Genomic DNA, 57671 nt, shown 5'->3' with positions numbered 1-57671 from the left:
GTGGGTGGCACGCATGTGATGTACGTGCTGCATCACGCGGATCAGCCGGAGCTGTATCACGGGCTCGCGAAGGATCCGCACATCAGTCCGCTCGTGTCGATATGGAAGGGCGTGACGAAGCCGCTCGCGATGATCGGCATCGCGTTGGCGGCGTTTGCGGGCTTCTTCCATTACACGCGCGTCGGGCCGAACGAAGTCAGCGAGGAAGACGAACTCGAAGCGCATCGCGAAGCGGAAGAAGTGCAGCGTCGGCGTGAAGGCGGACAGGAGCGTACAGATGAAACACGATAGCGAACTGCGTGACGTGAAGGGCCATCGGCTGATCGTGCGCTACACGCCGAACGAGCGCACGAATCACTGGATCACCGCGATCACCTTCGTGCTGCTCGCGCTGTCCGGACTCGCGATGTTTCATCCGTCGATGGCATGGCTCTATGCCGTGTTCGGCGGCGGGCAATGGACGCGCATCCTGCATCCGTTCGTCGGCTGCGTGATGTTCATCTCCTTCATGATCCTTGCGCTGCGCTTCTGGCATCACAACTATCTGGACAAGAACGACGTCCAGTGGATGAAGCAGATGAACGACGTGCTCACCAATCGCGAGGATCGCCTGCCTGAGATCGGCAAGTACAACGCCGGGCAAAAGCTGTTGTTCTTCGTGATGGTGGCGAGTCTCGTGTTGCTGCTCGTGAGCGGCATCGTGATCTGGCGCAGATACTTCGCGTTCTATTTCCCGATTACCGTGATTCGTCTTGCATCCGTCGTGCACGCGGCGACGGCGTTCGTGCTGATCGTGTCGATCATCGTGCATATCTATGCGGCGCTTTGGGTGAAGGGTTCGATCGGCGCGATGACGCGCGGCACTGTCACGTATGGATGGGCGCGCAAGCATCATCCGCGGTGGTTCAGGGAGATGATCGGGAAGTAGAAATCCGGCGCGACGTTGGGCCAATACGTGCGGGGTGCGGTCCATTTCATATCCGTTTTGCTGATATGCTCGGTCGACCGTTCACCCCGCGAGGAAACCTTCCGTGGTCCAACGCATAGTCGAAGCCTCGCGAATCGAATCGCTCGATCCGTCGGCCATTCCGCGTTTGCGCATGCCGGAGCGCGCGACGATATTCGCCACGCGCGCCGCACGTCTTCGGCAACTCGCCGACGCAAGCAATCCCATCTCCGGTTATCTGCGCCTGATGGCCGCGCTCGCCGACGCCCAGCAGCGCGTGCTCGCGCATTTCAATGCGCCGATGCCCTCGCGCGAGTCCATCGAACTGAATCAGCGTCATTCGATGCCGATCGTTCCCGCGCTCACGGATGACCGCGATCCCGCCTGGCGCGACGTACTCTTCATGCTGCTCGACGGCATCGAAGCCGCCGGCGCGCTAACGCCCGCGCTCGCGCAACTCGTCGCCCGTCTGCGCGCGCTCGACGCCGCCGCGCTCGACGCCCAAGCCGACGCGATCCTCGCGCTGCGCTTCGCCGAAATCGATCCGGCCGCGGCGCCCCTCATCGCGGCCGCGCTGCAAGTCGTGTGGACCGATCTCGCGAGCCGCATCGACATGCGGGACGTGCCGTATCTCGACACGCCCGGCGTATGTCCCGTCTGCGGCTCGGTGCCGGTCGCGAGCATCGTGCGCGTGGGCGGCGCGCATGAAGGTTATCGCTACGTGCAATGCGGACTGTGCGCGACGGAGCTTCACGTAGTCCGCGCGAAATGCACGAACTGCGATTCGACCAAAGGCATCGCGTATCACGTGATGGGTACGGGCGACGAACCCGAGGAAGAAAAAACGGCGAAGGCGACAAGCGCGCCGCTCAAGGCGGAATCGTGCGACGAATGCGGCACGTATCGCAAGATCGGCTATCAGGAGAAGGCTTACGACTTCGAACCTTACGCCGACGATCTCGCGAGCCTCACGCTCGATCTCCTGATGGGCGATGCGGGTTTTCGGCGCGCGGCGCCGCATCCGTGGCTCTGGCCCGAACAACAGGAAGGCGATCGATGAGCGATGTCACAGGCGACGGCGGCGAGTTGCGCGCATTGATGGCTCGCGTGCCATCGGTCGAGCGCGTGCTGGCATCGGCGGAATTCGAGGCGGTGATCGCCACGTACGGCCGCACGCAGGCGCTCGCCGCATTGCGCGCGACGCTCGATGCATGGCGCGCCGATGCGCAAGCGGGCCGCGCGTCCGTCGATGCACTGAGCGATGCGCAACTCGCGCTCGCCGTCGACGCGCGGCTCGCGAAACGCGCGCGCAGCAACGTGCGCAGCGTCTTCAACCTGACGGGCACGGTGCTGCATACGAATCTCGGCCGCGCGCTGCTGCCCGACGAAGCGGTGCGCGCGGTCGCCGAAGTGCTCACGCGTCCGGCGAATCTCGAGTTCGATCTCGACACCGGCGCGCGCGGCGATCGCGACGATCTCATCAACGGCCTCATCTGCGAGCTGACGGGCGCCGAAGCCGCGACCGTCGTCAACAACAACGCGGCCGCTGTGCTGCTGACGCTTTCCGCGCTCGCTTCGCGCAAGGAAGTGATCGTGTCGCGCGGCGAACTCGTCGAGATCGGCGGCGCGTTCCGCATTCCCGACATCATGAATCGTGCGGGCGCGAAGCTGCGCGAAGTCGGCACGACGAATCGCACGCATCTGAAAGACTACGACGAAGCGATCAACGCGAAGACCGCGCTCCTGATGAAGGTGCATTGCAGCAACTACGCCGTGAGCGGCTTCACGAAGGAAGTCACGCTCGCCGAACTCGCGCCGCTCGCGAAAGCGCGGAACTTGCCGGTCGCGGTCGATCTCGGCAGCGGCACGCTCGTCGATCTCGCGCAATGGGGCTTGCCGCGCGAAGCGACCGTGCGCGAGACGGTCGCGGCAGGCGCGGATCTCGTCACGTTCAGCGGCGACAAGCTGTTGGGCGGGCCGCAAGCGGGCCTGATCGTCGGGTGCGCGGATCTCATCGCGAAGATCAAGAAGCATCCGCTCAAGCGCGCATTGCGCGTCGGCAAGCTCACGCTCGCGGCGCTCGAAGCCGTGCTGCGTCTCTATCGCGCGCCTGAAACGCTGGCCGAGCGTCTCACGACATTGCGTCTGCTCACGCGTCCCGCCGACGCAATGCGCCTCGCCGCCGAACGCATCGAACCTGCGTTGCAGCGCATGATCGGCGATGCCTTCACTGTCAGCGCCGAACCGATGTTCAGCCAGATCGGCAGCGGCGCATTGCCCGTCGACGTGCTGCCGAGCTACGGCCTCGCGGTGCGCCTCGCGAGCGGCAAACGCGCGGGCGGGCAACTCAATCGCATCGAGAAGCGGCTGCGCGAGTTGCCGCGTCCGGTCATCGGGCGCATCGCGGATGGCGCGCTGCGTCTCGATCTGCGCTGTCTCGAAGAAGCCGATGAAGCCGCGTTCATCGCGCAGTTGGATGCAGGCGAGGACGCACGCGAATGATCGTCGGCACGGCGGGGCATATCGATCATGGCAAGACGACGCTCGTGCGCGCGCTCTCGGGCGTGGACACCGACCGGCTGAAGGAAGAGAAGACGCGCGGCATCTCGATCGAACTCGGCTACGCGTACGTGCCTTTGGACGACGGCGGCGTGCTCGGCTTCATCGACGTGCCCGGACACGAGAAACTCGTGCACACGATGGCGGCGGGCGCGTGCGGCATCGACTTCGCCTTGCTCGTGATCGCCGCCGACGACGGCGTGATGCCGCAAACGCGCGAACATCTCGCGATCCTCGAACTGCTCGGCGTGACGCGCGGCGCGGTCGCGGTGACGAAGTGCGATCGCGTGGAGGCATCGCGCGTGCGCGACGTGCATGCCGAAATCGCGGCGTTGCTCGCGCGCGGCCCGTTGCACGGTGCGCCCTTGTTCGACACCGATGCGACTCAAGACGATGACGCGGGCGTCGCTTCGTTGCGAGCGTATCTTCACGATGCCGCCGCGCACTGGCGCACGCGCCGCGACGATGGCTTCTTCCGGCTCGCGGTCGATCGCGTGTTCACGCTGACGGGGCAGGGCACGATCGCGACGGGCACGGTGTTCGCGGGCCGCGTGAACGTCGGCGACATGCTGGCGCTCGCGCCGCGCGAATCCGGCGGCGAGCCCGTGCGCGCGCGCAGCATTCACGCGCAGAATCGCGCCGCAGAGACGGGCCGTGCGGGCGAGCGCTGCGCGCTCAATCTCGCGGGCATCGACAAGGATGCGCTCGCACGCGGCGACTGGATCGTGGATGCGCGGCTCGCGCGGGCATCCGAACGGCTCGATGTCGAACTGAGCTTGCTCGGCGATGCGCAACTCACGCTCACGCATTGGGCGCCCCTGCATGTGCATCTCGGCACGACGCATCGCGTCGCGCATGTGGCGCTGCTCGAAGCGGATACGCTCGCTGGGGGAAACACGGCGCGCGTGCAGCTCGTCTTCGATCAACCCGTTTGCGCGCTGCCCGGCGATCGCTTCATCGTGCGCAACGCGCAGGCGAACCGGACGGTCGGCGGCGGGCGCGTGCTCGATCCGTTCGCGCCCGCGCGCAAGCGCCGCACGCCGGCGCGCCGCGCGTGGCTCGATGCGCTCGTCGCGATGCTGGATACCGGTCGCGCCGATGCGCTTTTCGACGAAGCGCCGTATGGCTTGCCGCGCTCGCTTGTCGAGCATTTGTACGGGCGCGGCCTGTCGCCCGAAGGCGTGCGCGCCGTGCCCACGCACGATGACATGCTCTACATCGCGGCGCGTCACTGGGATGCGCTCAAGGCGCGCCTGCTCGATGCGCTAGCCGCTTTCCACGAACGCTTTCCCGACGAGCAAGGCCCCGACGCCGCGCGTCTGCGCCGCATGGCCGCGCCGCTCGCGCCGGACGCGCTGTGGCGCGCGCTCGTCGACGATGCGGTGACGAGCTGCGCGATCGCGAAGAGCGGGCCGTGGCTGCATCTGCCGTCGCATGCGGTGACGCTCGACGACAACGAGGAAGCGCTCGCTCGCGCGGTGCTCGCATCGCTCGAAGAAGGGCGTTTCGATCCGCCCTGGGTGCGCGATCTGGCGAAGGCGCAGGGCGTCGGCGAGGACGAGATGCGCAGGCTGCTCAGGAAGCTCGCGCGCCGCGGCGACGTGTATCAGGTGGTGCGCGATCTGTTTTATTGCCGCGCGTCGATCGGCGCGCTGGCGCAACTCGTCGCGCAATCGGCGCAAACGCAGGGCGGCGCGGTCGGTGCGGCCGCTTTCCGCGATGCGAGCGCGCTCGGCCGCAAGCGCGCGATACAGATTTTGGAGTTCTTCGACCGGGTTGGGTACACTCGATTCCACCGCGACCTGCACCTCTTGCGCGCCGATAGCCGCTGGCACGAGTCCGTCTGACGATTGCGCGCTCGTCCTTCCATCACGATGGAGCATCTCTACTTCAGGCTGCTGCATGTCATGTCGAGCCACCCCGAGTGGGCGCTCGCGGTCGTGCTGCTCGCGTCGTTTCTCGAATCGGTCGCGTTCATCGGCACGTTCGTGCCGGGCAGCACGGCCATGTTCATCGCGGGCGCGCTCGTCGGCGCGGGCGCGCTGAATCTCGGCTGGGTATTCGTCTGCGCGATCGCGGGCGCCATTGCCGGAGACGCCGCGAGTTTCTGGTTCGGCCAGCACTACGCGGACCGCATCGCGCAGATGTGGCCGTTCCGCTCGCATCCGGGCGCGCTCGTCGCCGGCAAGAAGTATTTCGACAAGCACGGTGCGAAGAGCGTCGTGCTCGCGCGCTTCGTCGCGCCGATGCGCGCGGTCGTGCCGGTCGTCGCGGGCGTGACCGGCATGACGCCGGCGCGCTTTCTCGTCGTCAACATACTGAGCGCGCTCATCTGGGCGCCGACGCATATCCTGCCGGGCGTCGTGTTCGGCGCGTCGATCGAACTGGCGGGCGCGGTGTCGATCCGGCTCGTCGTGATTCTGATTCTCGTCGCGGCGCTCGCGTGGATCGTGTTCAATCTCGCGCGCGTGATCGTTTCGCACGCGATGCGCTGGACCATCGCGTCGCGCGACGCGCTGCTCTCCTGGGCGCGGAAGGGCAACGGCCTGCCCGCGCGGCTCGTCTCGCGCGCGCTCGATCCGGGCAATCCGGCGACGGGCCTCATCGTCATGATCTCGGTGCTGCTGCTCGCGTCCGCGATCCTCTTTTTCTCGGTGCTCGCGAACGTGGCGCGCGGCGCGTCGATCGTTCAGGTCGATGTGTCGATTTACCGGCTGCTGCAATCGTTCCAGTCGACCTGGACCGATTCGATCCTCGATGTCGCCGCGACCCTCGGCAGCACGCAGACGCTGCTCGCGCTCGGCGCGACGGTCATCGTGTGGATGAGCTTCGAACGGCGTTGGCGCACGGTCACGTACTGGGTCGTGGCCGTGGCGTTTTCGCAATTGCTCGTCGCGGCGATCCGCTTCACCGCGCACGAGCCGGCGCTCGTTTCGTTCGCGCCGTCGGAGCATCGCTTTCCGAACAGCGACGTCGCGGCGACGGTCGTGATCTACGGCTTTCTCGCGTTCCTGCTGCTGCGGCGCGTGGGCATCCTGACGGGCGTGTTCATCGCGACGGCGACCTCGGCCATCGTGACGGCGGTCGGTCTGGCGGGGCTGTACTTTGGCCGCTTCACCATCTCCGATGCGCTCGGCAGCGCGGCGCTCGCCGCCGTCTGGGTCTTCCTGATCGCGCTCACGGCGGTATGGCGCAATCCCGGCAAGCCGCCGCCGCGGCCGCTGATGCCGGTCGCCGTGCTTGCCGTGATCTGCGCGAGCGTCGCGCTGCAAACGAGCGATGAAACGGAGGCGCACAGCGTCGTGCCATCGACCGTCGTCATTACGCCGATTCAGTGGACCGATTCGGTATGGCGCACGTTTTCCTGTTATCGAGCGAGCATGGAGGGCGATCGTCGCGAGCCGATCACCGTGCAATGGGCGGCGACGCCCGAGCAGATTCGCGCGCAACTGGCATCGCGCGGCTGGACGGAGGTGTCGCACGTGAGCCTGAAGAGCGTGATGTCGGTGGTGTTGCCGAATGCGCCCGCCATCGCGTTGCCCGCGTTGCCGCGCCTGAACAACGGCGAGCCGTCGAAGCTCGTGTTCGCGCGTTCCGTGCGCGGCGCCGACGAGCGCGACGTGCTGCGCTTCTGGCCCACGCATTACGAAGTGCGCCAGGACGCAGGCGCGCCGCCCGCGCCGATCTGGCTCGGCTCGGTCGTGCACGAGCGCCTGCGCCGTCCGTCGTGGCCGTTCAACGTGCTGCGCCCGGACCGGCGCGTCGATCCGATGGCCTTCGATCATGGCGAGGGCACGCCCTGGCGCGGTATCGAAATTGCGAGCAGCGCGGGATGCGGCAACGTGCCGGTGATGCTCGTCGAGTCGAGGTCCGAATGATGTTGCGATCGAGAGGTGCCGGTTGATCCAGATTCCTCCGTCGGCGATCGTGCAATGGGGCGGCGCTGCCGTCTTCGCGAACGTTCTGCTGACGCGCCTCGGCGTGCCGCTGCCGTCCGCGCCTTTGCTCGTGTTCGCGGGCTCGGCCGTGGCGAGCGGACGCCTCTCGTTCGCGCATGTGCTGTTCGCGGCGCTGTGCGGCGCGTTGCTCGGCGACAGCGTGTGGTTCTCGGCGGGGCGCATCTACGGACGTCGGCTCGTCGCGGCGCTCTCGCGCAGATCGTATGCGGTCGACAGCGGGATGCGTACGACCGGCGAACTGTTCGAGCGTCATGGCGCGCCGATCGTCGCGGTATCGAAGTTCGTGCCGGGTCTCGGTCTCGTCACGCCGCCGCTGATGGGCACGACGCACATCGCCGCGCTCGCGTTCTTCTTCTGGGATACGGCTGGAATTGCCGCGTGGGCGTCGTTCTGGGTATTGGGCGGCGCGCTTTTCGAGCGGCAACTGCATGTCGCCGTGCTCGAACTGGAATCGCATGGCGCGACGGTGGTGGATGTGCTCGTCGCGGCGGCGCTCGTCTATTGCGTTTATCGGCTGATGCGGCGGCGACAGCCGCGCTCGCGCGATGGCAACGGCTGAGAACGCGCCGTTATAATCGGACGCCCGGTCGAAATTCGATCGGACGTGCAGCGCCGTGGTTTTCAAAGGAAGGCATCCGTATCCGGTGGTGCGGCCGGGCTTCAAACCCGGTTGGGGATGTCAGACATTCCCAGGTCGGTTCGACTCCGGCTGCCTTCCGCCAAGCAAGCCTGTCTCGCAAGGAACGCCAATTGCGGATGTCATTGCGCATCCACGATCCGCGTTACCTTCGAATGAACGACAGAGCCGACATCCACACGCAATCGCGCAAGCCGCTCGATCGCGAACTCGAAACCGCGCTGCGCAAAGTCTTCGGCTTTCCGCACTTGCGTCCCGGACAAGAAGACGTGATTCGCAGCGTGCTCGACGGCAACGACACGCTCGCCGTCATGCCCACCGGCGCGGGCAAGTCGCTGTGCTATCAATTGCCCGCGCTGCAATTCGATGGCATGACGGTCATCGTGTCGCCGCTGATTTCGCTGATGCGCGATCAGCTCACGAAGCTGGTCGAAGCGGGCATTGCGACCGCCATGCTCAACAGCACGCTCTCCGCGAGTGAACAGCGCGACGCGATGCAGGCCATCGCGCGACACGAAATCCGCATGCTCTTCGTCACGCCCGAGCGTCTCGTCGATGCCGAATTCACCGCCGAACTCACCGCGAAGGACATGCCGCCGATCGCGCTTGCCGTCATCGACGAGGCGCATTGCATCTCGCAATGGGGCCACGATTTCCGGCCGGCATATGTCGAACTGATCCACGCGATCAAGACGCTCGGCCGTCCGCCCGTGCTCGCGCTCACCGCGACGGCGACGCCCGCCGTCATCGTCGATATCGTGCGCGAACTGGAGATGAAGCGCGCGAACGTCATCCATACGGGCGTCTTTCGCGACAACCTGCATTTCAGCGTCGAACAACTCACGAACCCGGATGACCGGCGCCGGCGCGCGATCGAGATCGCGACGGGCGAAGCGGGGAGCGGCATCGTCTATTGCGCGACGGTCGCGGAATGCGAGGCGCTGCATGCCGCGCTCGTCGATGCGGGTGTCGAGGCCGAGCGCTATCACGGCAAGCTGTCGTCGGGCGCGCGCTCGTCATCGCAGGACGCGTTCATGGAGAACCGCGCGCGCGTGATGGTCGCGACCAATGCGTTCGGCATGGGCATCGACAAGCCCGACATCCGCTTCGTCATTCACGCGCAGATGCCCGGCAGTCTCGATGCGTACTATCAGGAAGCGGGGCGCGCCGGCCGCGACGGCGAGACCGCGCGTTGCACGCTGTTGTTCGAAATGAAGGACAAGCAGGTGCAGCAGTTCTTCATGAGCGGCCGATATCCGAGCGCGGAGATGATTGCGCGCGTCGCGGAGAAAGTGCGCGAACTCGCGAGCGACGATGCCGCCCGCACGCTCGACAAGCCGCTTGCGCGTCTGCGCGAAGCGTTGCCGAGCATCGGCGCGAACAAGCTGCGCGTGGCGGCGGCGCTGCTCAACGATCTCGGCGTGACGCGTCGCACGCGGCGCGGCGGCATGAAGCTCGTCGACGACGATGCGGCCATCGCGAAGCTCGAAGGGGCGTCGCAGGAATACGCGGCGCGCAGCGAACGCGATCGCGCGGTGCTCGAGCGCATGATCGCGTATGCGCAGAGCGCGCAGTGCCGCTGGCGCATGCTGCTCGACTACTTCGCCGACGACATGAACGACGCGCGCACGTCCGCGCCGCTGCGCGCGAGCGATGTGCATTACCGCGCGCCCGACGACGAACTCGACGGCGGCCACTGCGGCGTGTGCGATAACTGCGTGCATCCGCCGGAGGTGATCGAGAGCCCGCGCGAAGTGCGCGAACAGATGCGCGCGAAAGAAGAAGAGCAAGCCGATCGCAAGACGAAGGCGTTCGCGCCGGGCGAGCGCGTGAAAGTGCGTCGTTATGGCGAAGGCATTGTCGAAATGATCAGCGGCGAGCGCGTCGCCGTGCGCTTTCCCGATGACGAGACGCGCACCTTCATCGCGCGCTATGTGAAGCGTGCCGCTCGCTGATCTGCGCAATCGCGATGCGCGCGGCCTTGCGCACTTCCGGATCGCCGTCGTCGAGTGCGGCTTCGAGCACGGCGAGCGCATGCGTATCGCCGAGTTCGCCCAGTGAAAGCGCGGCCTCCTTGCGCACGTTGCTGATCGGAAACGTCAGCAGTTCCGACACGGCATGCGTGCTTGCGACATCGCGCAAACGTCCGAGCGCGCGTGTCGCCTGCAACGTGACTTGCCAATAGTCGTCGGAGAGGGCGTTTTCCAATGCATTGCGCGCGGCGACGAGACGCAGCTTGCCGAGCGTCGCGGCGGCTTCCTCACGCACGCGCCACGCTCGATCGGAGAGCGCGTGGATCAACGTTTCGATCACGCCGTCGTCGGTGGCGAAGCCCAATGCGCCGACGGCAGCGTGACGCACTTCCGTCGAAGCATCGGTGCGCGCGATGTGCTTCAACTGCGGCAGCGCATCCACATGACGCAGCCAGCCCAGCACGCCGATGGCCTCGCGCCTCACGAACGGCGACGCATTCGCTAGCGCCGCAAGCGCAGGTCCGGCCGCGCTCGGCAAGCGCAATTCGCGCAACGCGCGCAAAAGGGCCGCGCGCTTGAACGCATCGGCATCGGTATCGGCATCGGCGAGATGCGGCAGCAGGCGTTCGCCCGCGACGGGATCTTTCAACGCAGCGAGACTGTCGGCGGCGGCTTCGCGCGTATCGGTATCGGCGTCGTCGAGCGCGGCGCATAGCGCATCGACTGCTTCGTCCGTTTCCCACGCGCCGAGACGTTGCGCCGCGGTGCGACGCACGTCGGCATCCGTGTCGTGGCGCAGGGCATCGGCGAGCAGGGGCAGCCAGGCTTCGTCTTCGAGGTCGGCGGCTTCGAGCACGGCGAGACGGCGCACGGCGGCATCGGCATCGTTGAAGCGCGCGGCGAGGGCGGCGTCGGTGACGGTATCGAAAAGTGGATTGGTGTGCGTCATGAGAGAACGGAGTGTGATATGTCGATGCGCGCGGGCGCGTCGTTCGATGCGGCCATCGGACTCGCAAGCGGATAACGAAGCAACGCGAGACAACGACGCTTCAACGCGACGAATCCGGCTTCCGTGACGAGCTCGCGTTCACGCGGACGCGCAAACGGCACGCGCAGTTCTTCGAGCACCGTGCCCGGGCTATGGCTCATCACGAGAACGCGATCAGCGAGAAAGAGCGCTTCGTCGATGTCGTGCGTGACGAACACGACCGTCGGACGGCGCTCGCTCCATACATCGAGCAGAAGCGCCTGCATCGATGCGCGCGTCTGTGCATCAAGCGCGCCGAAGGGTTCGTCCATCAGCAGCACGCGCGGCTCGTTGAGGATCGCGCGCGCGATCTCCGCGCGTTGCTGCATGCCGCCCGAAAGCTGCGCGGGATAGCGCTCCGCGAACGCGCCCAGCCCGACGCGATCGAGCAACGCCCGCGCGCGCAGATGCCGCTCGCGTTTCTTCACGCCGCGCATCTTCAGTCCGAACGCGACGTTATCGAGCGTCTTGCGCCACGGCAGCAGCGTGTGTTGCTGAAACACCATGCCGCGCTCGGGATGCGGTCCTTCGATGAGCTTGCCATCGAGCGTCGCGCGGCCCGCGTTCGGCGCGACATGTCCCGCGAGCGCGGCAAGCAAGGTCGACTTGCCGCAGCCCGACGGCCCGAGTATGCAGACGAATTCGCCCGGCTCGATGACCGCGTTCACATCGCGCACGGCGGTGAATGCGCTCGCGCCGTCGCCCAACGCAATGCCGAGCGCTTCGAGTTGGATGCGGCCCGCGCTCATCGAATCCTCCCTGCGGCGAGCCACGGCGTGAGCCGCGTGCCCGCGATGCGCACGAGCGCGCTGCTGCCCATGCCGAGCAGGCCGATCAGCAACATGCCGACGACGACATCGGGATAACGCTGCACCGTGTACGACTGCCATGTGTAATAGCCGATGCCGTATTGCCCCGAGATCATCTCGGCGGTGACGAGGCAGAACCACGACGTGCCCATGCCGATGGCAAGGCCGGTGACGATCGCGGGCGCCGCGCCCGGCAGGATCACTTCGCGCAGGATCACGCGATTGCCCGCGCCGAGACTGCGCGCCGACGACACGAGCCGTGGCTCCACGCCTTCGACGCCGTGTATCGTGCCGAGCAGGATCGGAAAGAACGCGCCGGTGAAGGTGATGAAGATCATCGACATTTCGGAGGAAGGAAACATCAGGATCGCGAGCGGAATCCATGCGACGGCGGGAATCGGCCGCAATACTTCGAGCGGCGTGAGCAACGCGAGGCGCGACCATTGCGAGCGGCCGATGGCGATTCCGAGCACCACGCCGCTCGCCGCCGCCGCGACATAACCCGCCGCGATGCGTCTCACGCTGCTCGTGAGATGGGCCACGAGCTTGGGCGAATGCGCGAGATCGATGATGGCCGCGAGCGTATCGGCGGGCGTCGGCACATTCTCGAACGTGACGATGCCGAGGTTCCAGCGATGCGTCGTCGCCAGATGCCATAACGCGATGCACAGCGCGAGCGACGCCCACTGCACGCCGGAGCGCGCGCCGCGTGAACGCAGCAACGAAGGAGCGGAGTATGCGAGCGTCGCCATCATGGCCTCATCGGTTGGCGAGCGCGGTCGGCTGGCGCGCGGCGGCGAAGTCGAGCACTTGTCCGCCGTGCGCGTTCGCCCAGGCCTCGGCGCGATCCTTCAGCAGGAATGCGTTCAACTGGCCGTCGCCGGTCTTCGCGAACCATGCCTGATTGCCGAGCAGCTTGATGCCGCTTTCACGATCCTGCGCATAGAACGCGCGCACCTGTTTGCCATCGCGTTCGAGCGTGCCGAGCTCGCGCACCGCTTCTTCCGGCGACGCATAGCTGCGCACCTTCGGCTCGCCGCGCACCCAGATCTGCGCGACGCGATCCGTCTTTGCGATGGGCTTGCCCGTCAGCGCATCGTTCGCGACGAGCGGCGTCGGCGCATAGTTCTTCAGTGCCGCTTCGTAGTCGAGATGCTCGGCCTTGAATGCGGCGCGCAAGTAACTATCGTCGATGAAGCTATTGGCGTTCAGATCGCCGTCGGCACGCTTGAGCAGCTTGAGCGTATCGAACGATGTCTGCACGGCCTTGCGATACTCGGGCTTCCATGTGAGATCGCGCGTCTGCAAGCCGAGCGGACCGTGAAAGAGATAGTCGACTTCAGGCTCGATGCCCGTCACCTTCGCAATCAGCTCGCTGTACTTCTCGGGTTCCGCCGTGAGCAGACGATTCGCTTCGATCGCGGCACGCAAGTACGCGACGACAATCTCCGGATACTTCTGCGCATAGTCCTTTTCGACGAGCGTGCCGTGCAGCGTAGGCGATCCCGCCTGCGAGCCGTCGTAGATCTTGCGCGCGAAGCCGCGATACGGAAACAGCTCCGCGAAGGGCACGAAGTCCGCGTGCGCGTCGATCTTGCGCGTCTGCAATGCGGGTCCGGCGACTTCGGGCGCCTGCGTGACGATATTCACATCGCGCTCCGGGTCCCATCCTTGCGCCGCGACCGCGCGCAGCAACATGCCGTGCGCGGTCGATGCGAACGGAACGGTGATCGTCTTGCCCTTCAGATCGGCGATGGACTGCGCGGGCGAATCCGTCGGCACGACGATGCCGTTGCCGCTGCCGCGCACGCTGCCCGACAACACGCTGATGAAGATGCTGCTCTTGCCGGCCTTCTGATTCGCGACGCCGTTCAACACGCCGGGGAAATCCGCCATCGAGCCGAAATCGAGCTTGCCCGCGACCATCTCGTTCGTGATCGGCGCGCCGCTCGTGAAGTTCTTCCATTGAACGTCGTATTGCGCGTCCTTGTATTTGCCATCGTGCGGCAAGTACTTTTCGAGCAGATGCAGTTCGCGGATCAATGCGCCGCCGGCTGCGGTATTGATCGTCGTGTCCTGCGTGCCGATAGCGACGCGGATCGTTTCCGCATGCGCAGCGCCCGCGAACAAGGCGACTGCAAGCGCGATGGATAGCGTTCGTTTCATGAAGCGAGTCCTCGTCATCATCGAAGAAGATAGGGAATGTCGACATGCACGGCATTGGTCGGGCAATCGCGTTCGCAGGGCATGCAGTACCAGCATTCGTCGAACTTCATGAAGGCTTTGCCGGTGTCGGGATCGATTGCGAGCAGGTCCATCGGACAGACATCGATGCAGACCGTGCAACCCTTGTCGGCGATGCACTTGTCTTCGTCGATCATCACGGGAAGGCTCGAGCGCTGGCGCGCTTCGCGGGGCACGAGTGCCATGTTCTCTCTCCTATGCAGCGACGGGCTGCGACGTGCGAGCCACGCGCAGACGCGAATACGCGCCGCGCTCGGACTCGTCGACAGGAACCACGTACGGTTCCACGGGTTTCTTGAAGGACGTCATGCGTCCCGATGCGTCCTTCTTCAGATGCGCGTGGCAGAACCATTCCTCATCGTTGCGCTCAGGAAAATCGACGCGATGGTGATAAAGGCCCCAGCGGCTCTCCGTGCGATACAGCGACGCGCGCGCGGCCATTTCCGCGCAATCGAGGATCGCGGCGACTTCAGCGGCGCGCATCAGCTCGTGCGGATCGGCGGCGCCGAGACGCTCGATGTCCTCGCGAATCTCCGCGAAGCGTTGCAGGCCGATCTCCATGCGACGCGTGACTTTCGGCGGCTGTAGATAGTCGTTCACGAAGCGGCGCAGCTTGTATTCGACTTGCGCGGGCGGCAGGCCATGTTCGCGCGACAGCGGCGCAAAGATGCGGGCACGCTCATGTTCGATCTGCGATGCGTCGAGCGCGGGCAGCGCGCGGCCGGCGACATGCGCGGCGGCATCTTCACCGGCGAACCATCCGTAAGTGAACGCGCCGAGCATGTAGTTGTGCGGCACGGCGGCCATGTCGCCCGCCGCGTAAAGCCCTTGCACCGAAGTGCGCGCGTGCTCGTCGACCCATACGCCCGATGCGCTGTGTCCGCTGCACAGGCCGATCTCCGAGATGTGCATCTCGATCATGCGCGAGCGATAGTCGTTACCGCGCCGCGCATGAAAGCGCCCACGGCTCGGCCGCTCGTTGGTGTGCAGGATCGTTTCGATCGTTTGAATCGTTTCTTCCGCGAGATGATCGAGCTTGAGAAACACCGGCCCGTTGCCGCTCTGGAGTTCCTGATAGAACTCCCACATCATTTGCCCGCTCCAGTAATCGCATTCGATGAAGCGCTCGCCCTTGCCATTCGCCGTATAACCGCCGAGCGGTCCCGTCACATACGCGCATGCCGGGCCGTTGTAATCCTTGATGAGCGGATTGATCTGGAAGCATTCGAGATTGGCGAGTTCCGCGCCTGCGTGGTACGCCATCGCGTAACCGTCGCCGGCGTTCGTCGGATTCTCGTACGTGCCCATCAGATAGCCCGATGCGGGCAGGCCCAATCTGCCGGCCGCGCCGCAGCAGAGAATGACCGCTTTCGCGCGGATCACGTAGAAGTCGGCGGTGCGGCAATCGAAGCCCATGACGCCCGCGATCTCGCCATTCGGGCCATTCAAAAGACGCGTGGCGACGACGCGATTCGTGATCTCCACGCGCGCACGCTTCAATTGCCGGTACAGCACCTTCTTTACGTCGTGACCTTCGGGCATCGGCAAGACATACGCGCCCATGTGATGCACCTTGCGCACGGCATAGTCGCCGGTATGGTCCTTCTCGAACTTCACGCCCCAGCGATCGAGCTCCTCGATGGTCGTGAAGCTGTGGCGCGCATACGCATAAATCGTGGCCTGATTGACGATGCCGTCGTTGGCCACGGTGATTTCCTTCGTGTACTGCTCGGGCGTCGCGTGGCCGGGAATGATCGCGTTGTTCAGGCCGTCCATGCCCATCGAGATCGCGCCGCTGCGCTTCACGTGCGCCTTGTCGATGAGCAGCACGCGCAGATTCGGGTCGCGCTGTTTCGCCTTGACGGCGGCCATCGGCCCAGCCGTGCCGCCGCCAACGACGACGATGTCGTATTCGAGTTCGTGGGTCTGCATGATCTGGTTTCGCCGCTTGTTATGACAAGTCAGGACCAGATTCTAGAAGTGCGCGAACCGCGAGGGAATCAATTGTTTTTGCTTTGCTTGTGCCTGCTTCGAATAACGCGCGATGCGGCGGGCGAGGTCCGTTCGCGATCGATGCGCAGCCGATACTGGAACGTATCGCCTCGGAAATAGAGGTATTCGAAGTCGATGGGCTTGCCGCCGGCATCGTGCGTGAGGCGCTCGATGCGCAGAAGCGGTGCGCCTTTTTTCACGTCGAGCGCATCCGCGATGTCGGGCGCGGCGGCGATGGCGTCGATCGCCAGATCGGCGTGACCGAGCGGCACGGCGCAGTCGTTTTCGAGCATCAGGAAGATATCGCGCGTGGCGAGCTCCGTGCGCTTCAGGCGTTTGCCGATGGCTTCGGGCAGGAACGTCACTTCGTACGAAACGGGCGCGCGATTGAGCAGGCGCACGCGATGAATCTCGGCGACGCTGCTGCCTTCGGCAAGCGCGAGTTGCGCGGCGACTTCGGGCGGCGCGGCCACGACGCGCATCTGCACGACGCGATTGATGATCTCGTGTCCGCTCTCCGACATCGCCTCGGCGAAACCCTGCAGCGACGTCACGTTCTGAAACGCCTTCGGTTGCGATACGAACGAGCCCTTGCCGTGGACCTTGAAGATCAACCCTTCCTTTTGCAGGTCGCCGAGCGCCTGGCGGATCGTGATGCGGCTCACGTCGAACATCGTCATCAGCTCGCTTTCCGAGGGCATGCGGCTCATCGGCGGATAGCGGCCATCGAGAATGCCGGAGCGCAGCACGTCCTTGATCTGCGTGTAGAGCGGTACGTGCGAATCGAGCGAAACGGAAGGGCGACGGGTCGGCATGAGAGCGGGAAGGGGAAGGAAGGCGGGCGCTTCGAGCTGCGATTATAGCGGCGCGCCCCGGCGGCATCGCCATAAACAAATGACGAAATATTGGTTAGCGCCCGCTGCGCGCTGCACGAGAATGGAACCTGTCCAGTTCGAGTCCAGCGAGGATCGAAGATGAATCATCGTAACGCGCCCGATGCACGAAACGCAGGAAACGCGGTCACGCTCGTCACGGTGCCCGGCTTGCACGGCAGCGAGGACGCGCACTGGCAGAGTTGGCTCGAACGCGAGATGCCCGGCACGCGGCGCGTCGAGCAACGCGACTGGAGCACGCCGAATCTCGCGATCTGGAGCGATGCCGTCCTCGACGTCCTCGCGGGCATCGACGGTCCTGTCGTCATCGCGGCGCATAGCTTCGGCTGTCTTGCGGCAGGACATGCGCTCAGTCACGCATACTTGCCGAACGTGAAGGGCGTGCTGTTCGTCGCGCCCGCGAGCCCGGCGAAGTTCCGTTTCGCGGGCGCGTTCAACGCGCGCAGGCTCGATACGCTGTCGCTCGTCGTCGGCAGCGAGACCGATCCGTGGATGCCGCTCGACGACGCGCGCACGCTCGCGCAGCGCTGGAACAGCGCGTTCGTCAATCTCGGCGATGCGGGGCATATCAATACATCGGCGGGATTTGGGCCGTGGCCGCTCGCGAAGCATTTCGTCGAAACGCTCGCCCGCCGCGCGTCGCCCGAATACGAAGAGGAGGAACAGCGCGCGTATGGTTGACCCCGCTGTCTGAATTCGTTCAATGTATGCATGGCCGCCCTCGGGCGGCCTTTGTCTGTTGTGCGGTAGACAAACCCCTTGTCTCTGGAGAGAAAATGGCAGTTCACAAGAAGCTGATCGTTACGGTCGCACTCGGCATCGCGGCGAGCATCGCGCATGCGGACACGACGCTGCTCAACGTCTCGTATGACGTGACGCGCGAGCTGTACAAGGATATCGACGCGGCCTTCGTCGCGGACTACAAAAAGAAGTCGGGCGAGACGGTATCGGTGCGGCAGTCGCATGGCGCATCGAGCGCGCAGGCGTTGTCGGTGACGCAAGGTTTGCAGGCCGATGTCGTCACGATGAATCAACCCAACGACATCGACTTGCTCGCGGAGCGCGGTCAGCTCGTGCCCGCGAACTGGCGCAGCCGTCTGCCGGACGCGAGCGCGCCCTACACGACGACGATGGTTTTCCTCGTCCACAAGGGCAATCCGAAGAACATCAAGGACTGGAGCGATCTCGCGCGGCCCGGCGTGCAAGTGGTGATTGCGAATCCGAAGACATCGGGCAACGGACGCTATGCGTATCTCGCGGCATGGGGCTTCAAGAAGCAGCAAGGCGCAAGCGACGCGCAGGCGCAAGACTTCGAGAAAGCCGTCTTCAAGAACGTGCCCGTGCTCGATACGGGCGGGCGCGGCGCGACGACGACCTTCACGCAGCGCGGCATCGGCGATGTGCTCGTCACCTTCGAGAACGAAGTCGGCCTGATGAGCGCGGGACCGGGCGCGAAGGACTTCGAGGCGGTGTATCCGTCGGTGAGTCTGCTCGCGGAACCGCCTGTGTCGATCGTCGACAAGGTCGTGGACAAGCGCGGCACGCGCAAGGAAGCGCAGGCGTATCTCGACTTTCTGTTCACGCCTGCCGCGCAGGAAATCATCGCGCAGCATCATCTGCGTCCGCGCAACGCCGACGTGCTTGCAAAACACGCGAGCGAGTTCAAGCCGCTGAAAACCTTCACCGTCGAGCAGATGTTCGGAAGCTGGCAGAAGGCGCAGCAGACGCATTTCGCCGATGGCGGCACGTTCGATCAGGTCGTGGCGGACAAGAACTAGCATCGTTCGTATTCGAAACTGCGTGCGCAGCGCGAAGAGCAACGGGGGGACTTGGGATTAAGCTGTACGTTTTCCCCCAACGGTGACTGCGATGCCCTCGTCGAACGCAAGCGCGAAGCTCATCGTCGTTACCGTGCTCGTCGGTCTGGGCGCGGGTCTCGGCGGCATGTCGCTGGCGCTCTAGCTGCATCTGATCCAGCACGTCGCGTTCGGCTACAGCCTCGATGCGTTCACCAGCGGCGAAAGCTTTCTCGAAGGCATATCGGCTGCGTCGCCCGCGCGGCGCTTCATCGTGCTGACGCTTTGCGGTGTCGTCGCGGGCGTCGGCTGGTGGTGCGTGCATCGCTTCGGCAAACCGCTCGTCAGCATCGCGAAGGCCGTCAAGGCCGACGATCCGCGCATGCCGACCGGCAGCACGATCGCGCATGCGCTCCTGCAGATCGTCACGGTCGCGATGGGCTCGCCGCTCGGCCGCGAAGTCGCGCCGCGCGAAATCGGCGCGTTATGGTCCGGCTGGCTCGCGCACTACGCGGGACTCACGCCCGCGCAATCGCGCATCATGGTCGCGTGCGGCGCGGGCGCGGGGCTTGCCGCCGTCTATAACGTGCCGCTCGGCGGCGCCGTGTTCGTGCTGGAAGTGCTGCTCTGCACGTTCGATGGCGCGATCATCGCGGCGGCGTTCGTGACGTCGTCGATCGCGGCAATGGTCGCGTGGATCGGGCTCGGCGACGGGCATCAGTATCATCTGCCGGACTTCACGCTGAACGCGCAACTGCTCGCGTGGGCCGTTGTCATGGCGCCGGTTTTCGGGGCGGCCGCGCGTCTTTTCGCGAAGCTCACGAGCGCCGCACGCGAAACGCGCCACGCGGCAAGACGTTGCCTGTGCTGACGATCGCGAATTTCGCGTTAGTCGGCGCGCTGGTCATGTATTACCCGCAGCTCGCGGGAAACGGCAAAGGTCCGGCCGGTCTTTCCTTCGAAGATCACGTGAGCTTCGCGCTCGCGGGCGTGCTGCTCGTGCTGAAGGTAACGATCGAAGTGAGCTCGCTGCGCGCGGGCGCGCAAGGCGGCCTGCTCACGCCGGGCCTCACCAACGGCGCGCTGCTCGCCATCGTGCTCGGCAGTCTGTGGAACGGCATCTGGCCGGGCACGCCGCTCGGCGCGTTCGCGGTCATCGGCGCGGGTGCGTTTCTCGGCGCGGCGATGCAGATGCCGCTGACCGCGCTCGTGCTGATGCTCGAATTCACGCGTTTCGATCACGACTTCCTGATTCCGTCGGCGATTGCGATAGCGGGCGCGACGCTCACCTATCGCTGGCTCGCGCAACGTTCGTCCGCGCCTTCGGCCGCGCCGCAGCAAACGTTGCGAGGTCTCTCCGACTGATCGTCCGAACATCGCGTTTGCACGACCGATGCTTCCGGCGCAACCGGCGAACCCATCGCCTGAAAGAGCGCGGCGGTATCGCTCAGACGCGCGCTGCTCGCGCGGATCGTCGCAAGCCGCGCGTTGAGATACTGCTGCTCGCTGCCGCGCGCCGCGCGAGGCGGGATCGCGCCGAGACGCACGCGCGCAGCCGCATCCGCCGATGCATCGCGTGCCGCCTTGCTCGCGCGATCGGCGAAGGCGAGCGTTTCGCTGTCGGTTTCGAGCGACGCCAGCGTGTTCGCGACGTTCTGAAACGCCGCGAGCACGGTCTGCTTGTACTGCGCGACGGCGGCCTCATACGTGGCGATGGCCGCGCGCCGTTGCGCGAGCAGCGCGCCGCCATGAAAGATCGGCTGCGACAGGGATGCGCCCACGCTCCACAACGCGCCCGCGCCCGAGAGCGCGGTCGGCCAGTCGAAGCCGCCTTTGCCCATCGATGCCGATATCGACAAGCTCGGAAACAACTGCGCCGTCGCGACGCCGACTTGCGCCGCCGACGCCTTCAACGCCGAATCGGCGGCCTGGATGTCGGGGCGCGTCTGCAGCAATTCCGACGGCAGCACGACCGGCACATCGGACGGCACGGCGAGGCTCGCGAGATCGAGATCGTCGGGCGCCTGATCGGGCGTGCGTCCGAGCAGGACGGCGAGCGCGTGGCGGGTCGCAAGCCATTGCGCGCGCAAGCCCGGCAATTGCGATGCGAGCGACGCCGCGTTCTGCTGTGCGGCGAGCATGTCGGCGCGCGATGCGGAGCCGAGCGCGTAGCGGCGTTCGGCATCGTGCGCGTCGTCGTTGGCTAGCGCGACGAGACGCGTCGTCACGTCGATCTGCGCATGCAACGCGGCCGCGCCGATCGCACCCGTCACGATGTTCGCAGCAAGCGCACGGCGCGCGGCATCGAGTTGAAAGGCCTGTTGGTCGACCTGCGCGGCAAGCGATGCATTCGCATAGCGCGCCGCGCCGAAGAGATCGAACGTGTATTGCGCCTGAATCTGCCCGACGAAGAGGTTGTAGAGCACGGTCGGCGGGCCGCCCTGCGGAATGCCGAAGCCGCGTTGCCGCGTCGCTTGTCCGCCCGCATCGATCTGCGGCAACAGCGACGAACCCACTTGCGCGCGCAACTGTTCGCGCGCCGCGACGAGGCTCCTGTCGGCTGCCGCGAGATTCGGGCTCGCGCGCAAGCCTTCATCGACGAGTGCATTCAGCGTATCCGACCGATAGCGCTTCCACCATTCGGGCACGGGCTTCGCGCCCACATCGAAACGTTGCGACGCGCCTTCTGCGCTCACGCTCGCCTGCACTTGCGTTTCGGCGCCGTAATGCGCGGGCTGCGGCATCGCGGGCGGCTTGCCATCGGGGCCGAGCGCGCACGCATTCAACGCGACGCACGCGCAAGTCATCAATAGCCGGCGATTCATGACGATGCTCCTTCGCGTTCGTCGAGCTTCACGCGAAACCACGCGGCATAGAGCGCGGGCAGATAGAAAAGCGTGAGCACGGTCGCGCTCGTGATGCCGCCCATGAGCGCGGTGGCCATCGGGCCGAAGAAGTTGCTGCGCAGAAGCGGAATCAGCGCGAGCACGGCGGCGGCTGCGGTCAGCGTGATAGGGCGGAAGCGCCGCACCGTCGCGCCGATGATCGCATCGAATCGCTTGTGCCCTGACGCGATGTCCTGCTCGATCTGATCGACGAGAATCACCGAGTTGCGCATGATGATGCCGAACATCGCTATGACGCCGAGCATCGCGACGAAGCCGAACGGCTTGCCGAATGCGAGCAGCGTGACGACCACGCCGATGAGTCCGAGCGGCGCGGTGAGCACGACCATCATCACGCGCGAGAAGCTCTGCAATTGAATCATCAGCAGCGTGAGCACCACGATCACCATCACCGGCATCTGCGCGTTGATCGACGCCTGACCCTTGCCGCTTTCCTCCACCGATCCGCCCACTTCCACGCGATAACCCACGGGCAATGCGCGGCGAATCTCGTCGAGCTTCTCGTCGATGGCGTGCGTCACGTCGATGCCTTGCGCGTCGCCCTTCACATCCGATTGCACGGTGATGGTCGGCTGGCGGTCGCGTTCCCAGATCACGCCGTATTCGAGCGTATCGACGACGCGGCCGAGCGCCCCCAGCGGCACCGGTCCGTGCGGCGTCGGCATTGCGATCGTCGCGAGCCGCGAAGGATCCACACGCTCGGCGCGCGGCGCGCGCAAGTCGACGCTGATGAGCTTGTCGCGCTCGCGATACTGCGTGACGGTCGTGCCGGTCAGCGTCATCGCGAGAAAGCTCGATATGTCCTGCGACGTGACGCCCGCATCGCGCGCCTTCTGTTGATCGATCTCGAAGCGCACCGAGCGCTCCGATGGCTCGTCCCAGTCGAACTGCACATTCGTCGTGCGGGAGTCGGCGCGCATGTCGGCGGCTACTTGTTCCGCGATATGACGCACCGTGCCGATATCGTCGCCGCTCACGCGAAACTGCACCGGATAGCCGACAGGCGGACCATTCTCCAGACGCGACAGGCGCGTACGCACGGCGGGGAAGCGCTCGCGCAACATCGGATCGAGCCAGCGCGCGAGCTGCTCGCGCGCTTCGACCGACTTCGCGGTAACGACGAACTGCGCGAAGTTGGGCGTCGGCAATTGCTGATCGAGCGGCAGATAAAAACGCGGCGCGCCGGTGCCGACGAAGCTCACCACATGATCGATTTCATCGCGGCCCTTCAACGCTTCTTCGAGACGCTTCGCTTCGCGCAAGGTCGCTTCGAACGATGCGCCTTCCTGCAATCTCACGTCGATCAGAAGTTCGGGTCGATCCGAGCTGGGGAAGAACTGCTGCGGCACGAGCGTGAAGCCGGCCATCGCGATGACGAAGAGCACGACCGTGACTGCGAGCACGACGAAGCGCCGCTTCACGCACCAGCCGACCCATCGGCGCAGGCGTCCGTAGAACTTCGTGTCGTAGATATCGTGTTCGTGATCGTCGGGCAGATGCGCTTCTTTCTTGCGCTCGGGAAGCAGCTTGTAGCCGAGCAGCGGAATCAGCACGACCGCCGCGAGCCACGATGCGATCAACGCGATCGCCGATACTTCGAAGATCGAACGCGTGTACTCGCCGGTACTCGACTTCGCGAGCGCGATCGGCAGAAAGCCCGCGACGGTGACGAGCGTGCCGGTCAGCATGGGAAACGCCGTGCTCGTGTAGGCGAACGCGGCGGCGCGCGTGCGGTTCCAGCCTTGTTCGAGCTTCACGGCCATCATCTCGACGGCGATGATCGCGTCGTCGACGAGCAGACCCAATGCGAGAATCAGCGTGCCGAGCGAAACCTTGTGCAAGCCGATATCGAAGAAATACATGAAGAGCGCGGTGACGGCGAGCACGATGGGAATCGAGATCACGACGACCATGCCCGTTCGCACGCCGAGCGATACGAGGCTCACGATCAGCACGATGACGACCGCTTCGGCGACCGCTTCGAGAAAGTCGTCGACGGAATGCGAAACCGCTTGCGGCATGCTCGACACTTCCGTCAGCTTCAAACCCGCGGGTAGTTGCGCACGCAACTTGATCATCGTTTCATCGAGCGATTTGCCGAGACGCACGACGTCTTCGCCCGGCTGCATCGTGATGCCGATGCCGAGCACGGGCACGGCCGCCGAACGCATCTGCGTGACGGGCGGATCGATGTAGCCGCGCTTGATCGTCGCGATATCGCCGAGCCGGAACGAACGCCCGTTCACGTTGATGAGCGTATCGGCGAGCGCGTCCACGCTCTTGAACTGGCCGCTCGGACGCACGAATACGCGATCGTTCGGCGTGGTCAGCACGCCCGCGCTCGACACGGCGTTCTGTCCGTCGATGGCCTGCGCGATCTGCTGCGGCGAGATGTTCAGACGCGTGAGCGTCGTATTGGGGATCTCGACATAGATGCGCTCTTCCTGATCGCTGAAGTAATCGACCTTCGCGACGCCCGGCACGCGCAACAGAACCGTGCGCAGCGAATCGGCGTAATCGTGCAGTTGCGCGGGCGAGAAGCCGTCGCCTTCGAGCGCGTAGATGTTGGTGTAGACATCGCCGAACTCGTCGTTGAAGAAAGGGCCTTGCGTGCCGGGCGGCAAGGTCGCGGCGATATCGCCCACTTTCTTGCGGATCTGATACCACTCCTCGGGCACGTCTTTCGCGGGCGCGGAATCTTTCATCTGAAAGAAGATCAGCGATTCGCCGGGACGCGAATAGCTGCGCATGAAATCCGTGTAGGGCGTTTCCTGCAGCTTGCGCGCGATGCGGTCGGTCACTTCCTCCTGCACCTGTCGCGCGGTCGCGCCGGGCCAGAACGTGCGGATCACCATCACGCGGAACGTGAAAGGCGGGTCTTCCGACTGCGCGAGCCGCGTGTACGCGAGGATGCCGAAGATCGTCGCCATCGCGATGAGAAACACGACGAGCGCGCGATGCCGCAGCGCCCACGCGGAGAGATTGAAGCGGCCTTCTTCGTGGCGATAGGCGTCGTTGTCTTCGCGTGTATCGCTCATGACGCGAAGTCCTCGGGATGCAGCGGCGCGACGACGCGCACTTTCTCGCCCGCGGACACCGTATGCACGCCTTGCCACACGATGCGCTCGCCCGCCGCGATGCCGCCCGCGAGCGTCACCGTGCGCTCGCCATAGCGCGCGACTTCGACGCGCCGCAGTTCGAGCGCATCGCCCGGTTGCTTCACGATCCACACGGCGGGATGGCCGTTGTCGTGAAAGAGCGCCGTCGATGGAATCGTGAACGCGCCTTTCGCGTCGCTGGCTGCCGCGAACGCGATGTCCGCCGTCATGCCGAGCCGCACATCGGGCGTCGGCGCTTCGAGCGTGAGCTTCGCGCGCCAGGTGCGGCTTTGCGTGTCGGCGGCGGGCGACAGTTCGCGCACGCGCGCCTTGAAGGTCTTGCCGGGCAGTGCCGCGAGCTTCACGTTCGCTTCGCGTCCGACGGCGAACGCGGCGAGCGCGGCTTCGGGCACGTCGCAGATCACGTCGATATCGCCGCTCCATGCAAGCGTATAAACGGCCTGGCCTGCCGTGACGTTCTGGCCGGTGTCGGCTTGCTCTGCGGTGATGACGCCCGCGCGATCGGCGGCGAGCGTCGCGTAGCGCAGTTGATCGGCGGAGAGCCCCGCTTGCTGCTGCGCCTGATTGCGCTGCGCGAGCGCGGACGCATACGCGTTCTGCGTCTGTTCGAGCTGCGCGGGCGCGATGAGATTTTCGGCGGCCTGCGCGCGATCGCGATCGAGTTGCTGCTTTGCATAGACGAGCTGATGCTCGGCCGCATCGAGCTGCGCGCGGGCGCTGGCGCTGTTCTTCTCGGCATCGGCGGGATCGAGCCGGGCGACGACTTGCCCCGCCTTCACGCTATCGCCGAGGCGCACGCGCCGTTCGAGAATCTTGCCGTTGATGCGAAACGAGAGCGGCGTCGAATAACGCGATTGCACCTGACCGGGCAGGCTCGACGCGGTCGCGTGGCCGTCGGCTTGTGCCGCGACGGCGACGACCGGACGCGGTGCGGGCGCAGGCGCTTCATGCCGCTTGCAGGCGACGAGCGCAACACAGACGATCGGGACGAATGCCGCGCGCGCCACGACCGACGCGGGTGAGTGCAAGAGCTTCACAGGAACCTCGGCGCCCGCAAGGGCATGGTGCCGCGCGCCGCGAAGACGTGACGCGCCGCTCGTGGGCAAAGCAGGGGAAATGGGTTGTCCGGGGCTGTCCGGCAGCAATTTCGAGAAACGAGCCTGAATGGGGCGGATTGATGCATCGACCTGAAAGCCCCGTCCGGCAAGGGTTTCGACGACCCGGACGCAAATACGAAGTGAATTCTAATACACACTTGTATCTGAATGCAAAGACGGATTCGTGAGCCCTGCGGTGCTACACTGCGCGCATGAAACCAGTCCGTCTCACCCGCGAGCAGAGCCGTGACCAGACGCGTCAGCGTCTGCTCGACGCTGCGCAAGCGGTTTTCACGAAGAAAGGATTCGGCGCATCGAGCGTCGAAGATGTAGCCGCCGACGCGGGCTACACGCGCGGTGCGTTCTATTCGAACTTTTCTAGCAAGGCCGAGTTGCTGCTCGAAGTGCTCAAGCGCGATCACGACACGATCATGCAGCGCCTCTCCACGATTTTCGAAGATGGCGAGGCGTCGCGCGCCGACATGGAAGCGCGCGTGCTGCAGTACTACAGCGAGTGCTATCAGAACAACGCGTGCTTTCTTCTGTGGGTCGAAGCGAAGCTGCACGCGAGCCGCGACGCGAGGTTCCGCGCGAGCTTCAATGCGCTGATGCGCGAACTGCGTCAGACCACGACCGATTACATCCGCGCTTTTTCCGAACGCGTGGGCACGCCGCTCACCATGCCGCCCGAACAGATGGCGCTCGGCCTCATCGCGCTGTGCGACGGCGTGCAGTTCTTCTATTCGTCGGACCCGCAGTCGGTGCCGGCGCAATTCGCCGAGGACGTCCTCGCGCAATTCTTCCGGCGTGTCGTGCTGAGCGGCGCCGCCGAATAGGACAGCCTGATGGCACGCCTGAATTCGATACGCTAATCTTTGCGCGAGAGCCGTTCGCGATCTCGCGCAACGGCGATGATCCTGGAGGGCGACTCCATGAGCGCATTCACGCGGCGCATCGATGCGAGGCGTGTCCTGATGGCACTCGGTGTCTTGACCGGATGTGCGTGCGTGTTTCCGGCGATGGCCGCGCCGCTGACCGGTGCGATGCAGAAGTTCATCGCGCCGCAGACGCCCGCCGATGCGACCGCGGCGTCCGCGCCGTCGTCCGCGAGTCAGGCCGAAATGGTGCGTTCGCTGAACAACCTCATCGGCACGCTCGACAACGACGCGCAACGCAGCGCGCTCGTCACGCAATTGAAAGCGTTACGCGATGCGACGCAGAGCGCCGCGCCCGCCACGCCAGCGCCCGCCAATGCCGATCTTCTAGGCGCGATCGCATCGGGCATTGCATCCGTCGAAACGAATCTCAGCGAAGGGCTCACGCCGATGCGTTTTTGGACCGCGCGCGGCAGTGCGGCCGCGGGCGAATTGCAGGCCGTCGTCACGGGCGCGAAAGGCGAATCGTTCGGCAGGATCGTCAGCGGCATGGGCGCGACGCTCGCGGGATGGGGCCTGTGCGCGTTCTTGCTGATCCGCGTGCAGCGGCGCATCTTCGCGCGCTATGGCCGCGACGTCGCGCTCGCGCCGAATCCGACATCGACGCAATTGCTCGCGTTCGCGCTGCGTCAGACGGGGCCGTGGGTCGTCGCGTTCATCGCGGTGCTGCTCTTCGTGCGCGCGATGCCCGATGCGCTCGGCCGCACGCTCGGGCTCGTCATTGCTTATGCGATCGTCGCGGGCTCGATCTTCTCGGCCATCTGCATGATCGTGTTTTCGGTGTTCAGCACGGCGCATCGGCGCGTGGCCGTGCAGCAACTGCTGACGCGCACGCTCTGGCCGCTCTTTGCGATCGGCGCATGCGGCGCGCTCGGCGATGCCACCGCCAACGCCGATGTCACACGGCAGCTCGGCCCCAATCTCGCGGGCATCATCTCGACCTTCGCGGGGCTCGCCGCCGCGTTGCTGTGCGGCTATTTCGCGCTCGCTTACCGGCGGCCCGTGACGCATCTGATCCGCAATCGGCCGTATGCGCGCAGGCGCGATCATCAGTTCGCGACGGAAGCGCTCGATATCCTCGCGTCGCTATGGCATATCCCGATACTGCTGATCGCGGTGGCATCGGTGGTCGCGATCATCGACGGGCGCGGCGCGGAAGGCGACGTGCTGCGGCCGTCGTTATTGAGCGCGGCGCTGCTCGTGCTTACGCTGTTCGCGTCCGCGTTGCTGCTGCATTTGACGCGCCGGCGCGACACGCGCGCGCAGCGCCGCGCGCCGCATCTCACGCGCCTGTTGCGCTTCGGATGCACGCTGATCGTATTGTTGATCTGGCTGGCTTATCTGCGCTTCGAGCTCGAGCTATGGAGCGGACCGATCGCGCGGCTCATCAGGCACAGCGCGATGACGCCCGGCTTCAGGCACGCGCTGATCGCGGTCGTCGCGACGGTGTTCGGCGCGTGGTTCATCTGGATCGTGCTCGATACCGTGATACTCGAAGCGCTCGGCCAGAACAGTTCGCGCAACAAGGCGCTGAGTCCCGGCGTGCGCGCCCGCACGATGTTGCCGCTCGTGCGCAATGGCATCTTCGTGACGGTCGCGAGCCTCGCGGCCATCGTCGCGTGCGCGAGTCTCGGCATCAACCTGACGCCGCTGCTCGCGGGCGCCGGCGTGATCGGCCTGGCGGTCGGCTTCGGCGCGAAATCGCTCGTCACCGATCTGATCACGGGGCTGTTCATCATCGTCGAGGAGACGATTTCGGTCGGCGACTGGATCGACATCGACGGCGGACACGCGGGCACCGTGATGGACCTGACGATCCGCACGGTGCGCCTGCGCGACGGACAAGGCGCGGTTCACACGATTCCGTTTTCGCAGATCAAGATCGTGAAGAACCTGTCGCGGGATTTCGCGAATGCAGTGTTCGAAGTGCGCGTGCCGTTCTCGGCGAAGCTCGACGACATCACGCGCATGATCAACGAAGTGGGCGCCGACATGATGGCCGACTTTCGCTTTCGCAACGAAATAATCGGGCCGGTCGAAGTGTGGGGACTCGATCGCTTCGAGTCGAACTGCATCGTCGTGAAAGGGCAGATCAAGACGAAACCGCTCCAGCAATGGAGCGTCGCGCGCGCCTTCAATGCGAGGCTCAAACTCAAGATGGATGAAGCGGGCATCGAGATGATGTTGCCGCAGATGCACATCCAGACATCGAAGGAGAGCGACGAACGCTCGCAGGCTCAGACCCGGCATGCAGCGGATGGCGCCGTGCAGCCGGATCTTCGCGTGCTCAAGGAATCTCCGTGATTCAGAAGGGCCATACCCAGTCGGCGATTTCCGGCTTGTCGGTGCCGTGCGTATGCGCGTAATCGAGGTGACGGATGATCGCGTTCTTCATGTCCTCCCTCAAGTGCGCGGTCCTTGCCTGCAGGCGCGGCACGCGATCGAGCACATCGATGACGAGATTGAAACGATCGACCTGATTGAGTATCGCCAGTTCGAGCGGCGTGTTGATGTTGCCTTTTTCCTTATAGCCGCGAACGTGCAGATTCTCGTGATTGTGAAAGCGATAAGCGAGCTTGTGAATCAACCACGGATAACCGTGGAAGTTGAAGATCACAGGCTTGTCGAGCGTGAAGAGGCTATCGAATTCACGCGCGCTCGATCCGTGCGGATGCTCGGTGTCGGGCTGCATCTTGAAGAGATCGACTACGTTCACGAAGCGCAATTTCAATTCGGGCAACTGCTCGCGCAGGATCGCCGCGGCGGCTAGCGCTTCTTGCGTCGCGACATCGCCGCAAGAGGCGAGCACGACGTCGGGCTCCTCGCCTTCATCGGTGCTCGCGCGCCGCCATATGCCGATGCCTTTGGCGCAATGAACGATCGCTTCGTCGATGGTCGCGAATTGCAGATGCTTCTGCTTGTCCGCGACGATGATGTTGATGCAGTCGGTCGAGCGCAGACATTGATCGGCCACGACGAGCAGTGTGTTGGCATCGGGCGGCAGATACACGCGCGTGACCGAAGGGCTCTTGTTCGTGACGAGATCGATGAAGCCCGGGTCCTGATGCGAGAAGCCGTTGTGATCCTGCCGCCATACCGTCGATGAAAGCAGAATCGTTTCCGACGAAACCGATGCGCGCCAGGGCACATGGTTCTTGCAGATGTCGAGCCATTTCGCATGTTGATTGAACATCGAATCGATGACATGCGCGAACGCTTCGTACGTGTGGAAGAAACCGTGCCGCCCTGAAAGCAGATAACCTTCGAGCCAGCCGAGCAATGTGTGCTCGGAAAGCATTTCCATCACGCGGCCGTCGCGGGACAACTCGCCGCCGTCTTCGTCTTCGGGTAGAAGGTCGGCCATCCAGACTTTCTTGCTGACTTCATAGATCGCCTGAAGCCGATTCGAGGCCGTTTCATCGGGGCCGAACACGCGGAACCGGTCCATGTTGCAGCGCATGACGTCGCGCAGGAATGCGCCGAGCGGACGGGTATTTTCGTGCAGGAGCTTGCCGGCCTGACCGACATCGACGGCATAGTCGCGGAAATCGGGCAGCTTGAGTTCCTTGCGCAACGTGCCGCCATTCGCATGCGGATTCGCGCTCATGCGCCGTGTGCCAACGGGCGCTATCGATCTGATCTCTTCACGCAGGCGGCCGGTTTCATCGAAGAGTTCTTCGGGCTTATAGCTTTGCATCCAGCGTTCGAGCACGGCGAGATTCGCGGGATTGTTATGCACGTCGGAGAACGGCACCTGATGGGCGCGCCATGAACCTTCGACCTTATGTCCGTTGATTTCCTTCGGACCGGTCCAGCCTTTCGGCGTGCGCAAAACGATCATCGGCCAGCGCGGCCGTTTCACATGGCCATCGTTGCGCGCCTTGTCCCAGATCGCGCGGATGTCGGCGGTCGCGGCATCGAGCGTTTCCGCCATCTTCTTATGCATTTCGTTGTGATCCGATCCCTCGACGAAATAAGGCCGATAACCATAACCGACGAACAAGGCCTCCAGCTCGTCATGACCGATGCGCGCGAGGATCGTCGGATTCGCGATCTTATAGCCGTTGAGATTGAGGATCGGCAGCACCGCGCCATCGCGCGCGGGATTGATGAACTTGTTCGAGTGCCACGCCGTTGCGAGCGGACCGGTTTCCGCTTCGCCGTCGCCGACGACGCACGCGACGATCAACTCCGGATTGTCCAGTGCCGCGCCATAAGCGTGCGAAAGGCTATAGCCGAGTTCGCCGCCTTCATGGATCGATCCCGGCGTTTCGGGCGTCACATGCGAGCCGATATGCCCCGGAAAGGAAAACTGCTTGAAGAACTTCTGCATGCCTTCGGCATCTTCGCTCTTGTCCGGATAGACCTCCGAATACGTGCCTTCGAGATACGCGGGACCGAGCACGCCGGGCGCGCCGTGACCGGGGCCGGCCATGAAGATCACGTCGATGTCGTCGCGCCTGATGACGCGGTTCAGATGCGCCCATACGAACGACAGTGCGGGACTCGCGCCCCAGTGCCCGAGCAGCCGGTGCTTGACGTGTTCGGCCTTCAGCGGTTCGCGCAGCAGCGGGTTATCGGCGAGAAAGATCATGCCCGCCGAAAGATAATTGCACGCGCGCCACCACGCATCGACGAGGCGAAGTTCATCGCCTTCGAGAGCAGAAGAATGCGACGCGCCATTTCTGGAGTGCTTGCTCATCACGAGGTCTCCTTTCATTGAACGTTCACCGGCGATTGCGGGAATGCGATAGACAGGAAACAACCTGTCCTGCACATCAATACTTGATATTGCGTGCTGCCTGTCGTCCCTGTTGCTTCGTGTCGCGTTTGTCGTGACGGCAACTCGCATTCGATTGCTGATTCGCCGCGCGGCAATCCTGTTTCGTATGGCGTGCGTGCTGTCGCGTGTCCTGGCGGACGTCGCGTCCCGCGCGGCGTTGTTGTGCCTGTTCCGTTGCGAAAGAGGCATTCGGTATGGCGCAGACGAGTATTGCAGTGGACAAGGCAATGAGTCGGAGCTTGCGCGCAAACATGATGTGGTCTCCGGAAGATGCGTGAACGGAGTCGATCCGCTCTTCAAGATAGATGCTGCGCGCACAGTTGTGAAACCCGTCATGCAATTCGAGAATCACATTTCGATTCGTTGCACAATTCGTGATTACGATTCGATGGCGTCATTGTCAGGAAACGCACCGCCAAATGAATTAAAATGATTTAAGAGCGCTGAATTTCATTCGACCGTAGCGTCTTTCGGGCATTCGATGACACGTCTTATCCGAAGGTATTGGGTCGCCGGCATCATGGCTTTTGTTGTCGGTAGCTTCGCATCAGCCAGCGAACAGGCTCGCCTGATTCCCAATCAGCGCGTGGCGGCGAATGTGCTGTTCTTTCCCGCGCCAGCCATTGTCTCGACGGAAAGCGTGTCTCGCGTCGGGCCTCGTCATCCGCGATATGCATTCAAGGGCACGATGGACGCGCTCGACGCCATCGCATTGTCGAAGTACGAAAGAAATGTTCATCCCGATCTGAGCCAGCTCGCGCGGGCTTATCCCTTGCCGCTATCGCCCAATTCGGCGCCCGTTCGGGTGCAGCCGCGCGACGACATCACGAACGACACGGACGATTGGCATTTCTCTGCCAATCCGCAGCTCGGCGTGAATCACGAGCATGAAAAGGGCATGACATTCTCGGTGCGCCACGACTTTTAAGCGAACGCCCGAGCCCGTGCTCGCGCGCGATATTTTCAGGTTGCCGGTTATCGTTTCGGTCGCATAAAGTGGATGAGGCATGCGTGTCTTTACCCGACATCGATGGAGCCTCGGCAAATGAAAAAGTTGCTTATGAGCGGTGCGGCCACGATGATCGCTTGCGCGGGCGCGGCCCACGCGCAAAGCAGCGTGACGCTCTACGGCCTCATCGACGCCGGCATCACGTATTCGAACAATCAGATCACGCCGACCGGCGGCGGCCACAGCAATTGGGAACTTAAAAGCGGCCCAGTCCAATACAGCCGATGGGGCTTGCGCGGCGCTGAAGATCTCGGCGGGGGATTGAAAGCTATCTTCAATCTGGAAAGCGGCTTCAATCTGAACAATGGACAATCGTCGGTGAATAACCGCCTCTTCAACCGGCAGGCGTATGTCGGCTTGTCGAGCCGCGATTACGGCGTTATCACGTTCGGCCGTCAGACCGACGACATGGTCGATTTCGTCGCGCCACTATCGTTGACGGGCACGGAGTATGGCGGCACGCATTTCGCACATCCATTCGATATCGATAACCTCAACGATTCGTTCCAGATCAACAACGCCGTGAAGTATCAGAGCCCGGATTTCGCGGGATTCAAGCTCGGTGCGTTATATGGTTTCTCGAACCAGGCCGGCGGATTTTCGAACAATCGTGCGTATAGCTTCGGCATGTCGTATATGTGGGGACCGCTTAGTTTCGGCGCGGGCTTCCTGCAATTGAACAGCGACGCCGCGACGCCGGGGCAACTGAACACCAACGGCGCCGTCACCGATACGACCGGCTCTTCGCTACAGGGCGTGCTCACGACGACGGCCGTTCCGCTAGGCGCGCTGGCGGGCCGTCAGCAGACGTGGGGCGCGGGCGTGAGCTACGCGATCGGCCCGGCGGTGGCGGGCCTCGTCTATACGCAGACGAATCTGACGGAGCTGTTCCAGACCGGCTCTTCGACGCATGTCCAGAACTTCGAAGGCAACGTGCGCTACGCGCTGACGCCCGCCGTCGAACTTTCGGCCGCGTACACGTATTCGCGCGCGGGCGGGCTCGCGGGCGCGGGCAATCCGCACTGGAATCAAGTCAGCGCGATGGCCGGCTATGCCTTCTCGCGGCGCACCGATGTCTACATCCAGGGCGTATGGCAAGGCGTGAGCGCCAGCGCCAATTCACCATTGGGTGTGGCGTGGATCAACGGCCTCACGGCGCCATCGTCGACGAGCAATCAGGTCGAAGCGACGGTCGGCTTGCGGCACCGGTTCTGACTTCGAACGCACGAGGCATCGGCAATGCGTTTGCCCGATGCCGATACTTGCGGCCCCAGCCGGTCACGGGCGGCGCATCTTCATCGGAACAGAAGTTCTCGAACTCGCGCCATGTCTCTTCATAATCGCCTGCGCGCGCGAGCTCGAACTGATGCCCGTCCGTCGCGCACGACGCGAGATTCATGAACTGCTTCAATATCGGCCGGCAGGCGTGGCTGATGTACGGATCGGCTTCCTCGCGCGGCCACTCGTTCGCGGCGATGAGCATCTGACGCCACGCGAGAATGGTTTCGCGGCAGGCGGTGCATTGCGCATCGCCCTGAATGAGCGCGCTCGCTTCGAGCACGGCGATCGCGTGCTCTTCGAACTTCGACAGCTTGATCCACGCGGCGCGCGCGAGCGAATCGGCCTTCCCTTCGCAGAACTCGATGAGCGCGCTGTCGACCTCCGGCGGCGGCTCGAGCTTCATGACGACGCCTTCCTCACGCAGCATCACGCGCACGCCGAAATCCGCGACGAGCATCGCGAGACGGCAACCCCAGCGCATGCTCATGTCGTGAAGCCAGGCTTCATCGGAAGTCCGAAGCGCGGCGGCGATTTCCTCGCGCGCATCTACGAGCCATCGGCTTTGCGCGACTCCGTCTGTTCGACTCATGGCGGCATCTCGATGCGAGTGAAGCAATTAGCTTAACTCGCCGGGCCGGGGCGTGCGCGCGAGCGTGCCAACCACGTCGCGGGCGTGAAAATGCAGAACCGGTTAGCCTCTTCTATCCGCGGATTCGTCGACCAGGAGCGCCATTGAACAGCCCGCAACGCGTGCACGCCGTCGCCTCACCCGCGAGTCCTTGCGACGAACTCGCGATCCGCGCGCAACCCGTCGCCGCCGATCAGCCGTGCCATCGCAAGCGCCTCGCGCTGTCCGCGACGATTCTCGGATCGAGCATGGCGTTCATCGACGGCTCGGTCGTCAACGTCGCGCTGCCGTCGATCCAGAGCGAGCTCGGCGCGAGCATTGCGGCGATGCAGTGGGTCGTCAACGCGTATCTGCTGTTTCTGGGCGCGCTCGTGCTGGTCGGCGGCGCGATGGGCGACAAGCTCGGACGGCGCAAGGTGTTCGTCGCGGGCGTCGCGATCTTCACGGTCGCGTCGGCGGCGTGCGGCTTCGCGCCGGGCACGGGCTGGCTGATCGCGGCGCGCGCATTGCAGGGCATCGGCGCGGCGCTGCTCGTGCCGGGCAGCCTTGCGATCATCGGCGCGGTATTCGACGGCGAGGCGCGCGGCCGCGCGATCGGCACGTGGGCGGGCGTCGGCGCGATCACGTCGTCGGTCGGTCCGGCGGCGGGCGGCTGGCTCGTCGATGCAATTTCGTGGCGCGCGATTTTTTTCCTCAACGTGCCGCTCGCGGCCGCGACGATCGCGCTGGCGATGGCTTCCGTGCCCGACAGCCACGACGCCGACGCGCCGCCAACCCTCGACTGGCCCGGCGCGGCGAGCACGGCAGCGGGCCTCGCGATGCTGACCTACGGTCTCACGGAAGCGCCGTCGCGCGGTTTCGCCGATCCGCTCGTGCTCGGGATGATCGGCGCGGGCATCGTGCTGCTCGCCGCGTTCATCGCGATCGAAGCCAAATCGCGCGATCCGATGGTCCCGCTCGACATCTTCCGTTCGCGCGATTTCAGCGGCGCGAATATCGTCACGCTGCTGCTGTACTTCGGGCTCGGCGGCGTGCTGTTTTTCCTGCCGTACACGCTGATTCGCGCATACGGTTTCACCGCGACGGAAGCGGGCGCGGCGGTGTTGCCGATGCCGCTCATCATCGGTTTGCTGTCGCGTTTCACGGGCGGGCTGACGAGCCGCTTCGGCGCGCGTGCGCTCCTGATCGCCGGTCCGTGCGTGGCGGGTCTGGGCTTCGCGATGCTCGCGCTGCCGTTCGTCGCGGGCAGCTACTGGATGGGCTTTCTGCCAGCGCTCGTCGTGCTCGGGCTCGGCATGACGATCACCGTCGCGCCGCTGACGACGACCGTGATGGCATCGGCGGGAAGCGAGCGCGCGGGCATCGCGTCGGGCATCAACAACGCGGTCGCGCGCGTGGCGAGCCTGCTCGCGATCGCGGTGCTCGGCATCGTGTTCGTGTGGTCGCACGACGCGGCTTTGTCGGCGCGGCTCGATCGGCTGCATGTACCGCGCGACAGCATGCGCGCGCTGGACGCCCAGCCGAAGTCCGAAGCGTCATCGGCGCCGCTCGCCCGCGCGCAAGCCGATGCCATCGCCGATGCGTTGCGCGCCGTCGCCGCGCTCTCCGCCGCGTGTGCGTTTGCGGCGGCGGGCGCGGCGGCTGCGACGATCCAGCGCCGCAAATGAAAAAACCCGATGCCGGCGCTGAACCGGACATCGGGATTCGAAAGTACCGCTGCGAGGCTTTCGTTATCGGCCCGCGTGGGCCGGTTGTTGTTCGATCGACTTGGCGCGCTTCTGCAATTCTTCGGTGGTGTCGCCTTCGCCGTTCGGCAGCCAGCCCGGAGGACGCAGCAGGAAGCCGACCGCATCCGACACGCTCTTCGCGTTGTACATGTCCTTCGCGAGGCTGACCCAGTGCTGCATCTCGACGACGATCGGGTTATGCGACGTCACCGGCGTCGTCAGGCCGTAGACACACGGCTCATCGGCGCGCTCTTCCACGTACGTTCCGAACAGGCGATCGAAGATGACGAGCACGCCGCCGAAGTTCGCATCGAGATATGTCGCGTTCGATGCATGGTGCACACGATGCGCCGACGGCGTGTTGAACACATATTCGAGCCAGCCGAGCTTCGGAATCCACGTTGCGTGCAGCCAGAACTGATAGAGGAGGTTGATCGACACGACCGCGAGCACCACGTCGGGCTTCACGCCGAACCACACGAGCGGAGTGAAGAAGATGGCCGAGCCCGCGATCTTGGTGGTCCAGCCCAACCGATACGCCGACGACAGCGTCAACTGGTTCGGCGAATGATGCACCGCGTGATTCGCCCAGAAGAAGCGGATCGTGTGCGACGCGCGGTGATACCAGTAGTAGCAGAACTCCTGTCCGATGAAGAGCAGGAACAGCGTGAGCGCCGTGTTCGTCGTGACCGTGTGGATGCGATGCTCCCACGCGAAGTTGAAGACGGGCGTCGCGAGCGAGAGCGGCAGGAACGCGAGGAGCTTGCGGCCGACGAGATCGACGAGCGAGATCCAGGTCTCGTGCCAGTCGAACGCCTTGTCGGTGCCCTTGTACTTGAAATGCAGGACGACGGCCTCGAGCAGCGACGCGGTGAGGACGATGCCCATCACGTACATCGAGATTTTTCCGAGCAGTTCCAGTTCCATGATTGTTCGCCTTGGTGGGTGGTTGCGAATGAACCCATTGTGGCGATCGGCCCGGTTAAAAACCACGCGCAAACTATTTCACGGAATGTCACGGCCCGCCCGCCAAGCCTTGCGGCACAAGGGGCGGGCCTCTCGGACCAGTTATTTCAAGGCATGTCGCGCGGCAAGGATCAGAATTCGACGCGCGCGTTGAGCGAGAGCGTGCGCGGCTCGCCCGGCTGGATGTAATCGGCATACTGGAATTCCCAGTAACGGCGATTCGTCAGATTGTCGATAGCCGCGCGCAGCCCGACGTTATGTCCGGCGATGCGCGTCGTGTAGGTGGCGCCGAGGTTCATCACCAGATAGCCCGGCACCTTGATGTCGCCGGACGGACTGAGGCTCGTGTTGCCGGTGAATTTCGCATCGGCGCCGAGCGTCAGGCCCGGAACGACGGGCACCGCGTAATTCACGTGCGCCGCCGCGACGAATCCCGGCGCGCCCGCGACGCGATTGCCGTTGTTGGTCGAGCCTTTCTCGTAGTGCGTCGCGATCCACATCAGATCGGCGCCGACGGTCCAGTCCCGGCCGAGACGCACGTCCGCGCCCGCTTCGGCACCCTGAAAGATCGACTCGCCGTCCTCGACGAAGACGTTGTCGCTGTTGGCATACTGCGCGCCGCGCTCGATGCGGAACAGCGCGGCCGTCGCGCTCCAGCGTGCGTTCTGGCTCTTCACGCCGACTTCGTATTGCTTGCTGCGCAGCGGCTTGAGCAATTGCCCGGCGTTCGCATAGGTGTCGCCGACGACGTTGCCCGCTTCGAGCGATTCGACATAGCTCGCATAGAGCGTCGTGCCCGGCGTGAGTTTGTACATCAGCGCGACGGTTGGCGTGAGCACGCCGTTTTGCGTGTACGTCGACGACGTGCTGCCGTCGAGGCCGTAACCGTGCTGCTCGTAGTTCGTGTAGCGCAGGCCGCCGAGCACGGACCAGCGCTCGGTCAGCGCGATCGTGTCGCTCGCGAACAGCGCCTTCTGCGTGACGTCGGCGGCGCGATAGGTGTAGAAGCCGGAGCTGTCGTAACGATTCACGTTCGGCTGATAGAGATTGCCCGTGCCGAGCTGCGCATAGAAGGAGTTCGCGCCGTAGTCGGTCGTCTGCTTCTGGTAATCAGCGCCGAACACGAGCTGATGCCTGAGCGGTCCCGTCTTCACGAGACCTTCGGCCATCACGCGGAACGTGTTCAGCTGATGCCCTTCCTTGCCTTCGAAGCGATAGTCGTCGTAATCGCCTGCCTGATCGAGCAGATACCAAGTGCCTTCGTTGCGATAGCGCGTGCTCTTGCTGAAGCTGTACGTCGCCGAGAGCGTCCAGTCCGGGCTCAGGTTGTAATGCAGGCCGGCGGTGTAGATCTGCAGGTTGGTGTTCAGATGCTGATCGGGCGTCTGCAGCGTGCTGCTGCCGCCGGACAGCGTCGCCGGCAGCGACGTGCCGGTATATCGCGCGGTCGAAATCGCCGTCGTGATGCCGGACGCATGCCGCTCCTGATACAGCGCGCCGAAGGTCGCGGTGAGATCGCGGGTCAGGCGCGCGTCGGCGGCGAGCGAGAAGGAATCGCGCCGCACGTTGCCGTCGTTGTACGTCTTGCCTTCCTCGTGCGTCGCGTTGAAGCGGTAGCCGACCACGCTGTCCGGGCCGACGCGCCCGCCGAGATCAAGATGCTCGGTCCAGACCGACGTCGAGCGATAGCCGACATCGACGCTCGCGATCTGCTTTTCGGTCGCGGGCGGCTTTTTCGTCACGTAGTTCACGACGCCACCCGGCGCGCCGAAGCCGTACATGAAGCCCGACAGCCCTTTCAGCAGTTCGACGCTTTCGAGCTGCTCGTAAGGCATCGTGATGCCGTAACCGTTGTACGGCTGGCCGTCGAGCTTGAAGCCGTTCTGCCAGTCGAGCTGCATGCCGCGCACGGTGATGTAGCTCGCCCACGCGTTGTACGGATTGCTGTTGTCCGACACGGAAGCGTCCTGCGCGAAGACGTCGCCGAGCTTGTTGGCCTGCCGGTCGGCGAGCTCCTCGCCGGTGACGATCGTCGTCGAGAAGGGCGTCTCCAGTTGCGTGCGCGAGCCGAGCGCGCCGCTCGACACGTCGTCGCGCAGATGCTGCAGCGTGTCCTGCGACGCGGTGACGGACACCGCCGGCAGCGACGCCTCGTGGGGTTGATCGGCGGCTTGCGCGCCGTCGCTGCCTTGCGCCATCGCGGACTGGCTCATCGCGAAGAGCAGCAGGGCGGCGAGGGTCGAAGGCCGCATCGTCGATGTGGCCGGGAATGCGCGCGAGCGCGTCGCTGATTTCATGGTCTGTCCGTCGTCGTTTGAAGTTGTTTTAAATGCGAATCGTTCGCATTATCTGGCGACGGCATTCTGCCCTGAACATCGCGAGCTTGTAAACTTTTGCTCCACTGTCGGCACGGATTCGTGACAAAAAATGGTAAGCAGCTTACGAGAAGCTTGTGTGGCCGATCAGTCGTCGATAGAATTGCGAACAATTCCTATTTACATCACGTCGAAAAGATGATCGCCGTCGCGCACGACTATCGCTCCGAGGAGCGGGCATGAGGCCGGTTCTGGTTCGCCTGCATCGCTGGCTCGGCGTCGCGACCGCGCTCTTTCTCTTCGTCTCGGGTCTGACCGGCGCGATCATCGCGTGGGATCACGAGATCGACGCGCTGCTGAATCCGTCGTTCTTCAACGCGCGCACCGATGCGCCCGCGCTTCCGCCGCTCGAACTCGCGCGGCGCGTCGAAGCGGCCGATCCGCGCGTCGAGGTGACGTACCTGCCGCTCGGCATCGAGCCGGGGCACACCGCGCAGATGATGGTGATGCCGCGCACGAATCCGGCGACGAACGCGCCGTTCGACGTGCCGTACAACCAGATCGCCGTCGATCCCGCGACGGGGCAGGTGCAGGCGCAGCGCATGTGGGGCGCGGTGTCGCTCGCGCGCATCGATCTGATGCCGTTCCTCTACAAGCTGCACTACACGCTGCATTTGCCGGTCGTCGGCGGCTTCGATATCGGCACGTGGCTCATCGGCATCGTGGGCATTCTCTGGTTCTTCGATAGCGGCATCGCGCTGATTCTGTCGTTTCCGAGCGTGAAGGCGTGGCGCAAGTCGTTCGCGTTCCGCGTGAAGCGCGGCGGCTACGCGCTGACGTTCGACCTGCATCGCTCGGGCGGCGTGTGGATCTGGGGCCTTCTGCTCGTCATGGCGCTCACCTCGATCTCGATGAATCTTTCCGAACCCGTGATGCGCCCGGTCGTATCGATGTTCTCGAAGCTTTCGCCTTCTTTCCTCGACAACCCCGAACTCGTGCGCGCCGGCCCGCCGGGCAAGGCGCCAGCCACGCGCGAGCAGATTCTGGAGATGGCCGCCCGCGACGCGAAACGCGAGAACCTGACCGAACCGCCGGGCGCGCTCTACTACGCGCCGATGTTCAAGGCTTACGGCGTCGGTTTCTTCGCGCCGGGGCACGATCACGGCGACGTCGGTCTCGGCAACGCCTGGCTGTACTACAACGCCCAGACGGGCGCGCTCGCGGGATCGACGATTCCGGGCCGCGGCTCGGCCGGCGACATCTTCATGCAGGCGCAGTTTCCGCTGCACTCGGGGCGCATCGTCGGCCTCGGCGGACGGATTCTCGTGAGCGCCGTGGGCATCGCGGTCGCGGTGCTCAGCGCGACGGGGCTCATCATCTGGTCCAGGAAGCGCGCGGCGCGCCGTCATTCGGCTGCCGTCGCCGATGCGCGGTCGGCACGTTCAATGACTTCGTAAATCCGAGGACCCTCGCATAAAGCGCGATTCAAAAGCCTGACGCGCGTCAGACGTTGCGTTCCGACAAATCTCTCGTTATCGGAATGATAACGACTCTTATTTGCAATATAATGCGGCGCACAACGGCCTCGGGCTGTCGCGCGCTTGCGCGGCTTGCTTCGACGCTCAGAACAATGCCGCCCGGATTCCATTCGCGCCCCGGGACGGAAGACCGACCAACACCGACGTTCCTCCTCTGATTCATGCCCGTTTCCCGTGTTTCCACCTTGCAGGCCACGCCTGCGAAGGCGCTCGTCCGTCGCGCGTCGAGCGTAGCCATCGTCGCGGCTGTCGCGGCGGTGTTTTCCTTGTCCGCTCACGCGCAATCGTCCGGCGCAAGCAACGCTGAAGGCGCGAATTCGCCCGCCGAGAGCACGCTGCCCGCCGTCAAGGTTCAGGCGTCGAAGGAACAGTTGCCCGGCGATCTCGCGCCGACCTACGCTGGCGGCCAGGTCGCGCGCGGCGCGGATTTCGGGGTGCTCGGCCAGCAAAAGATGATCGACGTGCCGTTCAGCATGACGACGTACACGTCGAAGCTGATCGAGGACCAGCAGGCGCGCACGCTTTCGGACGTGCTCGCGAACGATCCGGCGGTGCGTACGGCGTTCGGCTTCGGCAACTTCTCCGAGGTGTACATCATTCGCGGGTTCGAGCTGCAAGGCGATGACGTCTCGCTCAACGGTCTCTACGGCATCACGCCGCGTCAGCTCGTCTCGACGGATGCGCTCGAACGCGTCGATGTGTTCAAGGGCGCGAACGCGTTTCTGAACGGCGCATCGCCGAACGGCTCGGCGGTGGGCGGCGGGCTGAATCTGCAACTCAAGCGCGCCGACGACAAGCCGCTCACGCGCGTGACGATCGATGGCGAGACGTCCGGTACGATCGGCGCGCATGTCGATGTCGGCCGCAGATTTGGCAGCGAAGGGCAGTTCGGCATCCGCGTGAATCAGGCGAATCACGACGGCGAGACGTCGATCGACAACGAACATCGGCGGGATAACACGACCGCCGTGGCGCTCGACTGGCGCGGCGACAAACTGCGTCTGTACGCCGATTTCCTGTATCAGCGCCAGCGCGTGAACGGCGGCCGCTCGACGGTCTACGACTACGCCAACTACATTCCCGAACCGCCGTCGGCGTCGCACAACTACGGGCAGTCGTGGAACTACAGTTCGATCGAAGACACGGTCGGCATCCTGCGCGCCGAATACGATTTCCTGCCCGGCTGGACGGCTTACGTGACGGGCGGCGCGCGTCATACGGACGAGCACGGCGAGTATTCGTCGCCGAGCATCAATACGACGGGCGTCACGCAATCGCGTCTCGGCGTGCCGCACAAGGAAGACGGCACTTCCGCCGAAGCCGGCGTGCGCGGTCACTTCAACACCGGCCCGGTGTCGCACTTCGTGACGGCGGGCGCGTCGATCGTGCGCGTCGATTCGAGGTCGGCGTACACGTACAGCGGCTCGTGGGCGTCGAGCATCTACGACACGCCGCAGGTTCCGTATCCGGCGACGATCGGGCAGGCGGGCAATCTCGCCGATCCGCAAACCACGTCGCTCAGCCTGCTGCGCAGCGTCTCGATCTCCGACACGCTCGGCTTCCTCAACGACCGCGTGCTGTTCACGGTCGGCGTGCGTCATCAGGACATCCACGCGAACAACTTCGACTACACGGGCGTTCAAACCGAGGCCTACAACGACTCGGTGACGACGCCGCTGTTCGGTCTCGTCGTGAAGCCGTGGCAGAACGTGTCGTTCTTCGCGAACCATAGCGAAGCGCTGACGATAGGCGAGGCGGCGCCGTCAACCGCGGTCAACACCGGGCAACTGCTGCCGCCGGAGAAGTCGAAGCAATGGGAAGTCGGCGCAAAGTATGACAACGGCCAGTACGGCGCGTCGATCGCGGCGTTCCAGATCGAAAAGCCGTTGACCTACACGAACACGTCGAACGTTTTTGTCTCGGACGGCACGCAGCGCCATCGCGGTATCGAGGCGTCGGTGTTCGGCGAGCCGGTGCGCGGCGTGCGCCTGATCGCGGGCGCGACGTATATCCACGCGACGCAATACGGTCTCGGCGACGCCTCCCTGGACGGCAATAAGCCGATCGGCGTGCCGACGTTCATGTTCAACGTGAACGCGGAGTACGACGTGCCGATGCTCAACGGCCTCACGCTGACGGCGCGCTGGATCTATACCGGGTCGCAGTATCTGAACACGACCAACACGCTGTCGATTCCGCACTGGAACCGCTTCGACCTCGGCGCGCGTTACGCGACCGTGATCTATGGCAAGCCGACGACGTTCCGCGCGAGCGTGCTCAACGTCGCGAACAAGTCGTATTGGGCTTCGACGATCGGCGGTTATCTGACGCAAGGCGCGCCGCGCACGGTGCTGCTGTCGGTGACGACGGATTTCTGATCGCGTCGATAGCAAGCGAAAAACGCCGCGCGTTCGTGAGGACGCGCGGCGTTTCCATTTTGGGGCCCGAGGCAATAAATACTCGGGAGCCGGCCGTTTACCGAGCGCAGTTCAAAACGGGGTCACATAAGTTGTTGATTTTTATGACAGAATACGCAAAGTGCGAGCGGGGCGTCGAGTAAATCTTGCGCATCCCGCCCGGTTTCAACGTTTATCTCTGTGAGGTTAGGTGATATGGGAAGTCTCAGCATCGGGCATTGGCTCATCGTCTTGGCTATCGTCGCGCTCGTTTTCGGCACCAAAAAGCTGCGTAGCGTCGGTTCCGATCTCGGCGGCGCGGTCAAGGCTTTCAAGGATGGCGTGGGCGAAAGCGCGACGCCGGCCGCCAATGCAACGGCGACCATCGACGTCCCGGCCAAGGATGTGACCGCACGATAAGTTGCGCGCGATGATCGCTCAATCGATGTTCTTCACGCAGCGAAATCCCGCATAGACGTACTGGTAATGCCCCTGGAACCAGTTGCGGAAGCTCGGCCGCAACATGCACGCCGCCGTGCGGGCCGAGCCGCCCTTTATCACGAAGTGCTTGCCGTCGAAGAAATTCGCCGAATAGCCGAGATAAAACGGAAACGGCTCGAAGCCGTTCAGCGGGCCGAATTCCGTCGACGTCCATTCCCAGCCGTTGCCGAATTGCCCTTCGACGCCGAACTCGCTGCGATTCTCCGGATGCGCCTGCACCGGCGCCGGGTCCCATCGGCGGAAATCGAAGTTGCCTTCCGCGACATGCGGCGCGCCCGATGCGGCGCGCTGCCATTGCGCCTCGGTCGGCAACGACTTGCCCGCCCAGCGCGCGTACGCCTTCGCTTCGGCGTAGCTCACGTAGACGGGCCAGTCGGGCGGCAGCGCGATTTCGTCGAACATCGTGCGTAGCTGCCATGCGTTCGCGTCGTCGCCGGGAATCCAGAACGCCGGGTGCGCGATGCGCTGCTCTTCCTTCCACGCCCAGTCGGCGTCGTCCCAGTAATCGCGATTCCAGTAACCGCCTGCATCGATGAAACGCAGATAGTCGCCGTTCGTGACCATATGGCGGTCTATCTCGAACGCGGGCACCTCGATGCGTTCCTCGCCGAACTCGTTGTCCCAGCCGAACAGGCCGCTTTCCCGCGTCAGCCCGAGCGTCGTGCTGCCCGCCGGCACGCGCACGCTTTCGTGTGACAGATCGCGATCCGACGAACGTTCCGAAAACGCATTCGATGGCGCGATTTTTCTATCGACCGGCAATTGATGCAGCATGTACGCGAGCGTTTCCGCGTGCATCAGCCGATGCTCGATCGCCACTTCGAGCAGCTTCGCGGGCGGCTCGTCTGCCGAAAGCGGCGCCGCGGCGATCCTGATCGGATCGAAATGCGCGTCGATCTCGGCGCGAACCGTGTCGCGATACGCGCGCACTTCGTCGAGCGAAGGCCAGTCGGACGGTTGATCGGTCGGCAGGCCGCCGTCCACCGGATCGATCCCGAAAGCGAAAAGCTGGTCGTAGGCGGGATTCGGGCTCGGCAGATCGAAGAGCCGCTGATCGAGCAGATTGCGGTCGAAGGCTTCGAGATGCCCGATATAGAAAACGATGCGATGCCGCTCGGCGATCGGCCTGTCGTAAAGGTGCTCGGGCTTGACGACATTGAAAAGCTCGTCGGTGACGCGGCGCGCTTCGGCGAGGCGCTCGAGCAGCGGATGACGCAGGGAAGGTTCGCGGTTCATGTCGCCCAATCTCCGTGGCTGGCCAGTGGCTTCGCAATCGACCAAAACGCGCGCCGTAGCGCGCGTCGGTCGAATCGAAAAGACTAAACCCTAGCGAAGCGCATGCCAACAGAAAAATAGGCGGCGATTATTCGGGCCGACGCAATAATCGCAGACGATGTCCCGTCAGACGGCGCGCAGCGCGTCGAAGTCGCGAATGCGGATGAACTTGCCCTGCGTCTCGATGAGGCCCGCCTTGTCGAAACGCGACAGGGTGCGGCTCACGGTTTCGAGCGTCATGCCGAGATAGCTGCCCATGTCGTCGCGCGTCATACGCAGCGTGAATTCCGACGACGCGTAACCGCGCTTCGACAGCCGCGACGAAAGATCGAGCAGCAGCCGCGCGACGCGCTCGTCGGCCCGCAGCATGCCGAGCCGCAAGACGTGATTCGCCTCGCGGTTCACCGCGTGACTCATCATGCGATGCAGGCGCTTTTGCAGCGCGTCGGTTTCGCGGCACATGCGCTCGAAAAGCGAATACGGCACGACGCAGACGGAGCTGTCTTCGAGCGCGATCGCATCGCACGTATGCTCGCCTTCCTCGATGCCTTCGAAACCGAGCGCATCGCCCGCGAGCAGCAGCCCCGTCACCTGCTCGCGGCCGCCGTCGTGCGTGATGACCGTCTTGATCGACCCGGAGCGCACGGCGAACAGGGCATCGAAGCGGTCGCCCGCGCGAAAGAGCGCGTCGCCGCGCTTGACCTTGCGCGTCACCGAAATGATGTTCTCCAGCTTGGCGATGTCGTTCGCGCACAGGCCTTCGGGCATGCACAGATGACGCATCGCGCACGTGGAGCAGTGCGCCGAATTGCGGCGCGCACGGGAAAGTTCGGACACGACGGACATTTTGGGCTTCGTTTTGTTGATGAATGACAAAACGATTCTCCCATAGGGCAACCATTGGCCCGCGTGAAAAATTGACGCGGGCACGGCATCGGTCAAACTTTTTTACCTTACTGGGTTGCTTTTTTACCGAGATCGCCAATGGTCGACGGAATCAGCGCCGATGCTTTTTTGCGATAGGTCGATCTGGCGCAAGGCAGGCCGTACAATTCGTGGTTCTTTCTGCATCAGCGTCCGCTTAACAAACGGCGGCGCGATCTCTTTTTAGCACTTCTCCATCCCGCCCGCCCGACCGTGACTCAATCGCCGCCTGCTTTACCGTTCAGAACCGCTCTCTACGCGATGCTCGGCATCGGCCTCGTCAACATGCTCGTCGCGCTCGATCAGACGGTGGTCAGCACCGCGCTGCCGTCGATCGTGGCGGAGCTGCACGGCTTCGAGTTCTACGCGTGGATCGCGAGCGCGTATCTGCTGGCGTCGGTCGTGACGGTGCCGGTGTTCGGGCGGCTCGGCGACTACTTCGGCCGCAAGCGCTTCGTGATCGCCGCGGTGATTACGTTCACGGTCGCGTCGGTGCTGTGCGGCCTCGCGCCCAGCATGTTGTTCCTCGTGCTCGCGCGCGGGCTGCAGGGCGTCGGCGGCGGGATGATGGTCGGCACCGCGTTCGCGTCGATTCCCGATCTGTTCCCCGATCCGCGCGCCCGCGTGCGTTGGCAGGTCGTGCTCGCGGCGGCTTACGGCATCGGCACGGCGGCCGGGCCGTCGCTCGGCGGCTGGATGAGCCAGCACTGGGGCTGGCGCTCGACGTTTCTCGTCAATCTGCCGGTCGGCGCGGCGGCGCTGTATTTCATCTGGGCGCATCTGCCGAACCTGCATCGGCCGCGCGAGGGCGGCGTGAAGATCGACTGGACGGGCGCGGCGCTCGTCGCGCTGGTGCTCGGCGGCTTTCAGGCGCTGATCGAGGCGCTGCCGCAGGACGGGCTGACGGCCGCCAATGTCGCGCTCGGCATCGGCGTGGCGGTGTGCGCGGTGGCGCTCCTGATCTGCGAGCGGCGCGCGACGCATCCGATCATCCCGCTCGACATTTTCCGCGACGCGCAGATGAACACGCTCTTCACGCTCTCGTTTCTCGCGGGCTTCGTGATGTTCTCGCTGATCTTCTTCGCGCCGCTCCTGCTGCAAGGCGGCTTCGGCCTGTCGCCGCAGGCCGCGGGTCTGCTCGCGACGCCGATCGCCGCGTGCATCGCGCTCGGCAGCTTCATCAACACGCGCATCGTGATTCACATGAAGAAGCCGGTGAATATCCTGTCGATCGGCTTCACGCTGCTCTTGATCGCGTCGGTCGGACTCGCGTTCGCGCGCGAATCGACGCCGCACGTGTGGATCGAATTGCCGATGGCCGCGACCGGCATCGGCCTCGGCTTCATCCTCAACAACATGAATATCTTCGGGCAGGAGATCGCGGGCCGCGAGCGCTTCGGCATCACGACGGCGCTCCTGCAATCGACGCGCATGGTCGGCGGGATGATGGGCACGAGCATCGTCGGGACGATCGTCGCGCATCACTATGCGAGCGTCGTGGCGCGTACGGTGAGCGTGCTCGGGCCGTCGGTGTCGGCGCAGTGGCTGCCGCGGCTGTCGGATCCGCGCATTCTCGTCGATGAAGCGTTGCGCGAGCGCATCCTTGCCGAACTGGGCGCGGCCGGTCTCGACGGGCCCGCGCTCTTCGATGCCGCCCGCGACGCGCTCGTGCAGTCGATCCACATCGGCGTGCTGCTGACGGCCGTCGCCGCGCTCGTGGCGGCGCTGCTGGTGCGGCGCATCGCGCACATCACGTTCAGGAAGTCCGCGACGCCCGTCGCCAAAACCTGAGGCGCTTCCTTTCGCAAGTGGTGCGTCGCGCCTATAGTTTCTGGCGTCAACGCAAGACCGGTTTTCGCTTCGGCTTCGACCGCGCACCGCATTTGCTTCACCGCTCTCGATGACCACTCGCACGCCTCGCGCGGAACGCTTGCGCGGGGCGCGGGTCACTCGCTTTAGCGGGCGGCCGCGCCCAGCGCTCGCCGCCCATCGCCAACAAGAGATGAGGAGCTGAAATGAAGATCACCGGAGAGATGCTGATCGGGGCATCGGCCGTGCGGGGCACCGATGCCACGCTCCGCGCGTTCGACCCCGCGCGCAACGCCGATCTCGAACCCGAGTTCGGCGGCGGCGGCGCGGCGGAAGTCGCGCGCGCGTGCGAGCTGGCCGAAGCGGCGTTCGACGACTATCGCCACGCGCCGTTCGAAACGCGCGCGCAGTTTCTCGAAGCGATCGCGGACAACATCATCGCGCTCGGCGATACGCTGATCGAGCGCGCGATGGCCGAATCCGCGCTGCCGAAGGCGCGTCTCGAAGGCGAGCGCGCCCGCACGGTCGGGCAGTTGCGGCTCTTCGCATCGCTCGTGCGCGAGGGCCGCTGGCTCTCGGCGACGCTCGATTCCGCGCAGCCGGACAGAAAACCGCTGCCGCGATCCGACCTGCGTTTGCAAAAGATTCCGCTCGGCCCGGTCGCCGTGTTCGGCGCGAGCAATTTTCCGCTGGCGTTTTCGGTGGCGGGCGGCGATACCGCCTCGGCGTTCGCGGCGGGCTGTCCGGTGGTCGTGAAATCGCATCCGGCGCATCTCGGCACGTCCGAACTCGTCGGCCGCGCGGTGCAGAAGGCGGTCGCCGACAACGGCTTGCCCGAGGGCACGTTTTCGCTCGTCGTCGGCGCGGGCAATGCGATCGGCGAGGCGCTCGTCGCGCATCCGGCGATTCAGGCCGTCGGCTTTACCGGCTCGCGGCGCGGCGGGCTCGCGCTCGTCGATATCGCGGCGAAACGCCCGGTGCCGATTCCCGTCTTCGCCGAAATGAGCAGCGTGAACCCGGTTTTCGCGTTGCCGGGCGCGCTGGAAGCGCGCGGCGACACGCTGGCGGCGGCTTACATCGATTCGGTGACGCTCGGCGTCGGCCAGTTCTGCACGAATCCGGGCCTCGTAATCGCGCTGGAGGGGCCGGATCTCGACGACTTCATCGATCTGGCCGCCACCGCGATCATGAAGAAGGAAACGCAGACAATGCTCACCGCGCAGATCGCCGCGGCCTACGCGAGCGGGATCCAGGAACGCGACGCGTCCGGCGCGCGCAATATCGCGACCGGCGTGAAGGGCGACGCATCGAGCGGCGCGCTGCCGGTGCTGTATCGCGTGAATGCGGAGGAATTTCTGGCCAAGCCGCAACTGTCGGGCGAGATTTTCGGACCGACGTCGGTGATCGTCATTTGCCGCGACGAGGACGAGATGATCGCCGTCGCGCGCCATCTCGAAGGCCAACTCACCGCGACGCTGCTGATGGAAAAGGGCGACGTCGAGCTTGCGCGGCGCTTGTTGCCGGTGCTCGAGCGCAAGGCGGGCCGGATTCTCGCGAACGGTTTTCCGACGGGCGTCGAAGTGTCCTACGCGATGGTGCACGGCGGGCCGTTCCCGGCCACATCGGACAGCCGTTCCACGTCGGTCGGCGCGATGGCGATCGAGCGCTTCCTGCGCCCGGTGTGCTATCAGGATCTGCCGGCGGCGCTGTTGCCGGCTGCGCTGGCGGACGACAATCCATTGAACTTGTGGCGTCTGAGGGATGGAGAGCTGGGGCCGAACTGAGCGCCGGCATCGAATATCTGCGGGACGAATAAACGGCATTTATTCTTCTCGCAGATACTCGCTCTGGTTTGTAGTTGGCCGATTATCTGTGTGGCGAATAAACTGCTTTTATTCGCCACACAGATAATTTGCGCCATGCAACAAGTTATCGTGACAGTCGCGCAGATGGGCCATGTGCTCGCGGCCGGCCGCAAGCAGGCCGGACTGACGAAGACGCAGGCGGCGGCGCGCCTCGGCATCAGCCAAAGCCGGCTTTCCACCCTGGAGCGCGATTCACGCTCGCTGACGCTCGATCAACTCCTCGCGATGTTCGGCGTCTACGGCCTCCAGTTGCTGGTGCAGGCCCGGCCCGACACGTCGCTGCCCGAAGCAAACGAGGCCGACTGGTAATGGCCGGGCGTCGGCTTCGTTCCCGCGCGTTGTTCGTATGGGCCAACGGAAAGCGCGTGGCAACGTGGAATCTGCCTACGCGCGGACCGGCAGAACTCATATACGACACCGAGTGGATTCGCTCGGACGAGGCACGTCCGCTCTCGCTGTTGCTGCCGATCGGTCTCGACGGCGCGCCGCTGAAAGGCGACGCCGTGCTCAACTACTTCGACAATCTTCTGCCCGACAGCGAGCCGATTCGCCGCCGCATCGCGCAGCGCTTTCAGACCGACAGCGCCGATGCGTTCGACTTGCTGCGGGCCATCGGTCGCGATTGTGTCGGTGCCGTGCAACTGCTTGCCGACGACGAAGCGCCGAAAGACATCGAAAGCATCGAAGGAACGCCGTTCAGCGACGATGACGTCGAAAGCCCGCTGAATCAGGTGGCCGGCGGCATGCCCTTGGGCACCGACCATGACGACGACTTCCGCATTTCGCTCGCGGGCGCGCAGGAAAAGACCGCGCTGCTGCGGCACGGCGGACGATGGCTCAAGCCCCATGGCGCGACGCCGACGACGCATATCCTCAAGCTGCCGTTGGGGCTCGTCGGCAATCGACGCGCCGATCTCACGACATCGGTCGAGAACGAATGGCTCTGCATGCGTCTCCTGCAGGCGTTCGGCTTGCCCGCGGCGAACGTCGAGATCGCGAATTTCGGCGAACGGCGCGTGCTTGTCGTCGAGCGTTTCGACCGGCGGATGCACCCAGGCGGAAAGTGGATTCTTCGTCTGCCAAAGATTTCTGCCAGGCGACCGGGCTGCCTCCGCACAAGAAGTACGAGCACGATGGCGGTCCGGGCGTGCTCGATCTCGCGCGCGTGCTGCAACAGTCGACCGAAGCGCGCCGTGACGTGCAAACGCTCGTGAGCGCGCAGATCCTGTTCTGGCTGCTGGCCGCGCCCGACGGTCACGCGAAGAACTTCAGCATTCATCTGGCGAGGGGCGGACAATACCGCCTCACGCCGCTCTATGACGTCATGTCGATCCGGCCAGTGGAAGGCGACGGCGCCAACCAATGGTCGTGGGACAAGGCGAAGCTGGCGATGGCCATCCCCGGTGCGAGCAGGCGCTACGCGTTTCGCGAGATCAAGCGCCGGCACTTCGACGCGATGGCGCAGAGATGCGGTTTCGGCGAGAGCGCGGAGCCGATCATCCGGCACATCATCGAACGCGCGCCGACGGTCATCGACGAAGTGACAGCGCAATTGCCCGGCGATTTTCCGCCTCGGGTCGCCGAGCGTATCTTCGATGGCCTGAACAGATCGATCGCCGAGTTGACCGGCGTGGCCGCCGGCGAACCGTGAAGACAACCCCCAACCGGAGACAAGAAAGATGACCCACCCCGACCGCCGCTATCCCGACCCCGCCGTGCGCGTGCTGGACCCGCGTTTCAATGCACTGCGCATCGCATCGGCGTCGGTGGAATGTCTGTATCAGGGCGCGCGCTGGTCCGAAGGGCCGGTCTGGTTCGGCGACGGCCGCTATCTGCTCTGGAGCGACATCCCGAACAATCGCATCCTGCGCTGGGACGAAGAGAGCGGCGAAGTCGGCGTGTTTCGCAAGCCGTCGAACAACGCGAACGGCAACACGCGCGATCGCGAAGGCCGGCTCGTAAGCTGCGAGCATCTGACGCGGCGCGTGACGCGCACCGAATACGACGGATCGATCACCGTCATCGCCGATCGCTACGCCGGCAAGCCGCTCAATTCGCCGAACGATGTCGTCGTGAAGTCGGACGGCTCGATCTGGTTCACCGATCCGACCTTCGGCATCGACGGTTTCTACGAAGGCGAAAGGAACGAGGCGCAACTGAAGCCCTGCGTCTATCGCGTCGATGGCCAGAGCGGCGAAATCACGATGATGATCGACGCCTTCGTGGGCCCGAACGGTCTCGCGTTCTCGCCGGACGAATCGGTGCTGTATGTGGTGGAATCGCGCGCGACGCCGCGCAAGATTTACGCGTTCGACGTGCTCGACGGCGGCCGCAGGCTAGGCGAGGCGCGCCCGCTCATCGATGCGGGCCCCGGCACCCCCGATGGCTTTCGCGTCGATATTCACGGCAACCTGTGGTGCGGCTGGGGCATGGGCGACGCCGAACTCGACGGCGTGCGCGTCTTCACGCCGCAAGGCGAAGCGATCGGCCACATCGACTTGCCCGAGCGTTGCGCGAACGTGTGTTTCGGCGGACGGCATCGCAACCGGTTGTTCATGGCGGCGAGTCACGGGCTCTATGCGCTTTACGTCAACACGCAGGGCGTGAAGGGCGGTTAAGCCTTGCCGATCTTCTCCATGATGCGCTCGGGATGCTGGCTCGCCGCGAAGCCGAAGCGCGCGTAGAGCCCGTGCGCGTCGGACGTGACGAGCATCATGCGGCGCAGCCCCTGAAGATCGGGATGCGCCATCACGCATTGGATCATCCATGTGCCGAGGCCCGCGCCTTGATGCTCGGGCAGCACGAACACATCTGCGAGATAGGCGAATGTCGTCGTGTCGGTAATCATGCGCGCATAGCCGATCTGCGCGTTGCCGTGAAAGAGCCCGAACGCGAGCGAATGACGCGCGGCGCGCTCGACCTTTTCTCGCGCGATGCCCGGCGACCAGTACGCCACTTCGCTCAAATAGCGATGCACGACATCGAAGTCGAATTCGTCGATGTCCGTGCTCAGCCGATAGCCGTCCCGGGTCCATTGCATCGCGCGCTCCATGAGTTTTTCGAAGCGCCGAGCATAAGCGATCGATGCGTCGCGCTCCATGCACACTTCGCGCGCGCAAGTGTCAGTGGACGGTATAGATGCGCCCCGTCTCCGCGCCCTCGACACTGCGGCTGTACGCCAGCGCCACGCGCGCGCCGCTCGCGGCCTCGAAACCGCGAAAATACGGGCCGAAGCTTTCGCGCGCCTCTTCGAGCATCGTCGGACTCACGACGTTGATGCGCAGGCCGCGAGGCAGTTCGATCGCCGCGCCGCGCACGAAGCCTTCGATCGCGCCGTTGACCGCCGCCGCGCTCGCGCCCTCGCGAATCGGCTCCGCGCCGACGATGCCGCTCGTCAACGTGAACGAGCCGCCGTCGTTCAGGTAATCGCGCGCGGTGAGCACGAGATTGACCTGGCCCATCAGCTTGTCGTTGAGACCGAGACGGAATTGCTCCGGCGTCATCTTCACGAGCGGGCCGAAGTGCACATGACCGGCGGTCGCGACAATCGCATCCACTTTGCCGATGGTTTCGAAGAGCTTTCTGATGCTGTCGAGATCGAGCAGATCGACGCGACGCGCCCCGCGCGTCGCACCGATTTCGATGACTTCGTGACGGGCTTTCAATTCGGCGACGACCGCCTGGCCGACCGTGCCGGTTGCACCAATGACAGCGATTTTCATGATCGGGCTCGCATGGATGACGTTGAAGGTGGTCATGCATTGTGCGAGCGGACGGACGCGCGAAAAAGCCGCGTCCGCTTCAAGGATTGCAAACCGCGAGTTACGAATGGCTAGTGCGTCGCGAGGCGTCCTGGCATCGGCGAAAGAAGATAGAGCGACGCCGCGAACTTGCAGACGAGTCCGACGCCGCAGACGAACGCGGCCGCCGGAAAGATATGCCATTGCAGCGCAAGGGTCGGCGCGACGAGGGTGACGGACACGAATCCGAGCGCGACGGTCAGCCAGCGCGCCCATTGCAGGCGTGATGCAACGCACACATAGAGCAGGCCGACGAGCACCCGCGACGCGACCATCGCGGCGAGCGGATGGCTCGATGCATCGCCTGGAAGCCCGATGGCGAGCGTCAATGCGAACTCGGCCCATGACAGCGCCCAGGCCGCGCCGAGACACGCGATCGCCGATGTAAAGCGCTGCTCGGGCGTAACGGCGTGGCGCGTAGCCGGTTCAAGTTGCGTGGTCTCTTCGGTCTCTTGCGTGTAACCGTCGTATGCGTGGGTCGTCATGTGGTTTCCCCTTTATCGACTCTCGTGCGCCGGCGATGTATGTTGCGCTGCGGCGCTTCGTTCGCCGTGTCCTTGAGCATACGCCGTGCCACGTTCAAGGAACGCGCGTTGCTACGCATTACGTCGATCAGCAACGAGCAAAGGAGCAGACGATGGGCAATCTGAAGGAACAGAATCCGCATTCGGAACGTGACGACGAAGATCTCGACAAGGCAGTCGAAGACACGTTCCCCGCGAGCGATCCGCCTGCAACGGGCGGCGTGACGCGCATCGAAACCGATGACGAGAAGGAAGAAAAAAAGTAACGCGCGAAGCCCACGCAAGTAAAAAGAGCCGCATAGTCCATGCGGCTCTTTGCTTATGCGCGACGGCGGTCGTGCTCATTTCCGTTCGAGCTCGAAGAGCCGCGACGGACGCAGATGATTCAGCGCGTAGTGCTTGCGTCCGCGCAAGGTGTGGCCGTGCGGATCGCGTCCTTCGAAACGCACCTTGTCTTCGACCTCGGGGACCGTCGGCGCGACCATGCCGCGATCGATCAGGCGATAGCCCCGCTCCAGCGCAAGCAACACGCCATTGCGGCCGGGACGGCTGTCGAAGCCGCCGAGACCATCGCCCGGTTCGGGTACGAAGTTCACGGTCGTCGCATTCGAAGTGATGACGGAATCCGGCTCGCGCGCGAGCATTTCCGCTTCGCGTCGCGCATGAATGCTCTTCGCGTCGGCATCGACGGTGTCGTCGAGTCCGTCGTCGTTGGCGACATCGACGCCGCGCGGCGGCTTCTCATAGAGACCTTGCGGGCCGACATGCATGCCTGCCTTCGTCGTCTCCGTCTTCGCACCGGCGCCCGCGCCCGCGTGCGCTTCGCCGCCCGCTGCGGCCTTGTTCGCATCGCTCATCTTCACGTGAGCGGTTTCCGCGCCGGGCGTCTTGATCGGACTGTCGGCGACCTGCGCGTTCTGCTTGTTCTGCGGATCGTTTGATTCAGCGTTGTTCATCGCATTGCTCCGTTGCAGTTGGACCTGAATTGACCAAGCCCTCACGCAAGACTCGTTCCGGATATTTGGCGACGGAACCGCGAGCCTTGCCGGAGAGCGCCTTCGGAGATACTTAAAATTTCAGGCCTTTTTTCGACCCCAAGCCGATTTCCTGCAAGTATTATCTGGAACCTGTCGGCGGCAAAGCGCAATACGCGAAACTCGAGCAATCAGGAGGGCGCGTTACCTTGCCGTCGAAAAAGAGCAATGCGATTCGAACGAGCAGGGCACTTTCACACAGGTGACTCATGCAACACGATGCAGCCTTTTCACATCGAGGCTACCTTCTAAACTGCGCGCCCGCCCGGGCCGGAGATGGCAGCTACCAGCCGTACGTGGTGATCTCGCGATCGAGCGATGGCGAGCTCGTCGCGAACCGATTCTTTCCTTCGGAGCTGCGATTCCGCAACGAAGGCGAAGCCATCGCGCACGCGCGCGACTGGGCCGTGCGCTGGATCGACGCAAGCAACGTCACAGCCTGAGCGATGTTCCGCGCGAGCATCGGGGACGCGGGTGCGCGATCGGCCGGACGGCAGGCTTTCGCAAAACCGGTTACGCTTGTCGTTTAATCCGTCCCTCGCTTCTTGCCCGACATGCAGAACATGCCCACGTTCGGCGCAGTACCGCCGCTCGAAACATCCCGCGACACCGCGCTCGACACGCCTCAGGAATGGGGCCTCGCCCGCATCGTCGCGGACTTGCGCCAGTCGCGCGAAGAGCTTCATCGCACGCGGCATCCGCTCGGCATACGTGAACTGCCTTCACGCGAGGCCATCGTCGGGATCGTCAACGGCCTGCGCTCGGCGCTCTTTCCCACGCATTACGGCGCGCCCGATCTGACCGACGAAAGCGTCGACTACTATGTCGGGCAAACGCTCGAAACCAACTTGCGTCTGTTGCGCGAACAGATTCGCCGCGCGCTGCGCTTCCTGCCCGAACATCGCGAGACGAGCGAAGCCGATCTCTCGGCGCAAGCCTTCGCGATCGCGCGCGAGTTCGGCGCGCAGTTGCCGCATATCCGCGCGCTGCTCGTAAGCGACATACAAGCTGCTTTCACCGGCGATCCGGCGGCGCAGCACATCACCGAGATCCTGCTGTGTTATCCGGGCGTCTGGGCGATGACGCATCATCGTCTCGCGCATGCGTTGCACAAGCTCGGCGTGCCCTTGCTCGCGCGCTTTATCAACGAGATCGCGCATTCGCTGACGGGCATCGACATTCACCCGGGCGCGACCATCGGGCCGAGCTTTTTCATCGATCACGGCACGGGCGTCGTGATCGGCGAGACGGCGGTGATCGGCCAGCATGTGCGCGTCTATCAAGCCGTGACGCTCGGCGCGAAGAGCTTTCCTTCGACGAGCGATGGCGCGCTCGTCAAAGGCAACGCACGGCATCCGATCGTGGAGGACGATGTCGTCATCTACGCGGGCGCGACAATTCTCGGCCGCGTGACCATCGGCAAAGGCTCGGTCATCGGCGGCAATGTGTGGCTCACGCATAGCGTGCCGCCGGGCAGCAACGTATCGCAGGGCAAGATTCGCGAAGGTTCGGGACCGGGCACGCCGGGCAACGGATTCGGCGCATGAAAAAAGGGCCGCGAGGCCCTTTTTTGTTTGCTTGCGTTTGCGTTCGCGCGTGCGCTTTGCTTGCGGCGGCCTTACGTATTCGACACGCTGAACGCGTTCTGATTGCCGACGATGGCAAGAAACTCGCGACGCGTCGATGGATCGTCGCGGAATGAGCCGAGCATGCGCGAGGTGACCATCGACACGCCCGCCTTGTGCACGCCTCGCGTCGACATGCATTGATGCGCGGCTTCCAGAATGACACCGACGCCGAGCGGCTGCAGCACTTCGTTCAGCGTATCGGCGATCTGCGCGGTCATCTTCTCCTGAATCTGCAGACGCTTCGCGAAGGCGTCGACGAGACGCGCGAGCTTCGAAATGCCGACGACGCGTTTGTTCGGCAGATAAGCGACATGCGCGCGGCCGATGATCGGGACCATGTGATGCTCGCAATAGCTCTCGAAACGAATGTCCTTCAGGACGATCATTTCGTCATAGCCTTGCACTTCCGAGAACGTGCGAGCGAGGATGTCATGCGGATTCTGCGTATAGCCCGCAAAAAACTCTTCATATGCGCGCACGACGCGGCCCGGTGTATCGAGCAGGCCTTCGCGGCGCGGATCGTCGCCCGCCCAGCGCAACAGAACACGGACAGCGGCTTCGGCTTCCTCGCGGGTCGGACGATCGGCTCCATCAGCAGGCATGTCCGAACCTGAAAGATTGTTTTTGCGCGGGGCGCTCATCGAAAGCTCCTATGAGTCAAGGTGCAAATAGTACATGCGATATTTTTGGCACCCCGCCATTGTTTCACGTTTCAGAAGGCCGATACGGATGTCAGGTCTTTCCCCCACCGTCGATGCCCGAACCCGTGCGCCACA

48 protein-coding genes, 1 tRNA gene and 2 pseudogenes (2 of these 51 running past the window's edge) are annotated in these 57671 nt (G+C 64.3%); 28 read left to right on the top strand and 23 right to left on the bottom strand.

Features of this window, described 5'->3' with window-relative positions; translation table 11 throughout:
- The 9 genes from fdxH to LDZ23_RS19745 form a co-directional block, all read left to right on the top strand.
- On the top strand, positions 1 to 291 hold the end of the coding sequence (fdxH, locus tag LDZ23_RS19785) for a formate dehydrogenase subunit beta (RefSeq protein ID WP_008352823.1). It extends 654 nt beyond the left edge of the window; the window shows 291 of its 945 coding nt (coding positions 655-945); its start codon lies off the left edge, out of view; the stop codon is at positions 289 to 291.
- A complete protein-coding gene (locus LDZ23_RS19780) occupies positions 278 to 928 on the top strand; it encodes a formate dehydrogenase subunit gamma (protein ID WP_008352824.1) in 651 nt (216 codons plus the stop codon). Before fdxH ends, LDZ23_RS19780 begins: the two co-directional genes overlap by 14 nt.
- A gap of 103 nt (positions 929 to 1031) precedes the next feature.
- Positions 1032 to 2006 (top strand): formate dehydrogenase accessory protein FdhE, encoded by a 975-nt coding sequence (gene fdhE, locus LDZ23_RS19775; protein ID WP_008352825.1) that lies wholly within the window; start codon positions 1032 to 1034, stop codon positions 2004 to 2006.
- A complete protein-coding gene (gene selA, locus LDZ23_RS19770) occupies positions 2003 to 3448 on the top strand; it encodes an L-seryl-tRNA(Sec) selenium transferase (RefSeq protein WP_244808159.1) in 1446 nt (481 codons plus the stop codon). The genes fdhE and selA overlap by 4 nt, the downstream gene beginning before the upstream one ends.
- Positions 3445 to 5352: a selenocysteine-specific translation elongation factor gene (selB, locus tag LDZ23_RS19765; RefSeq protein WP_008352829.1), complete on the top strand. Its 1908-nt coding sequence runs from the start codon at positions 3445 to 3447 to the stop codon at positions 5350 to 5352. Before selA ends, selB begins: the two co-directional genes overlap by 4 nt.
- Before the next feature lie 27 nt (positions 5353 to 5379).
- The gene (locus LDZ23_RS19760) at positions 5380 to 7383 is read left to right on the top strand and encodes a VTT domain-containing protein (protein ID WP_008352831.1); all 2004 of its coding nucleotides are present in this window, start codon (positions 5380 to 5382) and stop codon (positions 7381 to 7383) included.
- A gap of 22 nt (positions 7384 to 7405) precedes the next feature.
- The gene (locus LDZ23_RS19755) at positions 7406 to 8023 is read left to right on the top strand and encodes a DedA family protein (protein ID WP_008352832.1); all 618 of its coding nucleotides are present in this window, start codon (positions 7406 to 7408) and stop codon (positions 8021 to 8023) included.
- A gap of 67 nt (positions 8024 to 8090) precedes the next feature.
- A tRNA-Sec gene (locus LDZ23_RS19750) sits at positions 8091 to 8186 on the top strand.
- 70 nt (positions 8187 to 8256) lie between these two features.
- A complete protein-coding gene (locus LDZ23_RS19745) occupies positions 8257 to 10056 on the top strand; it encodes a RecQ family ATP-dependent DNA helicase (RefSeq protein WP_033536700.1) in 1800 nt (599 codons plus the stop codon).
- Here the strand turns inward: LDZ23_RS19745 and LDZ23_RS19740 are convergent.
- The 7 genes from LDZ23_RS19740 to LDZ23_RS19710 all read right to left on the bottom strand — a co-directional run bounded on the left by LDZ23_RS19740 (position 10022) and on the right by LDZ23_RS19710 (position 16961).
- A complete protein-coding gene (locus LDZ23_RS19740) occupies positions 10022 to 11023 on the bottom strand; it encodes a HEAT repeat domain-containing protein (protein ID WP_008352834.1) in 1002 nt (333 codons plus the stop codon). The genes LDZ23_RS19745 and LDZ23_RS19740 overlap by 35 nt on opposite strands.
- Positions 11020 to 11850 (bottom strand): ABC transporter ATP-binding protein, encoded by an 831-nt coding sequence (locus LDZ23_RS19735; RefSeq protein ID WP_008352835.1) that lies wholly within the window; start codon positions 11848 to 11850, stop codon positions 11020 to 11022. Before LDZ23_RS19735 ends, LDZ23_RS19740 begins: the two co-directional genes overlap by 4 nt.
- On the bottom strand, positions 11847 to 12665 hold the full coding sequence (locus LDZ23_RS19730) for an ABC transporter permease (protein ID WP_244808158.1): 819 nt from the start codon (positions 12663 to 12665) through the stop codon (positions 11847 to 11849). The genes LDZ23_RS19735 and LDZ23_RS19730 overlap by 4 nt, the downstream gene beginning before the upstream one ends.
- A 4-nt stretch (positions 12666 to 12669) precedes the next feature.
- Positions 12670 to 14076, bottom strand: a complete 1407-nt coding sequence (locus LDZ23_RS19725) for an ABC transporter substrate-binding protein (RefSeq protein ID WP_008352837.1) — start codon at positions 14074 to 14076, stop codon at positions 12670 to 12672.
- Between the two features lie 17 nt (positions 14077 to 14093).
- Positions 14094 to 14339, bottom strand: a complete 246-nt coding sequence (locus LDZ23_RS19720) for a 4Fe-4S dicluster domain-containing protein (RefSeq protein WP_008352838.1) — start codon at positions 14337 to 14339, stop codon at positions 14094 to 14096.
- A 10-nt stretch (positions 14340 to 14349) separates the two neighbouring features.
- On the bottom strand, positions 14350 to 16086 hold the full coding sequence (locus LDZ23_RS19715) for a fumarate reductase/succinate dehydrogenase flavoprotein subunit (RefSeq protein WP_034473100.1): 1737 nt from the start codon (positions 16084 to 16086) through the stop codon (positions 14350 to 14352).
- Positions 16087 to 16154: 68 nt separating this feature from the next.
- Entirely contained in the window at positions 16155 to 16961 is an 807-nt protein-coding gene (locus LDZ23_RS19710; RefSeq protein ID WP_008352841.1) for a GntR family transcriptional regulator, read from the bottom strand.
- A 159-nt stretch (positions 16962 to 17120) separates the two neighbouring features.
- On the opposite strand from LDZ23_RS19710, the gene LDZ23_RS19705 reads away from it, so the two are divergent.
- From LDZ23_RS19705 to LDZ23_RS19695, 3 genes and pseudogenes are all read left to right on the top strand, one after another.
- Positions 17121 to 17720 (top strand): RBBP9/YdeN family alpha/beta hydrolase, encoded by a 600-nt coding sequence (locus LDZ23_RS19705; RefSeq protein ID WP_008352843.1) that lies wholly within the window; start codon positions 17121 to 17123, stop codon positions 17718 to 17720.
- Positions 17721 to 17815: 95 nt separating this feature from the next.
- Positions 17816 to 18817, top strand: a complete 1002-nt coding sequence (locus tag LDZ23_RS19700) for a sulfate ABC transporter substrate-binding protein (RefSeq protein WP_008352845.1) — start codon at positions 17816 to 17818, stop codon at positions 18815 to 18817.
- A 91-nt stretch (positions 18818 to 18908) separates the two neighbouring features.
- Positions 18909 to 20200, top strand: a pseudogene (locus LDZ23_RS19695) (chloride channel protein).
- Here the strand turns inward: LDZ23_RS19695 and LDZ23_RS19690 are convergent.
- The 3 genes from LDZ23_RS19690 to LDZ23_RS19680 are packed head-to-tail and all read right to left on the bottom strand — an operon-like array spanning position 20125 to position 25897.
- Positions 20125 to 21660, bottom strand: coding sequence for an efflux transporter outer membrane subunit (locus tag LDZ23_RS19690; protein ID WP_008352846.1), 1536 nt, complete (start codon positions 21658 to 21660; stop codon positions 20125 to 20127). The pseudogene LDZ23_RS19695 and the gene LDZ23_RS19690 overlap by 76 nt on opposite strands.
- Complete coding sequence (locus LDZ23_RS19685) at positions 21657 to 24779, bottom strand: efflux RND transporter permease subunit (protein ID WP_244808157.1); 3123 nt, start codon at positions 24777 to 24779, stop codon at positions 21657 to 21659. Before LDZ23_RS19685 ends, LDZ23_RS19690 begins: the two co-directional genes overlap by 4 nt.
- Positions 24776 to 25897 carry an efflux RND transporter periplasmic adaptor subunit gene (locus LDZ23_RS19680; protein WP_008352850.1) on the bottom strand — a complete coding sequence of 374 codons (1122 nt, stop codon included), beginning with the start codon at positions 25895 to 25897 and terminating at the stop codon, positions 24776 to 24778. Before LDZ23_RS19680 ends, LDZ23_RS19685 begins: the two co-directional genes overlap by 4 nt.
- Before the next feature lie 272 nt (positions 25898 to 26169).
- Between LDZ23_RS19680 and LDZ23_RS19675 the strand changes: the two genes are divergently transcribed.
- Together LDZ23_RS19675 and LDZ23_RS19670 are read left to right on the top strand one after the other, a co-directional pair.
- Complete coding sequence (locus tag LDZ23_RS19675) at positions 26170 to 26793, top strand: TetR/AcrR family transcriptional regulator (protein ID WP_008352853.1); 624 nt, start codon at positions 26170 to 26172, stop codon at positions 26791 to 26793.
- Positions 26794 to 26889: 96 nt separating this feature from the next.
- Positions 26890 to 29196, top strand: coding sequence for a mechanosensitive ion channel family protein (locus LDZ23_RS19670; protein ID WP_244808156.1), 2307 nt, complete (start codon positions 26890 to 26892; stop codon positions 29194 to 29196).
- 1 nt (position 29197) lies between these two features.
- On the opposite strand, the gene LDZ23_RS19665 is transcribed toward LDZ23_RS19670, so the two are convergent.
- Together LDZ23_RS19665 and LDZ23_RS19660 are read right to left on the bottom strand one after the other, a co-directional pair.
- The gene (locus LDZ23_RS19665) at positions 29198 to 31594 is read right to left on the bottom strand and encodes a phosphoketolase family protein (protein ID WP_008352857.1); all 2397 of its coding nucleotides are present in this window, start codon (positions 31592 to 31594) and stop codon (positions 29198 to 29200) included.
- Positions 31595 to 31670: 76 nt separating this feature from the next.
- Entirely contained in the window at positions 31671 to 31928 is a 258-nt protein-coding gene (locus tag LDZ23_RS19660; RefSeq protein ID WP_033536715.1) for a hypothetical protein, read from the bottom strand.
- Positions 31929 to 32195: 267 nt separating this feature from the next.
- On the opposite strand from LDZ23_RS19660, the gene LDZ23_RS19655 reads away from it, so the two are divergent.
- A complete protein-coding gene (locus LDZ23_RS19655; protein ID WP_008352859.1) occupies positions 32196 to 32603 on the top strand; it encodes a hypothetical protein in 408 nt (135 codons plus the stop codon).
- A gap of 117 nt (positions 32604 to 32720) precedes the next feature.
- The gene (locus LDZ23_RS19650; protein WP_008352860.1) at positions 32721 to 33899 is read left to right on the top strand and encodes a porin; all 1179 of its coding nucleotides are present in this window, start codon (positions 32721 to 32723) and stop codon (positions 33897 to 33899) included.
- On the opposite strand, the gene LDZ23_RS19645 is transcribed toward LDZ23_RS19650, so the two are convergent.
- Positions 33835 to 34554: a hypothetical protein gene (locus tag LDZ23_RS19645; protein WP_033536702.1), complete on the bottom strand. Its 720-nt coding sequence runs from the start codon at positions 34552 to 34554 to the stop codon at positions 33835 to 33837. The two genes, LDZ23_RS19650 and LDZ23_RS19645, sit on opposite strands and share 65 nt — an antisense overlap.
- Positions 34555 to 34697: 143 nt before the next feature.
- Between LDZ23_RS19645 and LDZ23_RS19640 the strand changes: the two genes are divergently transcribed.
- A complete protein-coding gene (locus LDZ23_RS19640; RefSeq protein ID WP_008352861.1) occupies positions 34698 to 36260 on the top strand; it encodes an MFS transporter in 1563 nt (520 codons plus the stop codon).
- 63 nt (positions 36261 to 36323) lie between these two features.
- Here LDZ23_RS19640 and LDZ23_RS19635 read toward each other — a convergent pair whose 3' ends face one another.
- Both LDZ23_RS19635 and LDZ23_RS19630 read right to left on the bottom strand, forming a co-directional pair.
- A complete protein-coding gene (locus LDZ23_RS19635; RefSeq protein WP_008352862.1) occupies positions 36324 to 37247 on the bottom strand; it encodes a sterol desaturase family protein in 924 nt (307 codons plus the stop codon).
- Between the two features lie 170 nt (positions 37248 to 37417).
- Complete coding sequence (locus LDZ23_RS19630) at positions 37418 to 39583, bottom strand: TonB-dependent siderophore receptor (RefSeq protein WP_008352863.1); 2166 nt, start codon at positions 39581 to 39583, stop codon at positions 37418 to 37420.
- 257 nt (positions 39584 to 39840) lie between these two features.
- Here LDZ23_RS19630 and LDZ23_RS19625 point away from each other — a divergent pair, with 257 nt between their 5' ends.
- The 3 genes from LDZ23_RS19625 to tatA all read left to right on the top strand — a co-directional run bounded on the left by LDZ23_RS19625 (position 39841) and on the right by tatA (position 43955).
- Positions 39841 to 41058: a PepSY-associated TM helix domain-containing protein gene (locus LDZ23_RS19625; protein WP_008352866.1), complete on the top strand. Its 1218-nt coding sequence runs from the start codon at positions 39841 to 39843 to the stop codon at positions 41056 to 41058.
- A 242-nt stretch (positions 41059 to 41300) separates the two neighbouring features.
- A complete protein-coding gene (locus LDZ23_RS19620; RefSeq protein ID WP_033536703.1) occupies positions 41301 to 43517 on the top strand; it encodes a TonB-dependent receptor in 2217 nt (738 codons plus the stop codon).
- Positions 43518 to 43751: 234 nt separating this feature from the next.
- The gene (gene tatA, locus LDZ23_RS19615; protein ID WP_008352869.1) at positions 43752 to 43955 is read left to right on the top strand and encodes a Sec-independent protein translocase subunit TatA; all 204 of its coding nucleotides are present in this window, start codon (positions 43752 to 43754) and stop codon (positions 43953 to 43955) included.
- Positions 43956 to 43973: 18 nt separating this feature from the next.
- Here tatA and LDZ23_RS19610 read toward each other — a convergent pair whose 3' ends face one another.
- Together LDZ23_RS19610 and LDZ23_RS19605 are read right to left on the bottom strand one after the other, a co-directional pair.
- Positions 43974 to 45272, bottom strand: a complete 1299-nt coding sequence (locus LDZ23_RS19610) for an SUMF1/EgtB/PvdO family nonheme iron enzyme (protein WP_008352871.1) — start codon at positions 45270 to 45272, stop codon at positions 43974 to 43976.
- 165 nt (positions 45273 to 45437) lie between these two features.
- Positions 45438 to 46157 (bottom strand): helix-turn-helix domain-containing protein, encoded by a 720-nt coding sequence (locus tag LDZ23_RS19605; RefSeq protein WP_244808155.1) that lies wholly within the window; start codon positions 46155 to 46157, stop codon positions 45438 to 45440.
- 339 nt (positions 46158 to 46496) lie between these two features.
- Between LDZ23_RS19605 and LDZ23_RS19600 the strand changes: the two genes are divergently transcribed.
- The 5 genes and pseudogenes from LDZ23_RS19600 (at position 46497) to LDZ23_RS19580 (ending at position 52527) form a co-directional block, all read left to right on the top strand.
- A complete protein-coding gene (locus tag LDZ23_RS19600) occupies positions 46497 to 48026 on the top strand; it encodes an MFS transporter (protein ID WP_008352874.1) in 1530 nt (509 codons plus the stop codon).
- Positions 48027 to 48250: 224 nt separating this feature from the next.
- The gene (locus LDZ23_RS19595; RefSeq protein WP_008352875.1) at positions 48251 to 49828 is read left to right on the top strand and encodes an aldehyde dehydrogenase (NADP(+)); all 1578 of its coding nucleotides are present in this window, start codon (positions 48251 to 48253) and stop codon (positions 49826 to 49828) included.
- A gap of 135 nt (positions 49829 to 49963) precedes the next feature.
- Positions 49964 to 50218 (top strand): type II toxin-antitoxin system RelB family anti-toxin, encoded by a 255-nt coding sequence (locus tag LDZ23_RS19590; RefSeq protein WP_033536704.1) that lies wholly within the window; start codon positions 49964 to 49966, stop codon positions 50216 to 50218.
- A pseudogene (locus LDZ23_RS19585) lies at positions 50218 to 51560 on the top strand (type II toxin-antitoxin system HipA family toxin). Before LDZ23_RS19590 ends, LDZ23_RS19585 begins: the two are co-directional and overlap by 1 nt.
- 28 nt (positions 51561 to 51588) lie before the next feature.
- Positions 51589 to 52527, top strand: coding sequence for an SMP-30/gluconolactonase/LRE family protein (locus tag LDZ23_RS19580; protein ID WP_008352880.1), 939 nt, complete (start codon positions 51589 to 51591; stop codon positions 52525 to 52527).
- Here the strand turns inward: LDZ23_RS19580 and LDZ23_RS19575 are convergent.
- From LDZ23_RS19575 to LDZ23_RS19565, 3 genes are all read right to left on the bottom strand, one after another.
- Positions 52524 to 52949 carry a GNAT family N-acetyltransferase gene (locus tag LDZ23_RS19575; protein ID WP_034473104.1) on the bottom strand — a complete coding sequence of 142 codons (426 nt, stop codon included), beginning with the start codon at positions 52947 to 52949 and terminating at the stop codon, positions 52524 to 52526. The genes LDZ23_RS19580 and LDZ23_RS19575 overlap by 4 nt on opposite strands.
- Before the next feature lie 82 nt (positions 52950 to 53031).
- Positions 53032 to 53634: a short chain dehydrogenase gene (locus tag LDZ23_RS19570; protein ID WP_174447748.1), complete on the bottom strand. Its 603-nt coding sequence runs from the start codon at positions 53632 to 53634 to the stop codon at positions 53032 to 53034.
- A 107-nt stretch (positions 53635 to 53741) separates the two neighbouring features.
- Positions 53742 to 54194: a hypothetical protein gene (locus tag LDZ23_RS19565; protein WP_008352885.1), complete on the bottom strand. Its 453-nt coding sequence runs from the start codon at positions 54192 to 54194 to the stop codon at positions 53742 to 53744.
- 152 nt (positions 54195 to 54346) lie between these two features.
- Here LDZ23_RS19565 and LDZ23_RS19560 point away from each other — a divergent pair, with 152 nt between their 5' ends.
- On the top strand, positions 54347 to 54499 hold the full coding sequence (locus tag LDZ23_RS19560) for a hypothetical protein (protein WP_008352886.1): 153 nt from the start codon (positions 54347 to 54349) through the stop codon (positions 54497 to 54499).
- A 75-nt stretch (positions 54500 to 54574) separates the two neighbouring features.
- Here the strand turns inward: LDZ23_RS19560 and LDZ23_RS19555 are convergent, their stop codons facing one another.
- A complete protein-coding gene (locus LDZ23_RS19555) occupies positions 54575 to 55189 on the bottom strand; it encodes a DUF3005 domain-containing protein (protein ID WP_008352887.1) in 615 nt (204 codons plus the stop codon).
- 287 nt (positions 55190 to 55476) lie between these two features.
- Between LDZ23_RS19555 and LDZ23_RS19550 the strand changes: the two genes are divergently transcribed.
- Positions 55477 to 55710 carry a hypothetical protein gene (locus LDZ23_RS19550; protein ID WP_008352888.1) on the top strand — a complete coding sequence of 78 codons (234 nt, stop codon included), beginning with the start codon at positions 55477 to 55479 and terminating at the stop codon, positions 55708 to 55710.
- A gap of 111 nt (positions 55711 to 55821) precedes the next feature.
- Complete coding sequence (epsC, locus tag LDZ23_RS19545; RefSeq protein WP_008352889.1) at positions 55822 to 56814, top strand: serine O-acetyltransferase EpsC; 993 nt, start codon at positions 55822 to 55824, stop codon at positions 56812 to 56814.
- A gap of 71 nt (positions 56815 to 56885) precedes the next feature.
- Here the strand turns inward: epsC and folE are convergent, their stop codons facing one another.
- Both folE and LDZ23_RS19535 read right to left on the bottom strand, forming a co-directional pair.
- Positions 56886 to 57536, bottom strand: coding sequence for a GTP cyclohydrolase I FolE (folE, locus tag LDZ23_RS19540; RefSeq protein WP_008352890.1), 651 nt, complete (start codon positions 57534 to 57536; stop codon positions 56886 to 56888).
- Between the two features lie 91 nt (positions 57537 to 57627).
- On the bottom strand, positions 57628 to 57671 hold the 3' portion of the coding sequence (locus LDZ23_RS19535) for a hypothetical protein (RefSeq protein WP_008352891.1). The gene runs 160 nt beyond the window's last position; 44 of the gene's 204 nt are visible here — the last part of the coding sequence; its start codon lies off the right edge, out of view; the stop codon is at positions 57628 to 57630.

It is taken from the genome of Caballeronia zhejiangensis, assembly GCF_022879815.1.
Taxonomy (GTDB): Bacteria; Pseudomonadota; Gammaproteobacteria; order Burkholderiales; family Burkholderiaceae; genus Caballeronia; species Caballeronia zhejiangensis.
This window is presented reverse-complemented; position numbering and strand designations above follow the sequence as displayed.

Bases quoted from the DNA above. Each gene is read 5' to 3' on its own strand.
- LDZ23_RS19780 (WP_008352824.1), top strand. From the start codon at position 278: ATGAAACACGATAGCGAACTGCGTGACGTGAAGGGCCATCGGCTGATC.
- selA (WP_244808159.1), top strand. From the start codon at position 2,003: ATGAGCGATGTCACAGGCGACGGCGGCGAGTTGCGCGCATTGATGGCT.
- selB (WP_008352829.1), top strand. From the start codon at position 3,445: ATGATCGTCGGCACGGCGGGGCATATCGATCATGGCAAGACGACGCTC.
- LDZ23_RS19760 (WP_008352831.1), top strand. From the start codon at position 5,380: ATGGAGCATCTCTACTTCAGGCTGCTGCATGTCATGTCGAGCCACCCC.
- LDZ23_RS19745 (WP_033536700.1), top strand. From the start codon at position 8,257: ATGAACGACAGAGCCGACATCCACACGCAATCGCGCAAGCCGCTCGAT.
- LDZ23_RS19740 (WP_008352834.1), bottom strand. From the start codon at position 11,023: ATGACGCACACCAATCCACTTTTCGATACCGTCACCGACGCCGCCCTC.
- LDZ23_RS19735 (WP_008352835.1), bottom strand. From the start codon at position 11,850: ATGAGCGCGGGCCGCATCCAACTCGAAGCGCTCGGCATTGCGTTGGGC.
- LDZ23_RS19730 (WP_244808158.1), bottom strand. From the start codon at position 12,665: ATGATGGCGACGCTCGCATACTCCGCTCCTTCGTTGCTGCGTTCACGC.
- LDZ23_RS19725 (WP_008352837.1), bottom strand. From the start codon at position 14,076: ATGAAACGAACGCTATCCATCGCGCTTGCAGTCGCCTTGTTCGCGGGC.
- LDZ23_RS19720 (WP_008352838.1), bottom strand. From the start codon at position 14,339: ATGGCACTCGTGCCCCGCGAAGCGCGCCAGCGCTCGAGCCTTCCCGTG.
- LDZ23_RS19715 (WP_034473100.1), bottom strand. From the start codon at position 16,086: ATGCAGACCCACGAACTCGAATACGACATCGTCGTCGTTGGCGGCGGC.
- LDZ23_RS19710 (WP_008352841.1), bottom strand. From the start codon at position 16,961: ATGCCGACCCGTCGCCCTTCCGTTTCGCTCGATTCGCACGTACCGCTC.
- LDZ23_RS19705 (WP_008352843.1), top strand. From the start codon at position 17,121: ATGAATCATCGTAACGCGCCCGATGCACGAAACGCAGGAAACGCGGTC.
- LDZ23_RS19700 (WP_008352845.1), top strand. From the start codon at position 17,816: ATGGCAGTTCACAAGAAGCTGATCGTTACGGTCGCACTCGGCATCGCG.
- LDZ23_RS19690 (WP_008352846.1), bottom strand. From the start codon at position 21,660: ATGAATCGCCGGCTATTGATGACTTGCGCGTGCGTCGCGTTGAATGCG.
- LDZ23_RS19685 (WP_244808157.1), bottom strand. From the start codon at position 24,779: ATGAGCGATACACGCGAAGACAACGACGCCTATCGCCACGAAGAAGGC.
- LDZ23_RS19675 (WP_008352853.1), top strand. From the start codon at position 26,170: ATGAAACCAGTCCGTCTCACCCGCGAGCAGAGCCGTGACCAGACGCGT.
- LDZ23_RS19670 (WP_244808156.1), top strand. From the start codon at position 26,890: ATGAGCGCATTCACGCGGCGCATCGATGCGAGGCGTGTCCTGATGGCA.
- LDZ23_RS19665 (WP_008352857.1), bottom strand. From the start codon at position 31,594: ATGAGCAAGCACTCCAGAAATGGCGCGTCGCATTCTTCTGCTCTCGAA.
- LDZ23_RS19660 (WP_033536715.1), bottom strand. From the start codon at position 31,928: ATGTTTGCGCGCAAGCTCCGACTCATTGCCTTGTCCACTGCAATACTC.
- LDZ23_RS19655 (WP_008352859.1), top strand. From the start codon at position 32,196: ATGGCTTTTGTTGTCGGTAGCTTCGCATCAGCCAGCGAACAGGCTCGC.
- LDZ23_RS19650 (WP_008352860.1), top strand. From the start codon at position 32,721: ATGAAAAAGTTGCTTATGAGCGGTGCGGCCACGATGATCGCTTGCGCG.
- LDZ23_RS19645 (WP_033536702.1), bottom strand. From the start codon at position 34,554: ATGAGTCGAACAGACGGAGTCGCGCAAAGCCGATGGCTCGTAGATGCG.
- LDZ23_RS19635 (WP_008352862.1), bottom strand. From the start codon at position 37,247: ATGGAACTGGAACTGCTCGGAAAAATCTCGATGTACGTGATGGGCATC.
- LDZ23_RS19630 (WP_008352863.1), bottom strand. From the start codon at position 39,583: ATGAAATCAGCGACGCGCTCGCGCGCATTCCCGGCCACATCGACGATG.
- LDZ23_RS19625 (WP_008352866.1), top strand. From the start codon at position 39,841: ATGAGGCCGGTTCTGGTTCGCCTGCATCGCTGGCTCGGCGTCGCGACC.
- LDZ23_RS19620 (WP_033536703.1), top strand. From the start codon at position 41,301: ATGCCCGTTTCCCGTGTTTCCACCTTGCAGGCCACGCCTGCGAAGGCG.
- tatA (WP_008352869.1), top strand. From the start codon at position 43,752: ATGGGAAGTCTCAGCATCGGGCATTGGCTCATCGTCTTGGCTATCGTC.
- LDZ23_RS19610 (WP_008352871.1), bottom strand. From the start codon at position 45,272: ATGAACCGCGAACCTTCCCTGCGTCATCCGCTGCTCGAGCGCCTCGCC.
- LDZ23_RS19605 (WP_244808155.1), bottom strand. From the start codon at position 46,157: ATGTCCGTCGTGTCCGAACTTTCCCGTGCGCGCCGCAATTCGGCGCAC.
- LDZ23_RS19600 (WP_008352874.1), top strand. From the start codon at position 46,497: ATGCTCGGCATCGGCCTCGTCAACATGCTCGTCGCGCTCGATCAGACG.
- LDZ23_RS19595 (WP_008352875.1), top strand. From the start codon at position 48,251: ATGAAGATCACCGGAGAGATGCTGATCGGGGCATCGGCCGTGCGGGGC.
- LDZ23_RS19590 (WP_033536704.1), top strand. From the start codon at position 49,964: ATGCAACAAGTTATCGTGACAGTCGCGCAGATGGGCCATGTGCTCGCG.
- LDZ23_RS19580 (WP_008352880.1), top strand. From the start codon at position 51,589: ATGACCCACCCCGACCGCCGCTATCCCGACCCCGCCGTGCGCGTGCTG.
- LDZ23_RS19575 (WP_034473104.1), bottom strand. From the start codon at position 52,949: ATGCAATGGACCCGGGACGGCTATCGGCTGAGCACGGACATCGACGAA.
- LDZ23_RS19565 (WP_008352885.1), bottom strand. From the start codon at position 54,194: ATGACGACCCACGCATACGACGGTTACACGCAAGAGACCGAAGAGACC.
- LDZ23_RS19560 (WP_008352886.1), top strand. From the start codon at position 54,347: ATGGGCAATCTGAAGGAACAGAATCCGCATTCGGAACGTGACGACGAA.
- LDZ23_RS19555 (WP_008352887.1), bottom strand. From the start codon at position 55,189: ATGAACAACGCTGAATCAAACGATCCGCAGAACAAGCAGAACGCGCAG.
- LDZ23_RS19550 (WP_008352888.1), top strand. From the start codon at position 55,477: ATGCAACACGATGCAGCCTTTTCACATCGAGGCTACCTTCTAAACTGC.
- epsC (WP_008352889.1), top strand. From the start codon at position 55,822: ATGCAGAACATGCCCACGTTCGGCGCAGTACCGCCGCTCGAAACATCC.
- folE (WP_008352890.1), bottom strand. From the start codon at position 57,536: ATGAGCGCCCCGCGCAAAAACAATCTTTCAGGTTCGGACATGCCTGCT.